At 59.6% G+C, this 55,295-nt stretch carries 57 protein-coding genes, 3 pseudogenes and 1 riboswitch (2 of these 61 running past the window's edge); of the genes and pseudogenes, 26 read left to right on the forward strand and 34 right to left on the reverse strand.

Annotation, left to right across the window (positions count from 1 at the left end):
* Nucleotides 1–34: the 3' end of a phosphoheptose isomerase gene (locus AC3IT6_RS24250; protein ID WP_007972584.1), read on the forward strand. Its footprint begins 560 nt before the window's first position; 34 of the gene's 594 nt are visible here — the last part of the coding sequence; its start codon lies beyond the left edge, outside the window; it ends in the stop codon at nt 32–34.
* A complete protein-coding gene (locus AC3IT6_RS24255) occupies nt 31–609 on the forward strand; it encodes a BON domain-containing protein (RefSeq protein WP_008045952.1) in 579 nt (192 codons plus the stop codon). The genes AC3IT6_RS24250 and AC3IT6_RS24255 overlap by 4 nt, the downstream gene beginning before the upstream one ends.
* A gap of 51 nt (nt 610–660) precedes the next feature.
* On the opposite strand, the gene AC3IT6_RS24260 is transcribed toward AC3IT6_RS24255, so the two are convergent.
* From AC3IT6_RS24260 to rplM, 7 genes are all read right to left on the reverse strand, one after another.
* Complete coding sequence (locus AC3IT6_RS24260; protein WP_007998247.1) at nt 661–1,074, reverse strand: ClpXP protease specificity-enhancing factor; 414 nt, start codon at nt 1,072–1,074, stop codon at nt 661–663.
* Between the two features lie 16 nt (nt 1,075–1,090).
* Nucleotides 1,091–1,708, reverse strand: a complete 618-nt coding sequence (locus AC3IT6_RS24265) for a glutathione S-transferase N-terminal domain-containing protein (protein ID WP_007905304.1) — start codon at nt 1,706–1,708, stop codon at nt 1,091–1,093.
* 150 nt (nt 1,709–1,858) lie between these two features.
* On the reverse strand, nt 1,859–2,641 hold the full coding sequence (locus tag AC3IT6_RS24270) for a cytochrome c1 (protein ID WP_489353322.1): 783 nt from the start codon (nt 2,639–2,641) through the stop codon (nt 1,859–1,861).
* Nucleotides 2,641–3,852: a cytochrome b gene (locus AC3IT6_RS24275; RefSeq protein ID WP_008045954.1), complete on the reverse strand. Its 1,212-nt coding sequence runs from the start codon at nt 3,850–3,852 to the stop codon at nt 2,641–2,643. Before AC3IT6_RS24275 ends, AC3IT6_RS24270 begins: the two co-directional genes overlap by 1 nt.
* The gene (gene petA, locus AC3IT6_RS24280; protein ID WP_046041913.1) at nt 3,852–4,445 is read right to left on the reverse strand and encodes a ubiquinol-cytochrome c reductase iron-sulfur subunit; all 594 of its coding nucleotides are present in this window, start codon (nt 4,443–4,445) and stop codon (nt 3,852–3,854) included. The genes AC3IT6_RS24275 and petA overlap by 1 nt, the downstream gene beginning before the upstream one ends.
* A gap of 267 nt (nt 4,446–4,712) precedes the next feature.
* Entirely contained in the window at nt 4,713–5,105 is a 393-nt protein-coding gene (rpsI, locus tag AC3IT6_RS24285) for a 30S ribosomal protein S9 (RefSeq protein ID WP_003228056.1), read from the reverse strand.
* Nucleotides 5,106–5,119: 14 nt separating this feature from the next.
* Nucleotides 5,120–5,548, reverse strand: a complete 429-nt coding sequence (gene rplM, locus AC3IT6_RS24290; RefSeq protein ID WP_007917032.1) for a 50S ribosomal protein L13 — start codon at nt 5,546–5,548, stop codon at nt 5,120–5,122.
* Nucleotides 5,549–5,793: 245 nt separating this feature from the next.
* Between rplM and AC3IT6_RS24295 the strand changes: the two genes are divergently transcribed.
* A complete protein-coding gene (locus AC3IT6_RS24295; protein WP_489353324.1) occupies nt 5,794–6,834 on the forward strand; it encodes an NADP(H)-dependent aldo-keto reductase in 1,041 nt (346 codons plus the stop codon).
* A 103-nt stretch (nt 6,835–6,937) separates the two neighbouring features.
* On the opposite strand, the gene AC3IT6_RS24300 is transcribed toward AC3IT6_RS24295, so the two are convergent.
* Nucleotides 6,938–8,074, reverse strand: a complete 1,137-nt coding sequence (locus AC3IT6_RS24300; RefSeq protein ID WP_489326035.1) for an acyl-CoA dehydrogenase family protein — start codon at nt 8,072–8,074, stop codon at nt 6,938–6,940.
* Between the two features lie 221 nt (nt 8,075–8,295).
* On the opposite strand from AC3IT6_RS24300, the gene AC3IT6_RS24305 reads away from it, so the two are divergent.
* From AC3IT6_RS24305 to AC3IT6_RS24325, 5 genes are all read left to right on the forward strand, one after another.
* Nucleotides 8,296–9,216, forward strand: a complete 921-nt coding sequence (locus AC3IT6_RS24305) for a GlxA family transcriptional regulator (RefSeq protein WP_177336483.1) — start codon at nt 8,296–8,298, stop codon at nt 9,214–9,216.
* Between the two features lie 207 nt (nt 9,217–9,423).
* Nucleotides 9,424–11,370, forward strand: coding sequence for a flavin monoamine oxidase family protein (locus tag AC3IT6_RS24310; RefSeq protein WP_489353326.1), 1,947 nt, complete (start codon nt 9,424–9,426; stop codon nt 11,368–11,370).
* A gap of 207 nt (nt 11,371–11,577) precedes the next feature.
* Nucleotides 11,578–12,465 carry a nitrilase family protein gene (locus tag AC3IT6_RS24315; protein ID WP_218426738.1) on the forward strand — a complete coding sequence of 296 codons (888 nt, stop codon included), beginning with the start codon at nt 11,578–11,580 and terminating at the stop codon, nt 12,463–12,465.
* A gap of 16 nt (nt 12,466–12,481) precedes the next feature.
* Nucleotides 12,482–13,675: a hypothetical protein gene (locus AC3IT6_RS24320; RefSeq protein WP_489353328.1), complete on the forward strand. Its 1,194-nt coding sequence runs from the start codon at nt 12,482–12,484 to the stop codon at nt 13,673–13,675.
* Between the two features lie 77 nt (nt 13,676–13,752).
* Entirely contained in the window at nt 13,753–14,736 is a 984-nt protein-coding gene (locus AC3IT6_RS24325; protein ID WP_489353330.1) for an asparaginase, read from the forward strand.
* A 90-nt stretch (nt 14,737–14,826) separates the two neighbouring features.
* Here AC3IT6_RS24325 and zapE read toward each other — a convergent pair whose 3' ends face one another.
* The 3 genes from zapE to AC3IT6_RS24340 all read right to left on the reverse strand — a co-directional run bounded on the left by zapE (nt 14,827) and on the right by AC3IT6_RS24340 (nt 18,036).
* Complete coding sequence (gene zapE / locus AC3IT6_RS24330) at nt 14,827–15,921, reverse strand: cell division protein ZapE (protein WP_489353332.1); 1,095 nt, start codon at nt 15,919–15,921, stop codon at nt 14,827–14,829.
* 90 nt (nt 15,922–16,011) lie between these two features.
* Nucleotides 16,012–17,367, reverse strand: coding sequence for a tryptophan--tRNA ligase (locus AC3IT6_RS24335; protein ID WP_489353334.1), 1,356 nt, complete (start codon nt 17,365–17,367; stop codon nt 16,012–16,014).
* A 24-nt stretch (nt 17,368–17,391) separates the two neighbouring features.
* Entirely contained in the window at nt 17,392–18,036 is a 645-nt protein-coding gene (locus AC3IT6_RS24340) for an alpha/beta hydrolase (RefSeq protein WP_489353337.1), read from the reverse strand.
* Nucleotides 18,037–18,180: 144 nt separating this feature from the next.
* Here AC3IT6_RS24340 and AC3IT6_RS24345 point away from each other — a divergent pair, with 144 nt between their 5' ends.
* Nucleotides 18,181–18,615, forward strand: a complete 435-nt coding sequence (locus AC3IT6_RS24345) for a Z-ring associated ZapG family protein (protein ID WP_008045970.1) — start codon at nt 18,181–18,183, stop codon at nt 18,613–18,615.
* Nucleotides 18,616–18,886: 271 nt separating this feature from the next.
* Here AC3IT6_RS24345 and AC3IT6_RS24350 read toward each other — a convergent pair whose 3' ends face one another.
* The 7 genes from AC3IT6_RS24350 to AC3IT6_RS24380 all read right to left on the reverse strand — a co-directional run bounded on the left by AC3IT6_RS24350 (nt 18,887) and on the right by AC3IT6_RS24380 (nt 29,484).
* Nucleotides 18,887–19,627: a YiaD family glycine zipper/OmpA-like lipoprotein gene (locus tag AC3IT6_RS24350; RefSeq protein WP_223442462.1), complete on the reverse strand. Its 741-nt coding sequence runs from the start codon at nt 19,625–19,627 to the stop codon at nt 18,887–18,889.
* A gap of 104 nt (nt 19,628–19,731) precedes the next feature.
* Nucleotides 19,732–20,373 (reverse strand): MBL fold metallo-hydrolase, encoded by a 642-nt coding sequence (locus AC3IT6_RS24355; protein WP_057713346.1) that lies wholly within the window; start codon nt 20,371–20,373, stop codon nt 19,732–19,734.
* A gap of 86 nt (nt 20,374–20,459) precedes the next feature.
* Nucleotides 20,460–23,198: a winged helix-turn-helix domain-containing protein gene (locus AC3IT6_RS24360; RefSeq protein WP_489353340.1), complete on the reverse strand. Its 2,739-nt coding sequence runs from the start codon at nt 23,196–23,198 to the stop codon at nt 20,460–20,462.
* 176 nt (nt 23,199–23,374) lie between these two features.
* Nucleotides 23,375–24,739 carry a DUF1329 domain-containing protein gene (locus tag AC3IT6_RS24365; RefSeq protein ID WP_489353342.1) on the reverse strand — a complete coding sequence of 455 codons (1,365 nt, stop codon included), beginning with the start codon at nt 24,737–24,739 and terminating at the stop codon, nt 23,375–23,377.
* Nucleotides 24,740–24,767: 28 nt separating this feature from the next.
* Nucleotides 24,768–26,672: a DUF1302 domain-containing protein gene (locus tag AC3IT6_RS24370; RefSeq protein ID WP_489353344.1), complete on the reverse strand. Its 1,905-nt coding sequence runs from the start codon at nt 26,670–26,672 to the stop codon at nt 24,768–24,770.
* Nucleotides 26,673–27,010: 338 nt separating this feature from the next.
* Complete coding sequence (locus tag AC3IT6_RS24375; protein ID WP_489353346.1) at nt 27,011–28,693, reverse strand: fatty acid--CoA ligase; 1,683 nt, start codon at nt 28,691–28,693, stop codon at nt 27,011–27,013.
* A gap of 161 nt (nt 28,694–28,854) precedes the next feature.
* The gene (locus AC3IT6_RS24380) at nt 28,855–29,484 is read right to left on the reverse strand and encodes a LysE family translocator (protein WP_151213820.1); all 630 of its coding nucleotides are present in this window, start codon (nt 29,482–29,484) and stop codon (nt 28,855–28,857) included.
* Between the two features lie 91 nt (nt 29,485–29,575).
* Here AC3IT6_RS24380 and AC3IT6_RS24385 point away from each other — a divergent pair, with 91 nt between their 5' ends.
* The 3 genes from AC3IT6_RS24385 to AC3IT6_RS24395 all read left to right on the forward strand — a co-directional run bounded on the left by AC3IT6_RS24385 (nt 29,576) and on the right by AC3IT6_RS24395 (nt 32,422).
* Complete coding sequence (locus AC3IT6_RS24385) at nt 29,576–30,541, forward strand: 2-hydroxyacid dehydrogenase (protein WP_489353348.1); 966 nt, start codon at nt 29,576–29,578, stop codon at nt 30,539–30,541.
* Between the two features lie 33 nt (nt 30,542–30,574).
* Entirely contained in the window at nt 30,575–31,573 is a 999-nt protein-coding gene (locus AC3IT6_RS24390) for a methyltransferase (RefSeq protein ID WP_223442471.1), read from the forward strand.
* A 50-nt stretch (nt 31,574–31,623) separates the two neighbouring features.
* A riboswitch (yybP-ykoY riboswitch) is annotated at nt 31,624–31,748 on the forward strand.
* Between the two features lie 89 nt (nt 31,749–31,837).
* The gene (locus AC3IT6_RS24395; RefSeq protein WP_008016665.1) at nt 31,838–32,422 is read left to right on the forward strand and encodes a TMEM165/GDT1 family protein; all 585 of its coding nucleotides are present in this window, start codon (nt 31,838–31,840) and stop codon (nt 32,420–32,422) included.
* Between the two features lie 130 nt (nt 32,423–32,552).
* Here AC3IT6_RS24395 and AC3IT6_RS24400 read toward each other — a convergent pair whose 3' ends face one another.
* Nucleotides 32,553–33,371, reverse strand: coding sequence for a M48 family metallopeptidase (locus tag AC3IT6_RS24400; protein WP_489353350.1), 819 nt, complete (start codon nt 33,369–33,371; stop codon nt 32,553–32,555).
* 233 nt (nt 33,372–33,604) lie between these two features.
* On the opposite strand from AC3IT6_RS24400, the pseudogene AC3IT6_RS24405 reads away from it, so the two are divergent.
* Nucleotides 33,605–33,727: pseudogene (locus AC3IT6_RS24405) on the forward strand (hypothetical protein); the annotation flags it as partial.
* Nucleotides 33,728–33,888: 161 nt separating this feature from the next.
* Here AC3IT6_RS24405 and AC3IT6_RS24410 read toward each other — a convergent pair.
* The 3 genes from AC3IT6_RS24410 to AC3IT6_RS24420 are packed head-to-tail and all read right to left on the reverse strand — an operon-like array spanning nt 33,889 to nt 35,000.
* Entirely contained in the window at nt 33,889–34,512 is a 624-nt protein-coding gene (locus tag AC3IT6_RS24410) for an SOS response-associated peptidase (protein WP_046041890.1), read from the reverse strand.
* Between the two features lie 35 nt (nt 34,513–34,547).
* Nucleotides 34,548–34,808, reverse strand: a complete 261-nt coding sequence (locus AC3IT6_RS24415; protein WP_489353352.1) for a putative signal transducing protein — start codon at nt 34,806–34,808, stop codon at nt 34,548–34,550.
* 9 nt (nt 34,809–34,817) lie between these two features.
* Nucleotides 34,818–35,000 carry a CPXCG motif-containing cysteine-rich protein gene (locus AC3IT6_RS24420; protein ID WP_053159662.1) on the reverse strand — a complete coding sequence of 61 codons (183 nt, stop codon included), beginning with the start codon at nt 34,998–35,000 and terminating at the stop codon, nt 34,818–34,820.
* Between the two features lie 139 nt (nt 35,001–35,139).
* Here AC3IT6_RS24420 and AC3IT6_RS24425 point away from each other — a divergent pair, with 139 nt between their 5' ends.
* Nucleotides 35,140–36,306: a 1-acyl-sn-glycerol-3-phosphate acyltransferase gene (locus AC3IT6_RS24425; protein ID WP_489353354.1), complete on the forward strand. Its 1,167-nt coding sequence runs from the start codon at nt 35,140–35,142 to the stop codon at nt 36,304–36,306.
* Nucleotides 36,307–36,382: 76 nt separating this feature from the next.
* Here the strand turns inward: AC3IT6_RS24425 and AC3IT6_RS24430 are convergent, their stop codons facing one another.
* Nucleotides 36,383–36,661: a hypothetical protein gene (locus AC3IT6_RS24430; RefSeq protein WP_007979321.1), complete on the reverse strand. Its 279-nt coding sequence runs from the start codon at nt 36,659–36,661 to the stop codon at nt 36,383–36,385.
* 190 nt (nt 36,662–36,851) lie between these two features.
* Here AC3IT6_RS24430 and AC3IT6_RS24435 point away from each other — a divergent pair, with 190 nt between their 5' ends.
* Nucleotides 36,852–37,058 (forward strand): hypothetical protein, encoded by a 207-nt coding sequence (locus tag AC3IT6_RS24435; protein ID WP_085724026.1) that lies wholly within the window; start codon nt 36,852–36,854, stop codon nt 37,056–37,058.
* Nucleotides 37,059–37,249: 191 nt separating this feature from the next.
* Here AC3IT6_RS24435 and AC3IT6_RS24440 read toward each other — a convergent pair whose 3' ends face one another.
* The gene (locus AC3IT6_RS24440; RefSeq protein ID WP_007973847.1) at nt 37,250–37,834 is read right to left on the reverse strand and encodes a YajG family lipoprotein; all 585 of its coding nucleotides are present in this window, start codon (nt 37,832–37,834) and stop codon (nt 37,250–37,252) included.
* A 204-nt stretch (nt 37,835–38,038) separates the two neighbouring features.
* Between AC3IT6_RS24440 and AC3IT6_RS24445 the strand changes: the two genes are divergently transcribed.
* Entirely contained in the window at nt 38,039–38,278 is a 240-nt protein-coding gene (locus tag AC3IT6_RS24445; protein WP_489353356.1) for a hypothetical protein, read from the forward strand.
* 738 nt (nt 38,279–39,016) lie between these two features.
* On the forward strand, nt 39,017–40,525 hold the full coding sequence (gene mqo, locus AC3IT6_RS24450; protein ID WP_489353358.1) for a malate dehydrogenase (quinone): 1,509 nt from the start codon (nt 39,017–39,019) through the stop codon (nt 40,523–40,525).
* An 83-nt stretch (nt 40,526–40,608) separates the two neighbouring features.
* On the opposite strand, the gene AC3IT6_RS24455 is transcribed toward mqo, so the two are convergent.
* From AC3IT6_RS24455 to AC3IT6_RS24470, 4 genes are all read right to left on the reverse strand, one after another.
* On the reverse strand, nt 40,609–40,896 hold the full coding sequence (locus AC3IT6_RS24455) for a PA4642 family protein (RefSeq protein WP_223454751.1): 288 nt from the start codon (nt 40,894–40,896) through the stop codon (nt 40,609–40,611).
* A gap of 63 nt (nt 40,897–40,959) precedes the next feature.
* Entirely contained in the window at nt 40,960–41,445 is a 486-nt protein-coding gene (locus AC3IT6_RS24460; protein WP_489353360.1) for a hypothetical protein, read from the reverse strand.
* Between the two features lie 184 nt (nt 41,446–41,629).
* Entirely contained in the window at nt 41,630–42,103 is a 474-nt protein-coding gene (locus tag AC3IT6_RS24465) for a WbuC family cupin fold metalloprotein (protein WP_007981336.1), read from the reverse strand.
* A gap of 3 nt (nt 42,104–42,106) precedes the next feature.
* Complete coding sequence (locus tag AC3IT6_RS24470) at nt 42,107–42,664, reverse strand: hypoxanthine-guanine phosphoribosyltransferase (protein WP_489353362.1); 558 nt, start codon at nt 42,662–42,664, stop codon at nt 42,107–42,109.
* A 176-nt stretch (nt 42,665–42,840) separates the two neighbouring features.
* Between AC3IT6_RS24470 and upp the strand changes: the two genes are divergently transcribed.
* Together upp and AC3IT6_RS24480 are read left to right on the forward strand one after the other, a co-directional pair.
* On the forward strand, nt 42,841–43,479 hold the full coding sequence (upp, locus tag AC3IT6_RS24475; RefSeq protein WP_108214877.1) for a uracil phosphoribosyltransferase: 639 nt from the start codon (nt 42,841–42,843) through the stop codon (nt 43,477–43,479).
* A 2-nt stretch (nt 43,480–43,481) separates the two neighbouring features.
* Complete coding sequence (locus AC3IT6_RS24480) at nt 43,482–44,756, forward strand: uracil-xanthine permease family protein (RefSeq protein WP_057713328.1); 1,275 nt, start codon at nt 43,482–43,484, stop codon at nt 44,754–44,756.
* A gap of 120 nt (nt 44,757–44,876) precedes the next feature.
* On the opposite strand, the gene hemH is transcribed toward AC3IT6_RS24480, so the two are convergent.
* Nucleotides 44,877–45,899 (reverse strand): ferrochelatase, encoded by a 1,023-nt coding sequence (gene hemH / locus AC3IT6_RS24485; protein WP_489353364.1) that lies wholly within the window; start codon nt 45,897–45,899, stop codon nt 44,877–44,879.
* Nucleotides 45,900–45,912: 13 nt separating this feature from the next.
* Nucleotides 45,913–46,815 carry a TIGR01777 family oxidoreductase gene (locus AC3IT6_RS24490; RefSeq protein WP_489353366.1) on the reverse strand — a complete coding sequence of 301 codons (903 nt, stop codon included), beginning with the start codon at nt 46,813–46,815 and terminating at the stop codon, nt 45,913–45,915.
* A gap of 196 nt (nt 46,816–47,011) precedes the next feature.
* Here AC3IT6_RS24490 and AC3IT6_RS24495 point away from each other — a divergent pair, with 196 nt between their 5' ends.
* From AC3IT6_RS24495 to AC3IT6_RS24525, 7 genes and pseudogenes are all read left to right on the forward strand, one after another.
* On the forward strand, nt 47,012–47,998 hold the full coding sequence (locus AC3IT6_RS24495; protein WP_057713325.1) for an NAD(P)/FAD-dependent oxidoreductase: 987 nt from the start codon (nt 47,012–47,014) through the stop codon (nt 47,996–47,998).
* A 197-nt stretch (nt 47,999–48,195) separates the two neighbouring features.
* Nucleotides 48,196–48,738 (forward strand): annotated as a pseudogene (locus AC3IT6_RS24500) (YbgA family protein); the annotation flags it as partial.
* Nucleotides 48,738–49,679 carry a MerR family transcriptional regulator gene (locus AC3IT6_RS24505; protein ID WP_489353369.1) on the forward strand — a complete coding sequence of 314 codons (942 nt, stop codon included), beginning with the start codon at nt 48,738–48,740 and terminating at the stop codon, nt 49,677–49,679. The pseudogene AC3IT6_RS24500 and the gene AC3IT6_RS24505, both read left to right, overlap by 1 nt.
* Nucleotides 49,680–49,700: 21 nt before the next feature.
* On the forward strand, nt 49,701–51,143 hold the full coding sequence (gene phrB, locus AC3IT6_RS24510) for a deoxyribodipyrimidine photo-lyase (RefSeq protein WP_489353371.1): 1,443 nt from the start codon (nt 49,701–49,703) through the stop codon (nt 51,141–51,143).
* Between the two features lie 2 nt (nt 51,144–51,145).
* Nucleotides 51,146–51,244, forward strand: a pseudogene (locus tag AC3IT6_RS24515) (nuclear transport factor 2 family protein); the annotation flags it as partial.
* Complete coding sequence (locus tag AC3IT6_RS24520) at nt 51,241–52,023, forward strand: SDR family NAD(P)-dependent oxidoreductase (RefSeq protein ID WP_489353373.1); 783 nt, start codon at nt 51,241–51,243, stop codon at nt 52,021–52,023. The pseudogene AC3IT6_RS24515 and the gene AC3IT6_RS24520, both read left to right, overlap by 4 nt.
* A gap of 99 nt (nt 52,024–52,122) precedes the next feature.
* On the forward strand, nt 52,123–52,428 hold the full coding sequence (locus AC3IT6_RS24525; RefSeq protein ID WP_110658460.1) for a YkgJ family cysteine cluster protein: 306 nt from the start codon (nt 52,123–52,125) through the stop codon (nt 52,426–52,428).
* Between the two features lie 131 nt (nt 52,429–52,559).
* On the opposite strand, the gene AC3IT6_RS24530 is transcribed toward AC3IT6_RS24525, so the two are convergent.
* The 4 genes from AC3IT6_RS24530 to prmC form a co-directional block, all read right to left on the reverse strand.
* On the reverse strand, nt 52,560–53,078 hold the full coding sequence (locus tag AC3IT6_RS24530; protein ID WP_489353376.1) for an acyloxyacyl hydrolase: 519 nt from the start codon (nt 53,076–53,078) through the stop codon (nt 52,560–52,562).
* Nucleotides 53,079–53,201: 123 nt separating this feature from the next.
* Entirely contained in the window at nt 53,202–53,993 is a 792-nt protein-coding gene (gene murI / locus AC3IT6_RS24535; protein ID WP_489353378.1) for a glutamate racemase, read from the reverse strand.
* Nucleotides 53,986–54,741 carry a molybdopterin-synthase adenylyltransferase MoeB gene (locus tag AC3IT6_RS24540; protein WP_489353380.1) on the reverse strand — a complete coding sequence of 252 codons (756 nt, stop codon included), beginning with the start codon at nt 54,739–54,741 and terminating at the stop codon, nt 53,986–53,988. Before AC3IT6_RS24540 ends, murI begins: the two co-directional genes overlap by 8 nt.
* Nucleotides 54,735–55,295 carry the 3' portion of a peptide chain release factor N(5)-glutamine methyltransferase gene (gene prmC, locus AC3IT6_RS24545; protein WP_150759018.1) on the reverse strand. The gene runs 270 nt beyond the window's last position, so 561 of the gene's 831 nt are visible here — the last part of the coding sequence; its start codon lies beyond the right edge, outside the window; the stop codon is at nt 54,735–54,737. Before prmC ends, AC3IT6_RS24540 begins: the two co-directional genes overlap by 7 nt.

Consider the following 55,295-nt stretch of genomic DNA (forward strand, 5'->3'; position numbering starts at 1 on the left):
GATCGACAGCCAATTGTTCGGGAGTGAAGAATGACCCCTAATCGCCTTGGCCTACTGGCCTTGACCCTGTGCCTCGGCATCAGCGGCTGCACCTCTGTGGTGACTGCCAGCCGTGAAGCACCGATTGAAGATGACCGTGGCACTCGCACACTGGGCAGCAAGATCGACGATTCCCTGATCGACACCAAGGTCGGCGTGAACATCGCCAAGGCCGACCCGGCCCTGGATAAGGATTCGCACATCGTCGTCACCAGCTTCAACGGTGTCGTGCTGCTCGCCGGGCAAACGCCACGCGCAGACCTCAAGGCCAAGGCCGAACAGGCCGCCGCCGCTGTCCAGCGCGTGAAACAGGTGCACAACGAACTGCAAGTCCTGCCACCCTCCTCGTTGCTGGCACGCCAGAACGACACCTGGCTGACCACCAAGATCAAGACCCAGATGCTCGCCGATGCGAACATCCCTGGTTCGCGCATCAAGGTTGTCACTGAAAACGGCATCGTCTACTTGCTGGGCCTGCTGACCAAGCAGGAAGCTGCGCAGGCGACCAACCTGGTACAAGGCGTTTCCGGCGTACAGAAGATTGTGAAGTTGTTCGAGTACATCGACTGACCTGCAATCCCACGCAATAAAAAAGGCGATCCATCTGGATCGCCTTTTTTATTACTTCACCACTTTCAGACTGGGGCGACCGCTTGGACGCGGTGGCTCGCTGTCGGGTGGCGGAAGATCGTCATCCGGTTCGATCTCGTCGTCCTCGCCCATCGGCGACTCCAGATCAAACACCATGCCCTGGCCATTCTCCCGGGCGTAGATACCCAGGATCGAAGCAATGGGCACGTACAAGGTGTGCGGTACGCCACCAAAGCGCCCTTCGAAACTGACCGCCTCGTTATCCATGTGCAAGTGACGTACAGCCTGTGGCGACACGTTCAGGACAATCTGTCCGTCACTGGCAAAACCCTGAGGCACCTGGACCGACGGATACTCGGAATTGACCAGCATGTGCGGGGTGCAATCGTTGTCCACAATCCACTCATAGAGCGCGCGGACCAGATAAGGTCGACTGGAGTTCATAGCGGCTCCTTAAGCCTTAGCGCATATCGCGTTCGACACCAGACAGACTTGCCTGGAAAGCCTCACGCGCAAACGAGCGCTCCATGTAATCAAGCAGCGGCTTGGCAGGCCGCGGCAGTTCTATACCCAAAATCGGCAATCGCCAGAGTATTGGCAATAGGCAGCAATCCACCAGACTTTGTTCCTCACTGAGGAAAAATGGCTTGTCGGCGAACAACGGCGACACACCCGTCAGGCTTTCGCGCAACTCTTTGCGAGCGACAACGCGGGCTGCTTCCTTAGTCCGTGAATCCAGGATCAGATCCACCAGACCACACCAGTCACGCTGAATACGATGAATCAGCAGACGACTGTTGGCACGCGCCACAGGATAAACCGGCAGTAGCGGCGGGTGCGGGTAACGCTCATCCAGATATTCCATCACCACAGTCGACTCCCACAACGCCAGGTCGCGATCGACCAGGGTGGGCAAGCTGCCGTAAGGGTTCACTTCAATCAGTTTAGGTGGCTGGCGACCAGCCTCCACGTAAATGATCTCGGCGCTGACACCCTTCTCTGCCAGTACGATGCGCACTCGGTGGGAATAGTGGTCGGCGGGGTCGGAGTAACAGGCCAACCGATTGGTCACGCCCATGGCGATCCTCCTCGCTTGTAGAAATTATCGAAAGCTCAAAAACGAGCGCGCCCAGAGGGCGCCTCCCGTAACGACTGGATCACCAGTTTCGCTACATCTTCAGAGGCGCCCTTGGGCGCGCGCGATTAACAGCAATAGCTTGAAGCTTTATCAGTGCACGTCTTTCCAGTATTCGCGCTTGAGCAGGTAAGCGAAGACGAAGAAGAACGCCAGGTACAACAATACGTACGTACCGATGCGCTGATGTTGCAGCTTAACCGGGTTAGCCGAGTAAGCCAGGAAGGTTACCAGATTCTTGACCTTCTCATCGAACTGCTCTTCAGTCAGAGCACCGCTTTTCGGCACGATGGTCAGTTGATCGCACGCTTCATGAGTCAATGGCGTGCCAGTCAACGGATCAAATTGCTTCTTGCCGTCTTCGACGAACTGAACCTGTTTGCAACCAACCACCTGGCGACCTTGCAGGCCGGCCAGGACGTTAGGCATACCCACGTTCGGGAAGACCTTGTTGTTCACGCCCCATGGGCGCGAAGGATCTTCGTAGAACGACTTCAGGTAACCGTAGAGCCAGTCGGTGCCGCGTACACGGGCAACCAGGGTCAGGTCCGGCGGCGCTGCGCCAAACCAGGCCTTGGCGTCCGCTGGCTGCATGCCGATGCTCATGTGGTCGCCGATCTTGGCACCCGTGAACATCAGCTTCTCCAGCATCAACTCATGGGGAATGCCCAGGTCGTCGGCAACACGCTCATAGCGTTGGAACTTGGCACTGTGGCAACCCATGCAGTAGTTGGCGAACGTACGTGCGCCGTCCTGCATGGCTGCTTTATCGGAAACGTCGATGTCGACTTTTTCCAGCTCGGGGCCACCGTGTTCGGCTGCGAAAGCAAACACCGGCAGCGCAGCAAGCATCAATACAGCAAATAGTTTTTTCATCAGCCAGTCACCCTTTCCGGAACCGGTTTGGTCTTCTCGAGCCTGGTGTAGAACGGCATCAGAATGAAGTAGGCGAAGTACAGGAAGGTACATACCTGCGACAGCAACGTACGCTCAGGGGTTGGGGCCAATACGCCCAGCACACCCAGGATCACGAACGAGATGCAGAACACCCAGAGCCAGATCTTGCTCAGCCAGCCCTTGTAGCGCATCGACTTGACCGGGCTACGGTCCAGCCACGGCAGGACGAACAGCACAGCAATGGCCGCGCCCATGGCGATCACACCCAGGAGCTTGTCCGGAATCGCACGCAAGATGGCGTAGAACGGGGTGAAGTACCAGACCGGAGCGATGTGCTCTGGGGTCTTGAAGGCGTTCGCCACTTCAAAGTTCGGCTTTTCGAGGAAGTAGCCGCCCATTTCCGGGAAGAAGAACACGATCGAGCAGAAGATGAACAGGAACACCACCACGCCGACGATATCTTTCACGGTGTAGTACGGGTGGAAGGCAATGCCGTCCAGCGGTATGCCGTTTTCGTCCTTGTGTTTCTTGATGTCCACGCCGTCCGGGTTGTTCGAACCGACTTCGTGCAACGCCAGGATGTGCAACACCACCAGACCCAGGATAACGATCGGCAGGGCAACCACGTGCAGGGCGAAGAAGCGGTTCAGGGTAATACCGGAAATCAGGTAGTCACCACGAATCCACTGGGTCAGGTCGTTACCGATGACCGGGATCGCACCGAACAGCGAGATGATCACCTGGGCCCCCCAGTACGACATCTGGCCCCACGGCAGCAGGTAACCCATGAAGGCTTCGGCCATCAGCGCCAGGTAGATCAGCATGCCGAAGACCCACACCAGCTCACGCGGCTTCTGGTACGAACCGTAGAGCAGGCCACGGAACATGTGCAGATAGACCACGATGAAGAACGCCGAAGCGCCGGTGGAGTGCAGCAGACGCAGGATCGAGCCGTACTCGACGTCACGCATGATGTATTCGACGGAAGCGAACGCTTCTTCCGCCGACGGGTTGTAGCTCATGGTCAGCCAGACACCGGTAACGATCTGGTTGACCAGAACGAGCAATGCCAGGGAGCCAAAGAAGTAGAAGAAGTTGAAGTTCTTCGGAGCGTAATACTTGCTGAGATGGTCTTCCCACATCTTGGTGGCGGGAAAGCGCGCATCAACCCAATCCATGAACTTGCTCATCACGCTTTCTCCGTATCGACGCCAATGATAATAATTTCATCGGTCTCATAGGAATGCGGGGGAACTGGCAGGTTCAAAGGCGCAGGCTGCGACTTGTAGACGCGACCAGCCAGATCGTAGTGGGAACCGTGGCAAGGGCAGAAATAGCCGCCTACCCAGTCTTTACCCAGATCCGCAGGTGCCACTTCGGGACGGAAGGTCGGCGAGCAACCCAGGTGCGTGCAGATACCGATCAGCAGCAGGACCTCAGGCTTGATCGAACGGGTTTCCGGATCAACGTAAGTCGGTTGTGTCGAGTTCTTGGAGGTCGGGTCAGCGAGCTGGCCCTCGATCTTCTTCAGATTCCCCAGGATTTCCTGTGTACGGCGGACGATGAACACCGGCTGGCCGCGCCACTCAGCAATCATCTGCTGGCCTGGCTCGATTTTGCTGACATTCACTTTCACCGGTGCACCTGCGGCTTTCGCCTTGGCACTGGGAAACCATGACCCCACGAACGGGACCGCAGCCCCCACCGCTCCTGCAGCACCCACCACGGATGTGGCTGCTACCAAGAAGCGACGCCGGCCTGCATTCACGCCGTCATTGCTCATTCAGTCCTCTCCCATCAGCTTTGTGGCCTGTTAAATCAGGCATCTACTAAGTAAAACTATGTACTTATAAAAATTTTGCCGAATGGTAATGAAAAGCCCCAATTCTGACAAGGTAATTACCCGAGCCCCTCACCCCCAAGCCTTGTAGTATAGGGCGTCTGCGGATGTGGCAAGTTGTCACAGCGCAATTCTTTGATAAATCGCAGACACAAAAAAACGCCCAGCTCCGTGAGGAACTGGGCGTTCTTTTTTGAACGTGAAAGCGAATTAACGCTTCGAGTACTGCGGACGCTTACGCGCTTTACGCAGACCGACTTTCTTACGTTCAACTTCACGAGCATCGCGGGTTACGAAGCCGGCTTTACGCAGGGCGCTGCGCAGAGTCTCGTCGTAGTCCATCAGAGCACGAGTGATGCCGTGGCGGATTGCGCCAGCCTGACCACTCACACCACCACCGATCACGGTGACGTAGATGTCGAACTTCTCGACAGTCTCAGTCAGCTCCAGCGGCTGACGAACTACCATGCGGGCAGTTTCGCGGCCGAAGAAGTTATCCAGCGAACGGTTGTTGATGGAGATGTTACCAGTACCCGGACGCAGGAAAACGCGTGCGGTTGCGGTCTTGCGACGGCCAGTGCCGTAATTTTGAGTCGCCGACATAATGTACTATTCCGTTAAAACTTCAGTTCTTGGGGCTGCTGAGCAGTATGTGGGTGTGCAGCGCCCGCATAGACTTTCAGCTTACGGTACATGTCGCGACCCAGTGGGTTTTTAGGCAGCATGCCTTTAACCGCGGTCTCGATCACGCGCTCAGGGGCCTTGGCGATCAGCTTTTCAAAGTTGATCGACTTGATGCCGCCCGGGAAACCGGAGTGGGAGTAGTACATTTTGTCAGTGGTTTTAGCACCGGTAACACGGATCTGCTCAGCGTTGATTACGACGATGTAGTCGCCGGTGTCAACGTGAGGAGTGTACTCAGGCTTGTGCTTGCCACGCAGACGGCTCGCGATTTCGGTGGCCAGACGACCCAGGGTCTGACCAGCAGCGTCGACGACAAACCAGTCGCGCTTTACTGTTTCTGGTTTAGCAGTAAAAGTTTTCATTCTTTATAGCCTCAGGGGCCGCCCTGTAAATTAGACGGCGGATCTTACTGAATAGTGCGTACTTTGACAAGTCAAAGGCAGCCGGATACAGACGCTTTCGGGGGCTCGGGTCGGCGCGTCCGTTCAACGGCAAGATTCTTCGGCGGCGGCGCATCACTTCCACTGCAGAAAGAGGTGCGCAATTATGCAGATTGCGAAAAATAATTCAACCTGCTTTTATGATTGTTTTGCCCAAGGAGCACCCGATGGACTATCGCCAGCTAGGCCGAACCAATCTGAACGTGAGTGCCCTCTGCCTCGGAACCATGACCTGGGGCGAGCAAAACAGCGAGGCAGACGCCTTCGCCCAGATTGAGCGGACCAAGCGTGCCGGGATCAACTTCATCGACACCGCCGAGATGTACCCGGTGCCACCCAAGGCCGAAACCTACGCCACCACCGAACGCTACATCGGTAATTACTTCAAAAGCCGCGGTGACCGCACCGACTGGATCCTGGCCAGCAAGATCGCCGGCCCCGGCAACACCATCGACTACATCCGCGATAAAAACCTGCGCCACAACCGCCAGCACATCAGCGAAGCAGTGGACGCCAGCCTCCAGCGCCTGCAGACCGATTACATCGACCTGTACCAACTGCACTGGCCGGAGCGCAGCACCAACTTCTTCGGGCAACTGGGCTACAAGCACAAGATCGAAGCCAACCTGACCCCACTGGAAGACACCCTCGAAGCGCTGGACGAGCAGGTCCGCGCCGGCAAGATCCGCCACATTGGCCTGTCCAACGAGACCCCGTGGGGCACCATGCGCTTCCTGGCCCTGGCCGAAGCCCGAGGCTGGCCGCGCGCCGTGTCGATCCAGAACCCGTACAACCTGCTCAACCGCAGCTTTGAAGTCGGCCTGGCGGAAATCGCCATCCGCGAGCAATGCGGCCTGCTCGCCTACTCGCCGCTGGCGTTCGGCTTCCTGTCGGGCAAGTACGAAGGTGGCGCCCGCCCGCCAAAAGGTCGCCTGAGCCTCTACAGCCGCTTCAGCCGCTATTTCAACCCGCAGTCGGAAGCTGCCTGCAGCCGTTACGTGGCCCTGGCTCGCGAGCACGGCCTGGACCCGGCGCAAATGGCCCTGGCGTTCGTGACGCAGCAGCCATTCGTGACCAGCAACATCATTGGCGCGACGACGATGGAGCAACTGGAGAGCAACATCGCCAGTTTTGATCTGAAATTGTCTGAAGAAGTACTGGAAGGGATCGAGGCGATTCAAAAGGATCATCCGAATCCGGCGCCGTAACCCCCACTTGTAGGAGCGAGCTTGCTCGCGAAAAACCTGAGCACCCCGTTGGGTGTCAGGTTTTCAACGTTATCGTTGACGACCATCGCGAGCGAGCTCGCTCCTACAATGATCTGGCGATGATTTCCTTCATGATTTCATTGGTGCCGGCATAGATCCGCTGCACCCGCGCATCCGCCCATGCCCGCGCAATCGGGTACTCCCACATGAACCCGTAGCCACCGTGCAACTGCACACACTCGTCGAGCACCTTGCATTGCAGGTCGGTGCCCCAGTACTTGGCCATCGCCGCCGTCGGCACGTCGAGCTTGCCTTGCAGGTGCAGTTCCAGGCAACGGTCGACGAAGACCCGGCCGATCTGGATTTCCGTGGCCATCTCCGCCAGCTTGAACCGGGTATTCTGGAAATCCGCGATCGACTTGCCGAACGCCTTGCGCTCGCGGGTGTAGTCCAGCGTCCATTGCAGCGCCGCTTCGGCTGAAGCCAGCCCGCCAATGGCCACCGTGAGGCGCTCCTGGGGCAATTCCTGCATCAGGTAGGCAAAGCCCATCCCGGCCTGGCCCAGCAGGTTTTCCTTGGGCACACGCACGTCCTGGAAGAACAGCTCCGAGGTGTCCTGGGCTTTCATCCCGACCTTCTCCAGGCGCTTGCCCTTGTCGAACCCCGGCGTATTGGCTTCCACCAGAAACAGACTGGTGCCCTTCGCACCAGCCTTCGGATCGGTCTTGGCGACGACGATCACCAGATCGGCCAGGTAGCCATTGGTGATAAAGGTCTTGGAGCCGTTGATCACGTACTCATCGCCATCGAGCACGGCCGTGGTTTTCACCCCTTGCAGATCGGAACCGGCGCCCGGCTCAGTCATGGCGATCGCGGTAACCATCTCGCCGGACACCAGTTTCGGCAGGTACTTCTGCTTCAGAGCTTCACTGCCGTAATGCAGGATGTACGGCGCCACGATGTCCGAGTGCAGGGAAAAACCGATGCCGGTCAGGCCAAGCCGCCCCACTTCTTCGATCACCACCGCACTGTAGAGAAAGTCCGCCCCCAGGCCGCCGTACTCTTCCGGCAGGTGCGAACACAGCATCCCCGCCTCCCCCGCCTTGTTCCACAGTTTGCGGTCGATATAGCCTTGTTTTTCCCATTGCCCATGGAACGGCACCGCCTCTTTTTCGAGGAACGTCCGCACGCTGTCGCGAAAAAGCTCGTGCTCGGAACTGAACAGGGTTCTGGGGATCATGCGGCACCTTTTCTTTGTTTTTAGAAGGAGTTGACCTTCAGAGACTATGCCTCGCTTCCGATACAGGACACTGGACACATCCGACAAAAAATAAGACGATCCAGCCGTCTGGTGACCACTTCCCCCTATAAAAATAAAGTTGAATTATGTCTAACCAAGCCTCCACGCCCCTGCGGCGCGTCAGCATCCTGGCCATCGACCGGGTTTTCGCTTCCACCCTCATGCAAGCCAAGGATTTCTTCCACCTCGCCAGCCTGCGCTACGGCAAACAGCTGGGCCAGGGCCTGACACCGGCGTTCGAAACCCGTCTGGTCAGCCCCGATGGCAAACCGGTCAACACCTTCAGCGATGTGATGATTCCGGTGGATGGCGGGCTGGAAAACGCCGACATCATCGTTCTTCCCGCGTTCTGGGACGATTTCGACAGCCTCTGCAAGCGTTACCCGCAAGTCCTGCCCTGGCTGCGCCAGCAACATGCGCGCGGCGCCGTACTGTGCGGCGAGGCCACCGGTGTTTTCTGGCTGGCCGAAGCCGGGTTGCTCAATGGCAAGGAAGCGACCACTTATTGGCGCTTCTTCAATGCCTTCGCCGAACGCTTCCCCCAGGTTCAACTCAATCAGGACAAGCACCTGACCGACGCCGACAACCTGTACTGTGCCGGCGGCACTACCTCGGCGTGCGATTTGTACATTTACCTGATCGAGCGCTTCTGCGGTGCCAATGTGTCCCAGGCCGTAGCGCGGGACATTCTGTATGAGGTGCAGCGCAGCTACTCGCCAGGACGTATCGGTTTTGGTGGCCAGAAGCTGCACCAGGACGTGATCATCCTGCAGATCCAGCACTGGCTCGAAGATCACTTCGCCGACAAGTTCCGCTTCGAAGACGTCGCCCGCGAACACGGCATGAGCATCCGCAACTTCATGCGCCGCTTCCAGACCGCCACCGGTGACAAACCACTGCATTACCTGCAACGCCTGCGCATCGAAACCGCCAAGGGCTTGCTGTCCGGCAGCCGCAAGAGCATCAAGACCATCAGCTATGAAGTTGGCTATGACGATGCGAGCTTCTTCGCCCGACTGTTCCGTCAGCACACGGAGTTGTCGCCGAACCAGTATCGGCAGCAATTTCAGCAGGCTGCGTAGGCCTCAGGCCTCAAGCAAATCCCATGTGGGAGTGAGCCTGCTTGCTCCCACATAGAATCTTGCGCCGGCCACGCAGTTCTTTCGCTGTGCATTTTCCTACGCAAAAAACAGAATACAGAGCGCCAGAGAACCCAACCCCGCCCACAGACGCAGCCCCTTAAAAAACTTCAACATCTTCCCTGCAAACACCATCAGGGAAGATCAACCATGACTATCGGATCAAGCTACAACTACCCTTCATACATCGCCAAGGAGGCCGCCCGAACAAAGCGCTCGGCTAAAAACAAATGGGCGGCTCGCTTTCCCAATCCGCCGGATTTGTGCTTTGACTATCGTGCACTGGTAGAACAGGAAAACGGCATCGCCAGGGCAACTGACCCGCAACATAAAATCTGCATCATCGGCGCCGGCGTCACAGGCCTGACCGCCGCCAGAGAACTCTATCGCTGCGGCTTTACCCATATCACTCTCATCGAACAATCCAGACGCATCGGCGGCAGGCACCTGACCGTTCCCGGTAGCCGAAACTCGGCAACAAGCCATACACCGTTTGAAATGGGCGCCATGCGCATGCCCTTCTTCAACCGGGCGGATGAGCCACCGACAGAAGGTCGGTCGCTGATGGCTTACTACGCCAATCAATTTGAATTGGCGTTTTCAGACTTCGCCAACCCCGGTAGCCAATGGGTTAACTCGACAGGCATCTATCTCCGGGAGGGCAGCATGGGCGGCGGATCGGCGCCGCAAATGTTGATATGGAAAAATGAAGACGGCGTCACACCGCCTCCAGGCGATGAATTGCAAAAGGTTTATTCCAAGTGGAAAGCCTTTGCCGATCGCATGACCCGCCACGTTGCTGAGCTCTATGCGAGCCAGGAATGGGAAGCCATATGGGCTTCTATCGTTGAAAAATACGAGAGTGTCTCGTTCCGCGACCTGGTCAGCATGCCAGCACTGGACGCTTGGGATGGCCGCTCACCCGGGGATTTCGGCGGAATGGGAATGTCTGCGCAAGAGTCCGCAATTTTTTACGCGATAGGTATAGGTGACGGTAGCTGGGGAGCTTTTTACGACGTCTGCTGCCTCTACCCTCTGCGTACCGCGATTTTCGGTTTCAGCAGCCAGTTGCAACTGATCCATGGTCGAGTGGACTCAAACGGCGATCCGCTGGATTCGCCCTACCTGAATAGCGAAGCCGTTTTTGACTCAATGGGACAGAGTTTCGACAAGCCCCGCTACATCGGCCTCGCCGCTTTGGATGAATGCCTGCTGTTTGTGAAAACCGATGAAACCGGAAAGTCCATCTACGAACATTGCCTCGAAAGAAGCAATGGGCTTCTCACCGACTCATCCGTCACAAAACTGGAAAAGCTGACCAATCAAAAAATACGCGTCCATTACAACTGGAAACACAGTCAACCCGAGCAAATCCAGGAGCAATTTGATGACTTTGACTCGGTCATTATGACACTACCCTCCTGGCTGATTGAAACTCGAATCAAGCTCGAAAATTTCACCCGGGAGATGCTGCCTTTCGAGACGATTAACGCCTACAAAACCGCACACTGGGAAACTAGCTGCAAAGTGTTTGCACCGCTGAAAAAATCATTTCTCTCGAAAAACAAAAACATCCCGCAAGCCATCGTAACCGACAGTTTTATCCACGATGTATATACCTACCGCTACAACGACAATTACAGCTATGACTGCATCCTGCTGAGTTATACCTGGGAAGATGACGCAACCAAGCTCGCCTCATTCAGCGATAAGGAGCTGGTATCAAAATGCGCCGAAGAGCTGGATCGCATACTCATGAACTCTGCCAACGTCCAGGAAAAAATCTCTCCCTACATCGGCATTGATCAAGCGGTGGTTCAGCGTTGGATCACTGATAAAAATGCTCTGGGCTGTGCCAAGCTTTACCGACCGGGCACCTACTACGATGCCGTCGGCCTGATGAAGTACAACCGGGACTTTGCTCATGTATCAGGCTTGTATTTGTCCGGCGGGTCATTTTCCGTCGATGCCGGTTGGACGGAGCCATGTTTTCGCGGTGCTGTCGATGCAGTGATTCATATCTGCAACAAAACCGCCGCGACCTTCAATGGCGGATTTTCCTTGAGCGACTACCCGCACTACCAACTCAAAATCTGATCACGTCCCCGTTCCAGAGCCATGCACGCAATACATGGCTCTACCTCTCGCGCCGGCTACCCACTGCCATCAAACATCACTCTGATCCATTTTCGGACAAGGACTACGACCTAAACGGAAGTAGCTGACTTACACCCCATTCCTGATTCCCCTCTTATACACACGCCATTTAACAGCTTGAAAAACAATAAAAAGAGGAACGACGGAATGACTGAACCAACAAGCCCTGTTCGTGTAGCAGTCGTGCAATTCGATCCACAAGTCGGCATCGAGAAATGTGTAGGTAATCTGCGTCGCAGCCTGGAATTGGCGCTTGAAGCGGTAAATGGAGGTGCGAATCTCATCGTTCTGCCCGAGCTTTCCAATACCGGCTATTTCTTCAGTAATCGACAGGATGCCTTCGCCCACGCAGAAGCGGTTCCCGACGGGCCAAGCGTGCAGTGCTGGATCGACTTCGCCCGCGAACACAACGTTTACCTCGTGGCCGGTCTGGCCGAACGCGACGGCATGCGACTCTTCAACACCGGCGTTCTGGTGGGACCAGACGGTTTTATCGGCAAGTACCGCAAAGCCCATTTGTGGAATCTGGAGAAGCTCTGGTTCACCCCCGGCGACCTGGGTTTCCCGGTTTTCGACACACCGATCGGCCGCATCGGGCTGTTGATCTGCTGGGACATCTGGTTCCCGGAGGTGCCACGGATCCTCGCCCAGCAAGGCGCAGACATCATTTGCAGCCTGAACAACTGGGTCTGGACACCGCCGCCGCTGTTCGACGATGCCGGTAAGTGCATGGCGTCGTATCTGACGATGACCGCCGCTCACGTCAACAACGTGTTTATCGCTGCCGCCAGCCGAATCGGCGAGGAGCGCGGCGCGCGCTACCTGGGTTGCTCGTTGATTGCCGGAACCAACGGCTGGCCGATTGGCGCCGTGGCTTCGGCAGACAGACAGGAAATCCTGTTTGCCGATGTCGACCTGACCAGCTCCCGCAGTGCGCCCATCTGGAACAACCTGAACGATCTGCATCGCGATCGCCGAGCCGATCTTTACGATCAGATGCTCGGCTACACCCAACACCCTTGCCTCCCACGTTGATCAGGAGGCCTATCGCATGGAAGTTACAACCGACAAAAACCAACCATCGCGCAAATCACCGATTGACACAGCCGTCGTCCTGCTAATGATCGGCGCGACACTGCTGATCGTCTGGCTTTCTTTCAGCAACCGGACTTTCTGGGGAGCGCATTGGCCCGGGTACGGCGACATGGTATCGCTGCTACCCGAACCGAGTGCCTGGTTGCGTTGGGTGTTAGGTGACATCAGCGAGGTGGCTTTCTACAAGCACGAGTTCGCCTCGATCGGCCTGCTGGCGGGTGCTTATCTGGCTTACTGGGCGAATCGAACGGGGAAATCCTGGCAAGGGTTTGCCATCTCCTATGGAACGGGACTTTGGCCCTGGCTGGTCACCAGTTCGTTGCTCGGGCTGCTACTGAGCAATCTGCTGTGGGGCTGGACGGTGACAGCCACAACCTGGCAACCCACGTTCGTAGCATTTGTCTCGCTGCCAGCGGCGATGGTGCTGATGTTTGGCGGAGGCTGGAAAGTCACGATCAACGGCGCACTCATGGGCGCCGTACTCGTCACACCGATGTGCCTGCTGATCGTCAACTACGTGTGCCAACCGCTGGCCTTGCCTGCGGTGATTGGCAATGTACTGGGCATGGCGGTTGCCAGCGTCCTGGCGTTTCTGTTCTGCCGCTATTGGCCAAATCTGGTGAAATCCCGGTCGTCGGAAACACCACCCGCCTCGATCGCTCCCGCCAAGGCGCCCGACTATGGCGTCATCTGGAGCCTGCGCCGGATTCTGGCGGATTTTTCCGAAGCACCGTTCTTCGGCAATGAGCTGGCCAGCCTTGGCCTGATACTGGGTGCATTGCTGGCGTACAGCTTGAACCCTTCAAGCCCCGCGTACGGATCGGGCCTGTTGCTGCACATCATCGGCGCGCAGGCATTGGCCTCGGCCATCGGCGTGCTGATCTGGCGTCAACAATGGATGTTGCGCGGCTGGTATCCCACTTACATCCCGCTGGTTTCAGTGGTGCCCGCGGCGATCCTGGCCTATGGCGGCAGCTGGCAGATTATCGTCTCAAGTGCACTGCTGGGGGCATTACTCGCACCACCGCTGGCCTGTGTGATTGCCAGGAAATTACCGGCCGACATGCACGCCTACATCGCCAATGTACTGTCGATGGCCATCAGCACACTGCTGATCGTGCCGCTGATCGGTTTCTTGATCGCTGATTAATGCCCCAGCCATTCGGCTGTATCGCGGCCTCAAAAGCGGATACAGCCACTTTTCATTACAAACAAGCGAGGTATCCCATGGACCTGCCCAAACTGTCCATCGCGGCACTTGGCGGCACGGTAAGCATGCAAGCGAGCAATGCCGGTGAAGGCGTCATCCCGACCGTCAGCGGCGAAGCCCTGCTGACTTCCATACCGGAACTGACGACACTGGCCGGAGTCACCATCGAGACCCTCGGCCTACTGCCCAGTGCCTCCCTGGATTTCGAGTTTTTGCTGAAGGTATTGTCCTGGGCTGAGTTTCAGGTCAAACAGGGCGCCGCTGGGGTCGTGATAACCCAGGGCACCGACACCCTCGAAGAAGCCGCGGTGTTTTTGGATTACCTGTGGCCCTATGACACCCCCTTGGTGCTGACCGGTGCCATGCGTTCCGCAGCGCAGCCAGGTGCCGATGGACCGGCCAATCTGCTGGATGCATGTCGCGTTGCCTTGGCGCAGAACAGCCGGCAGCGCGGTGTCCAGGTCGTGATGAACGGACAGATTCATCAAGCGTGCAGCGTACGCAAAACCGATTCGCTGGCATTGCAGGCGTTTTCCTCTCCGGTCGTGGGGCCCGCGGGCCTTTTGTTGGAAGACCGTGTTCGCTACCTGCGCCCGCCGGGGCCGCGCACGGTGTTACCGTTGCCGCAACAGACCACACAAAAGGTTGCGCTGCTTGAGGCCTCACTTTCGGCCGACACCCTGCTACTGGAAAATATTCTCGCACTCGATTACGACGGGCTGGTGATCGGCGGTTTCGGCGCCGGCCACATCTCGCAGCGCTGGGCGACAATGATTGAGCATATTGCCGAACGAATCCCCGTGATCATTGCGACCCGAACCGGCTCCGGCTCCACCGCACGTGCCTCTTACGGATTTGGCGGTGGTGAAATGGACTTGATCCGCAAGGGGGCATCGATGGCGGGTTTTCTATGTCCGCGAAAAGCCAGAATTCTGCTTTGGCTGCTGCTTGGTTGCCAACGGCAGCACGAGCTTGCGCAGTATCTCAACGAGGACATTTGACTTCAAAACAATGTACAAACCTGTGAGCGGAGGATTTGCGCTGACAAAAAAGGCCTGCAATCGCAGGCCTTTTTTATTTCCAGAATCGTCCTAAGGCTTGTGCGCCCGGGCCAGGAATTCGTGGGATTGCATTTCCAGCAGTCGGCTGAGGGTACGCTGGAACTCGAAGTTCAGGCGGCCACCTGTGTACAGGTCTTTAAGCTCGACTTCGGCGGAGATGATCAGCTTCACGTTACGGTCGTAGAACTCGTCGACCATGTTAATGAAGCGTCGGGCGATGTCGTCGGTGGTGACGCTCATCTGCTCGACATCGCTGAGCAGCACGGCGTGGAAGATCTTGCCCAGTTCGATGTAGTCGTTCTGGCTGCGCGGGCCGTCGCAAAGTTCGCGGAAGTTGAACCAGGCCACGTCATCGCAGGTGCGCAGGGCACGAATTTCACGGTTTTCGATCATCAGCACGTCATTTTCGACCGCCGCCGTGCATTCCGGTGTCAGCGCACGGAAGCTCTTGCGCAGGCTTTCGTTGGCGGCTTCGTCGAGTGGGTAGTGGAACAGTTCGGCTTGTTCGAGGTGACGCAGACGATAGTCGACGCCGCTGTCGACGTTGACGATCTCGGTATTCTGCTTGATCAGCGCGATGGCCGGCAGGAAGCGCGCGCGTTGCAGGCCGTCCTTGTACAGGCCGTCCGGCACGATGTTCGACGTCGCGACCAGGGTCACGCCGTTCTTGAACAGTTCTTCCATCAGGGTGCCAAGGATCATGGCGTCGGTGATGTCGGAAACGAAGAATTCATCGAAGCAGATGACCCGGGCTTCGGTGGCGAAACGCTTGGCGATGATGGTCAGCGGGTTTTTCTCGCCACCCAGGGTTTTCATCTCTTCGTGCACGCGCTTCATGAAGCGGTGGAAGTGCGTACGTGTCTTTTCCTTGAAGGGCAGCGCTTCGAAGAAGGTGTCCACCAGGTAAGTCTTGCCGCGACCTACGCCGCCCCAGAAATACAGGCCCTTGACCGGGGTCTGATCCTTCTTGCCAAACAACTTGCCCAGCAGGCCCGGCTTGTTTTGCTTGGCCGCGACCAGGTCGTCGTACAGGCGCTGCAAATGACGCACGGCAGTTTCCTGGGCGGCGTCATGGAAGAATTCCGGGCGTTTCAGATCAGCTTGATATCGTTCTAGGGGCGTCATAATTCGTTAGCAAGGCAACAAAAACGGGCCGACACTGTAGCGACGGCCCCGAGGAATGGCAATCGGCCCTTGGTCGGACCGAACCGTTGTTTATTCCTGAACCGGCGTCAGGGCGATGCGCAAGGCTTCGATAGCCACGTCGCGTGCGGCACTGTCGGCGAAGACCGGGCTGTCGGCAACGCACTGGCCTTCCAGCCAGACGCTGAAGCCCAGGTCTTCACTGCGCACGTCCAGATCCTGGCCCGCTTGCAGCTGCTTGCTCACTTGCCCCGCGGTTTTACCGTCGGCGAAGTTGCGCGACAGCAGCAGTTGTTCGCCATCGGCCGCCAGCAGACGGAAGCGGAAACTGCCGTCGTCTTCGCGGAAGCTGACAAAACGCGCAGCCTTCACGGCTTTCTTCTTGGTGGTCGCCGCCACTTGAGTCTGGGCAACGAAGGAGCGCAGGCCCACCGCTTCACGCAGTTCGTTGAGGAAGGGGGTCGCTACCGCACGGGCCTTTTTCGCGCCGTGTTGCAGGATGTCTTCCAGATCCGCCGGGCGCTCGATCAGCTGGTTATAACGCTCGCGGGATTCGCCCAATTCGTTGTCGAGCAACTGGAACAGACGATTCTTCGCCTCGCCCCAACCCAGGCCCTGCAACAGTTCGCTGCGGAACTCGTCGGCTTGCGCCGGGGTGGCGAACGCCTGGAACAGGGTGAACAGATGCGAATTGTCCGGATCCTTGGCTTCGCCCGGCGCGCGGGAATCGGTGACGATCCGCGAAATCGCGTCCTTCATCTCTTTGGCGCTGCTGAACAGCGGGATGGTGTTGTCGTAGCTCTTCGACATCTTGCGGCCATCCAGGCCCGGCAACGTGGCGACGCTCTCTTCGATCAACGCCTCGGGCATGGTGAAGAACTCTTTGCCCTGGCCAAACAGGTGGTTGAAGCGCTGGCCGATGTCCCGCGCCATTTCCACATGCTGGATCTGGTCACGACCGACCGGCACCTTGTGCGCATTGAACATCAGGATGTCCGCGGCCATCAGCACCGGGTAGCTGTACAGGCCCATGGTGATGCCAGCGTCCGGGTCTTCACCGGTCTCGACGTTCTTGTCCACCGAGGCCTTGTAGGCGTGGGCGCGGTTTAGCAGGCCCTTGGCGGCGACGCAGGTCAGCAGCCAGGTCAATTCGGGAACTTCCGGGATGTCGGACTGGCGGTAGAAAGTCACGCGGTCGACATCCAGGCCACCGGCCAGCCAGGTCGCGGCGATTTCCAGACGCGAGCGCTGGATGCGCAGCGGGTCATCGCACTTGATCAGGGCGTGGTAGTCGGCCAGGAAGTAGAACGAATCGGCATTGCTGTCACGGCTGGCGACGATCGCCGGGCGGATGGCGCCAGCGTAGTTGCCCAGGTGCGGCGTGCCGGTGGTGGTGATGCCGGTGAGGATACGGGTACGAGTCGTCATGGGTAATCGCTTGTCAGACTGCAATCAATTCGAGAGACGCGGCAGGATCAGATCCTTGAGATCGGTCAGCTTGCCATGAAAAAAGTGTCCGCATTCTGCCACTTTCAGCAGCTCATGGGGGCGTTCAAGCTTGTCGGACCATTGGTAAACGACTTGTGGATCGATCACTTCGTCGGTTTCCGGTTGGATCAGGGTGAGTTCGCCCTGTTGTGGCAGTTGATCCTGATCGCCCAGGCGCATGACCGCCGGCGCGACCATGAACAGGTGCTTGATTTGCTCGCCCTTGGCCTCAAGGCGCCCGCCGAGACTTGCTGCAACAAAACCGCCGAAGGAGAAACCGAACAGGGTCAGTGGCAATTGCGGGTGTCTGGCCCGGAACCACTCGGCCACAGCCTGGGCATCATCGACTTCACCCGTGCCCATGTCGTGGGCGCCTTCGCTGGCGCCGACTCCACGGTAGTTGAAGCGCAAAGTGATCAAACCGGCATCACGCGCAGTGCGCTGCAGGGTCGAGACCACTTTGTTGAGCATGGTGCCGCCCTGCACCGGGTTCGGATGGCAGATGAGCGCGAGGCCACGCGGCTGCTCGTTGTCCAGGCTGCTGTTTTCCAGAAGCAGTGCTTCCAGTTGACCCACCGGGCCATCAATCACTACAGGGGTTTCACGCATAAGCAAGGAAGGAACTCCGTGACCTCGGATCAGGTCGACTCGTCTAGCAAATTGTCTGTGGCTGTCTATTGCGAGTGAATCGCGGTATACAGCGCAGGTTCGAGCCGTTAACGTAAAGCAAAGCCGTTTATAGAGGAAGGACTCGTGGAACACTCGCTCTTAGTTTGGTTGTTACCGACTCTTGCCCTGGTTGTGGGTGTCGCCATTGGGTTCCTGATCGCTCGCGTTGCACCGAACGCCGCGCCCAGCCGCACGCAGCGTCAGCTGGACGATATTCAGGAACGTTTCGACAGTTATCAGAACGAGGTGGTGACCCACTTCAACAGCACCGCGACACTGGTCAAGAAACTGACTCAGAGCTATCAGGAAGTGCAGGACCATCTCGCCGAGGGCGCCAACCGCCTGGCCCTGGACGAACAGACTCGCCAACGCCTGCTGGCCTCCCTGCACGCCGATGCGGCGCAGGCACCCCGTGAACGCCTGACGCCACCGCGCGATCAGGAGCCGCCGCGCGACTACGCACCGAAAGCCCCGAACTCGCCGGGCATGCTCGATGAGCATTATGGCCTGAAGAAGTAAGCAGGTTTCGCGCCTAGCAAAAAGCCCCCGGACGATCACTTGTCCGGGGGCTTTTTTGTTTCTGATCCTGTATCTCCGGTGCCCACACTGGCCCCTTCGCGGGCAAGCCCGCTCCCACAGGGTTATGCTTTGAATACAGATTTTGTGTACGACATCGCCCCTTGTGGGAGCGGGCTTGCTCGCGAAGGGGCCGGAACTGACGACAAAAAAAGCCCGCCCGATCTGTAGAGGATCGTGCGGGCTTTTTTACGCCTGGGGTTCAATCAGACGATCAAGGGTACTGCTGAACCTGACCTTGCTGCTGGGCACCATACTGCTGACCCGGAATCGCCTTGAGGTTGACCTCTACACGGCGGTTCTGCGCACGACCATTGACGTCGCCGTTGCTGGCAACCGGGCTATCCGGACCGGCGCCGCGAGCACTCAGGTTGGCACCGCTGACACCTTGCGAGGTCAGGTAGGTTGCCACGCTCTGGGCACGACGCTGGGACAGGTCCATGTTGTGCTGGCGGCTGCCGGTGCTGTCGGTATAGCCGACGATCTCGATCTGGTTCTGGCTAAACTCTTTCAGCGAGCCCGCCAGGTTGTTCAGCGGCTGATAGAAACCTGGGGCAATGTTCGCCGAATCGGTAGCGAACGTGATGTTGCCCGGCATGATCAGCTTGATCTGGTCACCCTGGCGCTGCACTTCAACACCGGTGTTGGCCATGCTGGCGCGCAGCTTTTTCTCTTGCTGATCGGCGTAGTAGCCGTAACCGGCGGCGGAAGCACCGACCACCGCAGCACCGATCAGTGCGCCCTTGCCACGGTTATCGTGGTTGATCGCAGCTCCGGCCAGCGCACCGGCCAGAGCGCCGAGGCCACCGTATTTCGCGGTCTTGCTCATGCCTTCGGAGCCGCTATCCGTCTGGCCCTGAGCCTGGCCCTGACCGCCGTATGGGTTAGGCGAGGCACAACCGGACAAAACGGCCACAGCCGTAGCGAGAATAATCAAACGACGCGTGGTGAACATGTAAAGCTCCTACTTTTTTTGCATTCTGTGGTGCAACGGGCCAAGGCATCAGCCTTTGCGGGCGTTGGATCATGTTAATGGGTAAAAATTCCGAATGTTACAAATCAGCCCCGAACAAAGGGGTTCTCGCGCATTTCGTCACCCAGACGGGTATCCGGACCATGCCCGGTCACCACGGTCGCGTCTTCGTCGAGGGTGTACAGCCGCTGCTTGATCGAGCGCACGATGGTCGCCTGGTCGCCGCCCCACAAATCCGTGCGTCCGACGCCGCGACGAAACAGCGTATCACCGGCAATCAGCAGCTTGGCCTCGGAAAACCAGAAGCTCATGGAGCCCGGCGTATGACCTGGCGTGTGCAGCGCCACGCCACAACCGCAGGCCAGTTCTTCATCATCGGCCAGCCAGCGGTCCGGGGACGGCACCGGGGTATAAGGAACACCGAACATCTGGCACTGCATTTCCAGGTTGTCCCACAGGAACTGGTCTTCCTTGTGCAGATGCAGGGTCGCGCCGGTTTTTTCCTTGAGTTGGCCGGAAGCCAGGAAATGATCGAGGTGCGCATGGGTGTGAATGATGCTGACCACTTTCAGCCCCAAGGCATCGAGCCGCGCCAGGATCAGTTCATGATTGCCACCCGGATCGACGACAATGGCCTTTTTCGTCACCGGATCACCGATGATCGTGCAGTTGCACTGCAACGGACCGACGGGGAAGGTTTCGCGGATGAGGGTGGGTTGCTGGGACATCGGGGCCTGCTCGATAAACGGGGACGAGCGATTTTCGCACAATTGAGCCGCGAGCCAATGGCCGTGATGGGTAACATGAAAAATCCTTAACCAAGCACCCCCAACTCCTTGGCCCGCGCCACCGCCTGCGTACGCCGCTCGACCCCGAGCTTGCTGTTGATGTGGCTGGCGTGGGTCTTGACCGTGTGCAGGGAAATAAACAGCTGATCGCTGATTTCCTGGTTCGAACAGCCTTGGGCGATCAAGCGCAGGACCGCCATTTCCCGAGTGCTGAGCTGTTCCGCGGCCGCACAGGACTCCAGCCCGGGACGGGCGGCCAATGCCGGCAGTTTTTCACTGAGGCTCAGGGAAACGGGGGTTGGCGGACAGTTTTGAAGCTGCCCACGCAGCCAGTCCGGGTGCGCGGCCAGCAAGCCCTCAAAGGGCTGCAGCACCCCTCCGCCGGCGGCGTCCAGCGCTTGGGCCAGAGCCTTGCGTGCTTCCGGTTCCCGTCCGTTGCCCAGCAACAACGCCACTTTCTGGGTCAGCGCCATGGCACTGAGCATCTGCCGACCGCTTTGCTGGCCATGTTCGAGCAGCGCATTCAAACGCCCTTCGGCCAGCATCGGTTGGCCCTGGATGACGTCGAGCAAGGCTTGTTGCAATTCGATATGCAGCGGCAATTGCGGGTGGAATTCCGGTGGCGCGGCCCCGTTTTCGCCGTTATAGGTCTGCCCCAGGCGCGCCAGCCAGGCTTCGGCCAGATCGGTGCGCCCCTGGGCCAGCCAGAGTTCACATTTGACCAGGGTGATCATGGCCAGGTAGTAGATCGGCGGCACGTCCCAGATGTGCATCAGCCGTTCGGCTTCGGCCAGTTCGGCAAAGGCCTTGGCGAACTCGCCGCTGCTGCCTTCCAGCCTGGCAATCACGCAGTGACCGATCAACACGCTGATGTCACGGCAGGCGCGCGCCTCGCTCAAACCGGCCTGTAATCGCACCCGCGCCGCTTGCGGCTGCATGCGCAAGGCCAGCAAAAAGCCTTCGTACAAGGTCAGCCGGGCGCGAACCGCATACAGTCGTTGCGCAGACAAGCTTTGCAGGCGCTGCATTCCCTGACGGACCTCTTCCAGCGCCCGACAGATTTCCCCGCGCGCTTGCAACACACGGGCGCGGTCGTAGTGCGCCAGTGCTTCGAACAAGGGGTTGCCGACCCGTTGCGCAAGCTCCAGCGATTCGCGGTTAAGCCCTCGTGCCCGCCACAAATCACCGTCGGCAATGGCCAGGTTGGACAGGGTCGAGAGGCACATCAGCCGCTGGCCGTAACGCTTGCACGGAAGACTTTCCAATGCTTCGCCGCAATACCGCAGCGTCAGTTCGCGGTCGCCGCGCCCACGGGCAATGATGCCACTCAACGCCAGCCATTGAGCCAGCATCGACTTCTGGGCGGTGGCCGACGGAGCGGGCAGGAAACGGCTCAAATGGCTGGCCAGTTCTTCGGCGGCATCCAGTTGGCACGCCATCCCCAGCGCCCAGCTATAGAGCACGATCAGTCGCGGCGTGCTGATCAGCAAACTGTCAGGCAAGTCCATTTTCCAGCGCAACAACATGCCGACATTCTGCTCGGCCAGCAGTTGCTCTTCGGAGAGGTTCTGTACCAGGTTCGCCGCGACGTCCAGGTGACCGGCACGCAAGGCCTGCTCCACGGCCTCATCGAGCAACCCCTGGGCATTGAACCAGCGGCAGGCACGCAGGTGCAGGCTGGCGGCCGGCACTATCGACTGGGAAGTCGGCCGCGTGCGCAACAGATCGGAAAACAGATGGTGGTAACGATACCAATGGCCATGTTCGTCCAGCGGCACCAGGAACACTTGGTGGGCGAGCAAAAAGCGCAGGATCTCTCCGCTGTCATGAGCGTCGCGAACGGCGTCGCACAGTTCGCTGCAAAAACGTTCCTGGGGCGCCGTGTCATAGAGGAACGACTGGACCTCGGCGGGCAGGCAATCGATGACCTCTTCTAGCAGGTAATCGCGGATCAGCCCTTCCCCGCCGTGCAACGATTGCGGCAGCGCGCCATCGGTGCCCGCCTCCGAGGCGGCCAGCAGCCAGAAGCGTAACCCCGCGACCCAGCCTTCACTGCGCTGGATCAGGTTTTCCAGTGCCTCACCGCGCAAGGAGCTGGCGTGCCGATCGAGCAGACTCAAGGCCTCGTCATGAGTCAGGCGCAGATCCTGTTCATGCAACTCAAGCAATTGTCGCGATAGCCGCAGCCGCGCCAGGTGCCAGTCGGGACGCTGGCGACTGGTGACCATCACCAGCAAGCCATCGGGGAGATGATTGAGGAAAAATTGCAGGCAACGGTCCAGCACCGGCCCCTGGGCCAGATGGTAATCATCCAGCACCAGCAGCAAGGGTGTCGCGGTGGACAGGTGCTCGGCCAATTCGTCGAGCAGGCCGTCCAGCCATTCTTCAAACGCGAACGGCTGATGGCGCTGGCGCATTTTCAACAGCCCGAGGGATTGCCTGCCCAGGTGCGGAAAATAGTCCTGGAGGCCTTCCAGCAGGCGCTCGAGAAAACGCCCAGGGTCACTGTCGCGCGGGCTCAACCCCAGCCAGAGACTTTGCCAGTGCGCCGGCAACCCCTGACAAAACTCCACCGCCAACGAACTCTTGCCGAACCCTGCCGGTGCGCTGACCAGCAATAACCTGCCACCGAGCCCGGCACTCAGGCGCTCGCACAAGCGTGGACGCAGCACATGGCCGTCGGGCAACGGCGGGCGAAAGAAGCGCCCGTCGAGTGTCGCGACAGCAACGTGTGCAGAACCTGGGGATGTAGACAAATCAGTCATAGCCGGCTCTTGTTTGAATTGCGGGTGGCGGCGTTGCAGATGTCCGCAGCCTAGCCGTAAACGGATAGGGAATGAAGGTAATTGCTACAAATGGCTACAAAAAGTCTACAAACAAAAAAAAACGCCCCGAACCAGTCGGGGCGTTTTCAGAGGGTGCGGCCTCTACTCAGTTCACCTTAGCGAACACCATCCTGACGCAAGGCGGCCGGGGTGAAGTCGCTGGTGGTGGCAGTGAAGCCGAAGTCATACGCCGACTTCTCTTCGTTCTTCATGCCCAGTGCCAGGTAACGACCCGATTGCAGGTCGTACAGGGCTTCAAGGGCATACCACGGCACTTGCTTGTCGTAGTAGTTCTCGGCATGGGCCTCGGCGACGCGCCACAGTTGACCGCGACCGTCGTAATGGTCGATCACCGCTGCTTGCCAGGTGTCTTCGTCGATGTAGAAATCACGCTTGGCGTAGATGTGACGCTGACCCTCCTTCAGGGTTGCAACCACATGCCACACACGGCGCAACTCGTAACGCGCCAGATCCTGGTTGATGTGACCGGCCTTGATGATGTCGGTGTACTTGAGCTTCGGATCGTCGAGCTTGTAGGCATCGGAGCCGATGTACATCTCTTTCTTGCCTTCAAGCTTCCAGTCGTAACGATCCGGTGCACCGTTGAACATGTCCAGGTTGTCGGAAGTACGCAGGCCGTCGGCTGCAGTACCCGGGCCGTCATAGGACACTTGCGGCGCACGGCGCACACGACGCTGACCGGCGTTGTAGACCCACGCCGAACGCGGCTCCTTCACCTGATCGAGGGTCTCGTGCACCAGCAGCACACCACCGGCCAGACGAGCCGGCGCTGTCACTTTCTGCTTGAAGTAGAACAGGATGTTGCCCGGGTTCGCCGGATCGTAGTCCTTCATCTTGTCGCGGAACACGAACTGGTCCTGGAAGTACACCAGGCTGAACGAGCCGTTCGGTTGTGGTGTGGCCTGGGTCACCAGGCGGGTCACGCTACCACCGCGATAACGGGTGATGTGGTTCCAGATGACTTCAACGCCGCTTTTCGGAATCGGGAACGGAATGGCGGTTTCAAAGTTCTCCAGGCCGTTGCCGCCGGACACCAGTTTGGTGTTGGTGGCGTTCTTCTTGATGGCGGCGAACACATCATCCGGCACGGTGGCACCGCGATGGGACGGATAGACCGGCATCTTGAAGGTTTCCGGGTAGCGCTTGAACATTGCGTACTGGCCCGGGGCAAGCTTGTCCTTGTACTGGTCGACGTTCTGCGCCGTGATGGTGAACAGCGGTTTTTCGCTGGCGAACGGATTGGACAGGAAACCTTTGCTGTCGACCGTACCGGCGTTCTTCGCCATCGGCTTCCAGGCCGGGATCGAACCGTCGGCGTTACCTGCCATTTCAGCGCCCATCGGGGTCAGGCTCTTGCCCAGCTTGTCGGCCTCGGCCTGGGGAACCGCTGCGATGACGCTGGTCGCCAGCAGCGAAAGGCCCAGAACACCGGCGTGGAACAGACTCTTTGTTATTTTCATATGTGTGTTCGTCCTGAAAATACTGTGCTTAGAAGTTCACGCCGAGGCTGAGCGCAACGAAGTCGCGGTCATCCACGGTGGTGTACTTGCCGTCGAAGAAGTTGGTGTAGGCCAGGCTCGCGGTGTAGGTGTTCTGGTACTCGGCGTCGACACCCAGGCTCACCGCCTTGCGGCCTTCCTCGAAGTTGCCGCCAGGGCCAGGGGAGTAACCGCTCACGTCATGGGACCAGGCAACGTTCGGTTTGAGGTTCACACCGGCAAACACGTCGTTGTATTCCCAGATGGCACGACCGCGGTAGCCCCACGAAGTCGCGGTGGTGAAACCTTCGTCGTTGCAGTTGCGGCTGCGGTTGTTGGTCGGCGTACCCGGGCCGGCACCGTTGATGGTACTGGTGTTGAGCGCCACGCAGGTATCGAGCGCGCCAGAGGCTGGCAACTCACCCGGGCCGTAGACCGGATCGCGGCCATAACGAACGTCGGAAGTGCTTTCCAGACCGCCGACGTGGGTCACGCCCACTTCGCCCACCAGGGTCAGACGGCTGGCGCCCATGACCTGATCGAAGAAGTGCGTCAGGGTGGTCTGGAACTGGGTGATTTCCTTGCGACGATACCCGTGCAGGTCCTGACCCGGCACGCCGGTAAGCAGCGATGCATTGGTCAACGGGTTGTTCGGGTTGTTGTTGCCTATAGGACGGACACCGGAGAACAGGATGTCGGTGGAGTTGAGCTGCACCGGAGCGTTCGGACGGTAGCTGATCTCACCGCTCCACGCCGTACCGGTAGGCAGGGTGGTGGAGAAGCTCAGGCCGTAGAGGCGGATGTCTTCCGGGTATTCGATGAAGTACTGCGAGTTACCCGCCACCAACAACGGCGCCAGCGCGGCGAACGGGGTACCTTGGAGTGATGCTGCAGTGTTGAAGACCGACTGCGGCGCGCCTGTTGCGCTGAAGATCGGCGCACGGCTGTGGTAGTTCATGAAGTAGGCGCCGAACTCGGTGTCCAGCGGATCGAACATGTACTTGAAGGACGCGCCCCACTGACCGCTGTCGCGGGCATCGCGATCGGGGCCACGACGCACCAGAACACCCTCATTGTTGACATCGACGCCGTTGGCGGCCAAAGGCCCCAGGGCAATGGCCGGAATTTGCGAGCGCTTGGCCAGTACGCGCAGGTTGTCGTCGCAGCCGTCGGCAACGATGTCCGGCTGGGAGAAGAACGTGCCGCAGTTGTCGACGACGGTCTGGTCCCATTCAATTTGATAGAACGCTTCGGCCGAGAGGTTTTCGGTCAGGCTCTGGGACACATAGAACATGTTGACCGGGATCAGGCCTTCCTTGATCTCGGCACCCGGACGACGGAACGCGGACACGTCGATCGGGTTGATCGAGTTGATGCCACCACCGATGAAGGTACTTTCACCCCAGCTCACGACCTGCTTGCCCAGACGCACAGAGCCTGGCTGATCGGCAATGGCGTAGTTGTGGTAGACGAAGGCGTCGAGGATCTGGCCGCCGGCAGACTTGGCGCCTTCCTTGCGGCCCTCGTCGCTGATGTCCTTGAACGGACGGCTTTCGTCCTTCAGTTCAAAGTCGTACCAGTATTTGCCACGGACGAAAACACCGGTATCGCCGTATTTCAGTTCAAGGTCATGGATGCCCTTGAAGATCTTCGAGAAGGTTTCGCCGCTCTTGAAGTTCAGGTGACCGTCATCAGAAGTCTGGGACAGACCCTTGCCGCCGTTGTTGACACCGATGAGGTTCTTGTTGGCACTTTCGGTAGACCAACTGGCACCAACCGACAGGGATGAGTCGAACTGACCTTCGATTTCACCGACGTTGAAACTGACGCCGAATGCTGGCCCGGCGAGCGTAGAGGCAAGACTGACAGCCAGGGGCAGTTTCGCCCGGCGCCAGAACTGGTTAACTGATGTCATCGACGCTACTCCATGTGCATTTTATTTTTATGGCAAGAGCACTTCTAAAAACGCTGTGGATAACCGGGAGCCATGGCATCCCAAAGTCATTCCAAAGTTGCATCGCCCCGGTTCGTGCGGTTGCCCCGTTCTTAAAAATCCTTGAGCGGACTATAGCCAGCAGGTAGTAGCGCTTGATCCCTCTAAAGTGTGATTTGCAGTTGCCAGCCACTCTGGAACAGTCCTTTCGCCAGTCCGACACCCGTCGGCACGGCAAGGATGGCTGAAAATTTTGATTTGACAAGCCAAGCGCTTGCTTGGTGGGGCTGGCGTGCCCTTTCGGGCACGCCGGGAGACGCTTAAAGCGTCGAGAGGAAGGTGCTGTTGGTGGCTTGCCATTCGGTGATGTCGACGCGAATGCGCTTCTTGTCGAGTTTGCCGACGCTGGTCTTGGGAATTTCAGTAACAAGGGCGATCTGGCTCGGAATCGCCCACTTGCTCAAGTGCCCCAGCTCCACAAACGGTTTGAGGTGTTCCTTGAGTTCCCGGGCCCCGATTGCATGACCCTCACGGAGCACCAGCAGGGCAAACGGCCGCTCGCCCCACTGCGGATCGGGGATCCCCACCACTGCTACTTCACGTACCGCCGCATGACGGCTGATCAGGTCTTCCAGGTCCAGGGAGGAGATCCACTCGCCACCGGTCTTGATCACGTCCTTGATCCGGTCACGAATGTCGATCACGCCCATGCTGTCCAGGGTCGCCACGTCACCGGTGTGCAGCCAGCCTCCGGCCCAGAGCTCGGCGCCCTTCTGCGGCTCGTTGAAATAGCCCTCGGTCAGCCATGGTGCGCGTAACACCAGCTCGCCCTGGGTCTCGCCGTCGGCGGGCAGGAAGTTGCCCTCGGTGTCGACGATCGCCGCCTCCACCAGCGGCCCCGGCACGCCGGCCTTGATCCGGTAAGTGGTGCGTTCGTCTTCGGTACCGGCCATCAATTCGTCGTTGAGGTGCGCGCACGACACCAGTGGCCCGGTTTCCGACATGCCGTAGGCGGCGGTCAACTGAATGCCTTTGGCCTTGGCTGCCTCGTACAAGGTGCGGTTCAGGGCGCTGCCGCCGATGACGATTTTCCAGCCGCCGAAGTCGACGTTCTGCGCGGCCTTGGCATTGAGGACCATCTGCAAAATGGTCGGTACGCAATGGGAGAACGTGACCTTCTCCTTGCGCCACAACTCCACCAGGTACTCCGGGTCATAGCGGCCGGGATACACCTGCTTGAGCCCGAGCATGGTCGCCACATACGGCAAGCCCCAGGCGTGCACGTGGAACATCGGGGTGATCGGCATGTACACGTCGTTGGTGCCCAGCAGGCGCACGCTATCGATCGCGCCCATGATGGTCGACACGCCCATGGTGTGCAGCACCAGTTGCCGATGGGTGAAGTACACGCCCTTGGGGTTGCCGGTGGTACCGGTGGTATAGAACGTGGTCGCGACCGAGTTTTCGTCGAAATCCTCGAAGTCGTACTGCGGGCTCGCTGCAGCCAGCAGCTGTTCGTACTCGCCGACGAGGTTCGGCAGGTCCGCGGTTTTTTCCGGCAGGTCAGTCAGCAGCAGGGTCTTGTCGACCGTGGTCAGTTGCCCCTCGATGGCCTTGTAGAGGCCGACGAACTCGCTGTTGACCAGCACAAAGCGGTCCTCGGCGTGGTTCATGGTGTAGAGGATCTGTTCCGGCGACAGGCGCACGTTGATGGTGTGGATCACCGCACCGATCATCGGGATGGCGAACATGCATTCCAGGTAACGATGGCTGTCCCAGTCCATCACACCCACGGCATCCCCGGGCTTGACCCCGGCCGCAGTCAGCACGTTGGCCAGGCGGGCCACCCGTTCGATCAGGGTCGGATAGCTATAGCGCAACTTGTCGCGGTAGATGATCTCGCGGGTTTTCTCATAACGGGCACCGGACATCAGCAGCCGTTTGATCAACAGCGGGTACTGGTAAGCGCCTTCGGCCGGGGGGATAACGCGAGTCTGCAACATAATAATCCCTTTAATCTGACTGCACGGTCGTGACTGAAAGTACGCACTGTAGTGCCCTTGAACGCCAGCCAAATCAGCCAAAGGAATGATTTGCAGAACCCTGCAGATACTAGCGTTGCGCCACCATCCGCAGGGATTCTCTGTCTGTAGTCACTACGAAATCAATGCATCTCGGTAAAAGCCAGCTTCACGCCAATCGCAATCAGCACCGCGCCCATGGTCCGGTCGAACCAGTGACCCATGCGGGCGAAACCGGCGCGTACGCGCTGCTGGCTGAACAGCATCGCTACCAGGCAGAACCAGACCGCTGTCGCCACCGCCAGGTAAACCCCGTAACCGGCCTGCACGGCCAGTGGCGTTTGCGGATTGATGACCACGGTGAACAGCGAGAGGAAGAACAGCGTGGCTTTCGGGTTGAGGCCGTTGGTGACAAAACCCGAGGTGAAGGCACCACGGGCAGTGCGCTCGCCGGCTTCCTTGTGCAGATCGTCCGCCACAGGCTTGGCCGGTTGCGCGCGCAGGGCCTTGTAACCGATGTACAGCAGGTAAGCGGCGGCGGCCCATTTCAAGGCATTGAACAACACGATCGACTGGGACACGATCAGGCCGATACCCAACAGCGAGTAACCCACGTGCAGGAAAATCGCCGTACCCACACCCAGCGCGGTCCAGGTGCCCGCGCGGCGACCGTGGGTAACACTCTCGCGCACCACCACGGCAAAGTCCGGGCCGGGACTGGCCACGGCCAGCAGGTGAATCAGGGCAACGGTCAAGAACTCTGTCCAGTACATGAGGGCTCCTTCAGGCCAAGCGTAACTATTTATTTCATCTGGTAGGCTCGGCAGATTACGCCTTCAGTTCATTGCACAAAAGGTACAGTTGATGACGAACACTCGCCGCGCCGTTTTCCTCGACCACCCGTCCCTGGACCTCGGCGACCTTGACCTAAATCCGCTGCGCAGTTGTTTCAGCGATTTGCAGCTGTTCGCCCAGACCTTGCCCGATCAAGTCATCGAACACCTCAAGGGCGCCACCGTCGCCATCAGTAACAAGATCCTGATCGATGCCGCCGCCATGGCCGCCAACCCTGATCTCAAGCTGATCCTGATCACCGCCACCGGCACCAACAACGTCGACCTCGCCGCCGCCCGCGCCCATGGGATTACCGTGTGTAACTGCCAGGGTTACGGCACACCGTCGGTGGCGCAGCACACGATCATGCTGCTGCTCAACCTGGCCACACGCCTGGCCGATTATCAAAAGGCCGTCGGCGAAGGCCGCTGGCAGCAGGCCAGACAGTTCTGTTTGCTGGATTACCCGATCGTCGAACTCGAAGGCAAAACCCTCGGCCTGCTGGGTCATGGCGAATTGGGTGGCGCGGTCGCACGGCTGGCTGAAGCCTTCGGCATGCGCGTTCTGCTGGGACAAATTCCCGGACGCCCTGCCCGGCCGGACCGCTTGCCGCTGGATGAACTGTTACCGCAAATCGATGCACTGACTCTGCACTGCCCGCTCAACGAGCACACCCACCACTTCATCGGCGCCCGTGAACTGGCCGCGATGAAGCCCGGCGCGTTCGTGGTCAACACCGCCCGCGGTGGATTGATTGATGAACAGGCGCTGGCCGACGCCTTGCGCAACGGGCATCTGGGCGGCGCCGCCACTGACGTGTTGAGCGTCGAGCCTCCCGTCAACGGCAATCCGCTGCTGGCCCACGACATCCCGCGCCTGATCGTCACCCCGCACAATGCCTGGGGCAGCCGCGAAGCGCGCCAGCGGATCGTTGGCCAAGTGACCGAAAACGCACAGGGATACTTCAGCGGTAAGGCGCTGCGGGTCGTCAGTTGATAAACTGCGGCACTTTTTTCCACGGGAGCAGTTATGGATCCGCGCAGTGAAGTACTGCTTCGTCAGGCCGAGTTATTCCAGGGTTCGGTGTTGTTGGCCGGTTTGCCCGCCGACGACTTGCTGGGCCGTCTGCCCGAAGCTCATGGCTGGTGCTGGCACGCCGGCGATCAGGCCGCGCTGGACGCCCGCTTCGCCGAGCGCAGCCATTTTGGCGTGAATGCGCCGCAGCGCGAGTTCGATAGCGCCGTAGTCTTTCTGCCCAAGGCCAAGGACCTGACCGACTACATCCTCAACGCCCTCGCCTCGCGGCTGGCCGGCCGCGAGCTGTACCTGGTCGGCGAGAAAAAAAGCGGCATCGAAGGTGCCGCCAAACAACTCAACCCGTTCGGCAAGCCGCGCAAACTCGACAGCGCGCGCCACTGCCAGCTCTGGCTGGTCACCGTGGCCAACGCGCCTGAAGCCAAACCGCTGGAAAGCCTGGCGCAGACCTACGAACTGCCGCTGGCCGAAGGCCCGTTGAAGGTCATCAGCCTGCCGGGGGTGTTCAGCCATGGTCGCCTCGATCGCGGCAGCGCGCTGCTGCTGGAGCATCTGGACAAACTGCCCAGCGGTCACTTGCTCGATTTCGGTTGCGGCGCAGGGGTTCTGGGCGCCGCAGTGAAACGTCGTTACCCGCACAACCAGGTCACGTTGCTGGATGTGGATGCCTTCGCCGCTGCCAGCAGTCGTCTGACCCTGGCGGCCAATGGTCTGGAGGCCGAGGTGATTACCGGTGACGGCATCGATGCCGCGCCGATGGGTTTGAGTGCGATCCTGAGCAATCCGCCGTTCCATGTCGGTGTGCACACCGACTATTTCGCAACGGAGAACTTGCTGCGAAAAGCAGCCAAACATCTGAAAAACGGTGGCGAACTTCGCCTGGTAGCGAACAGCTTCCTGAAGTATCAACCGCTGATCGAAGAGCACCTTGGCGTGTGTGCGATCAAGGCCGAAGGACAGGGCTTCCGGATCTACCGAGCCAAACGCGGTTGAACTTCGTTTGAAAAAGAAGGCTTGCCGAATGGATTTTGCCTAGGCAGAATCCGCTCCGTCCTAGGGGAGTAGTCTCCCACGAGCGCCACGCTCGTCCGGCATGCGTCAACATACTTGGTCCTCAGACCATGGCGCATGCGACCCAAGCATCCACATCAGATGGATCGCAGGGTTTGACAAGACCTATGACACGAACACCTTACCCGGGGCGGGAAGGCTGTACGTGTCATAGCCGTGTCGACCCGCCCCTTAGGAAAACCCCTGATGCTGGATTCACTACTCGTACCTACCGCAATCGTTGCCTTGGCCGAAATCGGCGACAAGACGCAACTGCTCGCGCTCATTCTCGCTGCCCGTTTCCGCAAGCCCTGGCCGATCATCGCCGGTATCGTCGCCGCAACCCTGGCCAACCACGCGGCCGCCGGTGCTGTCGGTGCCTGGGTCGGCAGTTTCTTCTCGGATACGATGCTGCACTGGATCCTCGCCGCAAGCTTCGCCGCCACGGCACTGTGGACCCTGGTCCCGGACAAGATGGATGACGACGAGGCCAGCACCGCCCGCAAGTTCGGGCCGTTCCTGACCACGCTGATCGCGTTCTTCCTGGCGGAAATCGGCGACAAGACGCAGATCGCGACCGTGATGCTGGCTGCACAGTATCCGGAGCTGTGGCTGGTGATCATCGGCACCACCCTCGGCATGCTGATTGCCAACGTGCCCGTGGTATTGGCCGGTAACTTTGCCGCAGACAAATTGCCCTTGACCCTGATCCGTCGACTGGCGGCGTCGGCGTTCTTCATCCTGGCGATTGTCGCGGTGTACAAGGCGATGCAGAGCAGCGGGTGGGTTTAACGGTTTAGGTCGATAGACCGCGTTATCGTTCTTCGCGAGCAAGCCCGCTCCCACAGGGTTCGGCGTCGAGCACAAAACCAATGTGGGAGCGGGCTTGCTCGCGAAGAGGCCAGTAGCCTCAGCATGACTATCAGGACTTCCTGGCCTGCTCATACAAAGGCATGACCTTCGGAATCGCCGCCTGCAACGCCGCAATACGGCTAGACGACGCCGGGTGAGTGCTCATGAACTCCGGTGGCGAACCTTCCGAGGCCTTGCTCATCTTGTTCCACAGGGTGATCGCGGCATTCGGGTTGTAACCGGCGCGGGCTGCCAGCTCCAGGCCGATCAGGTCCGCCTCGTTTTCATTGGCGCGGCTGTTGGGCAAGGTCATACCGTAGTTGGCCACGGTATCGGCCAGGGCCATGGTGTCCTGCCCCAATCCCAACAAGGCGCCGGCGCCCTGCTTCGCCATTTCCATGCCGTACGCCTTGGACATCGCTTCACGACCGTGCTCGCGCAGGGCGTGGGCAATTTCATGGCCCATGATCGCGGCGATTTCATCGTCGGTCAGTTGCAGGCTGTCGATCAGCCCGGTGTAAAAGATGATCTTGCCGCCAGGGCCGCAGTTGGCGTTGAGTTCATCGCTCTTGATCAGGTTGACTTCCCACTTCCACTGGGCCGCGTCCGGACGGAAGTTCGGCGCCTGGGCAATCAGCCGGTCGGCAATCAGCTGAACCCGCCGGGCTTCATTACTGGTCTTGTCCAGTACACCTTTGCTGGACGCCTCGCCCACTGTCTTCTGATAGGACTGGGCGTACATCTGGTCGACCTCTTGCGCGGACAACATGCTGAACATGTATTGCTTGCGCTCCACACCCACGGCGCCACCACTGGTGGTATTGACCGACTGGCAACCGGTGAGCAGCAGCGCCGCGCCCAGTGCACTGACAACCAAAATCTTGTTCATCAAAAAACTCCCTGAAAACATGCCGCGTATCCTAGGCGTGGAAATGTATCGGCGCCAGATACAATGGACGTAAGACGCACAATTCGGACAAAGCTCTCATCGCTGTAGAAAAAATTCACATACGGCGACAACCCGCCGCCCATCACGCCGCGCATTGATTCAATTACGACATCAGGCACGCAAAAACAGTCATTTCAACTGCCCGCGCTCATACCCGCCCGCTCAAGCAGATGGCCGAGATCGATCAGGTGACCAATGAAGTGTCCGGTGGTGCGGATGAGTCGAGCGCGGCCAGTGCGGACTTGACCAAGTTGGCGGAACAGCAGCGGCGGTTGATCAATCAGTTCAGGGTTTGACCTTCAGGCCCTCTTCGCGAGCAAGTCGGATCGCCGCACCGCCGCTCCCACATTTGATCTTCAGTGAACACAGAATATGTGTACGACAGAGTTCCAGTGTGGGAGCGGCGGTGCGGCGATCCGACTTGCTCGCGAAGGGGCCAGCACTGACACCAAAAAACTCAACCCGGGGTCAAACACTCCGGACCATTGAGTTTCGGATCATTCACCATGTTGGCCAGGACCCGTTCGCGCAATGCGGCAGGCTCACTGGCCAGCAAGGCTTGCAAAGCATGCAACGGCGTCTCGGGATCCAGCCACGCGGCCTGCCCCGCCTCATCAAGAATCAACGGTCGCCGCTGGCTCGCCGCCGGCTGGGTGATCACCGCGGTACTCAGCCACACCTGCTCTTGCACCGGATACGCCTCCCAGATCGCCGCGAAAAATAATGACGAGCCCTCCCCCGGTGTCAGCCAGTACGGGCGCTTGCGCGTCGTACCGCGCCATTCGTAGAAACCATTGGCCGGCAACAGGCAGCGGCGCTCGCGCAAGGCCTGGCGAAACATTGGCTGTTCGGCAACGGTTTCGGCGCGGGCGTGGGCCGGGGTGCGGGACAGATCGGTCAGCCAGGGTGGCGTCAGGCCCCAGCGGGCGCGGGCCAGCGTGCGCTGGCCGTCAGGTTCGGCCCGCAGCATCAACACCGAATCATTGGGGGAAATGTTCCACTGCGCCTGCTGGTCGGCGGGAAAACCGGGCAGCGCCGCGAAGGCGGGGTTCCAGCGAAACAGGGCATAACGTCCACACATGGGGCAACACGGCTCTTGATCAAACGAACGCCAGCCTAACAGACCAGCGTGCCGGGAAAGCTGTCCGGTTCATCGCCGGACAGTGGCAGCGCGCCATTGTACGCGGTGATCAGCTCGCGGGCGTATTCGGCCTGGTCGTTCTCGACGGACAGCCCGAGCAGGCCATAGATCGGCAACTCGCCGCTGCCTCCGAGCAAATCACGGCCCACCAGATGCGCCTCGATACCCTCGCTGGCGAGCATGCCTTGCAGCAACTCGCCTTCCATCAGGTTTTCCGGATCGTAGATGCGCTGCATACACGCTCCTCACTCGTTTTCGCTGAACACTTCGAGATGCCATTCCTCTTCATGAACCTGCAACACGAAGGTTATCGGCCGGCAGCACACCTGACAGTCTTCAATATAGGTCTGATCGCCACCGGACAAATCCAGCGTCGTCTCGACTTCCTCACCACAATACGGACATTCATATTGCGCAGTTTCCAGCATCGCGGTCTCCCAGGTGACTTGTGCGTATAATCGCCGGTCTATTTGCAGGGCTATTTTTGTCTGGCTACTTTTTCAGACCGTACCCTGCCGGTTTTCAATCAAAACCTTTACTTACCCTAGCCGTTTCTAACAAGAGAGCATGATGGGCGAATTCGATGCCATCCGACCTTACGACGACAGTGAAGTCCCGGCAGTGCTGGCACGACTGCTCGGCGACAAGGCGTTTCTAGATATCCTCACCCACTTCCGCTTCCCGCGTTTCGCCGGCGCTTTAGGCTGGGCACTCAAACCTCTTATAGCCCATCGGCTGCGCCGTGAGTTTGCCGGCATTACCTCGGTGGCCACGTTACAGGATAAAGTCGAGCATTACGTCGACCACACCATTGAGCGCGCCACCGACGGTGTTACCTATACCGGGGTGGAGCAATTCAAGTCCGGCAGCGCCTACCTGTTCATCGCCAACCACCGCGACATCGTGATGGACCCGGCCTTCGTCAACTATGCCGTGTACCACGCCGGCCTGCCGACCCCGCGCATCGCCATTGGCGACAACCTGCTGCAAAAGCCTTTCGTCAGCGACCTGATGCGCCTGAACAAGAGCTTCATCGTGCACCGCTCGATCAGCGGACGCCGGGAAAAAATGGCGGCTTATCAGCTGTTGTCGGCGTACATCAATCATTCGATCCGCAACGATTGCGCCTCGATCTGGATCGCCCAGGCCGAAGGCCGCGCCAAGGACGGTGACGACCGTACCGAATCGGCGATTCTCAAGATGTTCCACATGAGCCGCAAGGACGAGCCGTTCGGCGAAGTCATTCAGTCGCTGAACCTGACCCCGGTGTCGATCAGCTACGAGTACGACCCGTGCGACCAGGCCAAGGCCCGCGAGCTTTACATCCGCGCCACCACCGGCAGCTACACCAAGGTGTCGGGCGAGGATGACGTGAGCATCGCCAAGGGCATCACCGGCTACAAGGGCCGGGTGCATGTGAACTTTGCCGCGCCGATCACCGAACTGTTCGACGACACCAAGCAATTGGCGGTCGAGATGGACAGGCAAATCCTCAGCGGATACCGCTTGTTCCCGGTGCACTACCTGGCTTATGCACAGTGGAAGGACGCCGATCCGCAGTTGCAGGTGCCGAAAGCGGCTGAGGTGTTCCCGGCCGAGGAACTGGTCAAGGCCCAGGAAGAATGGCAACACCGCCTGGACGCCTGCCCTGAAGAGTATCGTCCATTCCTGGTGCTGCAATATGCGACGCCGGTGCGCAATCAGTACCGCGTGAAGGCAGGGTTGCCGCTGTAAGCGGTTTCGGCCAGATGTGAAAACGGCGCCCTCGAGGCGCCGCTTTTGTATCTGTTCACCACAGGTTTGCGGTTATTCAGACTTGCGTGCTGATCCACGACACCAGCAGCGCCATCCCCATGCAAGCAAAGCCGAAGATGTAGAAAAACCGGTTCATGCGCAAGGTCGCCCAATCCAGCGTGGGCTCTACGTTGGGGCTGCTCTGGCGCTGCGCCTGCAAACTGGCCATCGCGCGCAGTTCGCGACGACGGGTGGCGTGCAGCAACCAGCCGCCCGGGAAGGCAAAGAGCAAGGCCAGCAGATTGATCAATTTGGCGGGATGGGCAGTAAACAGCGTCATCAAGTGCAGCGACATCACAAACCTCAGGTAAATCAGGTGGCAGGTGCCGGGCCGGCGACCGCGGCGCGAATTCTACCGAAAGCCTGCGCACCTGCCCTCTGTTTCCGACAAATAACGAAGCAATTGATCAATGGCTGTCCTGAGTCACGGCTTCGTCATCTGTATCGGCGACCATATGCGCCTCGAAACCGACAGGGACCACGTCATGCTCCACGCCGAAAACCAGGATCGTCTTTACCTCATCACCCCCAGCGAAGAACAACAAGCCCTCGTCGGCAGTCTCGCTTTCAATGTTCAGGACCGCCATTGGCTGGTGTATTGCGCACTCGGTGGCCACCAGCATGCGGATTTACCGGAGACGGATTTGCTTACCGGTGTGAGCGTGCTGGACTTCTACTCGCAAGCTGCCTGACACCCCTGGACTCCTGTGGGAGCGGGCTTGCTCGCGAAGGGGGCGTGTCAGTCGACAACCTTGCTGACTGACACAACGTTTTCGCGAGCAAGCCCGCTCCCACAGTGGGCCGGTGTATATCCACAAAAAACGCAGACATGAAAAAGCCCGGGACCATCGCTGGCACCGGGCTTTTTCGCATCCAGCGAAGGTTATTCGCCGAGAATCTGACCCACGGTCGGGTCCTTGAACAGGCGGGTCAACGCATCGCTCAGCACATCGCTGACCAGCTTGGTGTTGGTTTCCTGGTTCGGCGCCATACCGAAGCGCTGGTCCAGGGACGAACCATAACGGCCGCTGTAGCGACGGTTGGCGTTCTGCACATCCGAGCGGAACGTCGCGCCGATGGTGGCTTCGGTCACGTACATGCCTTCCTTGGGTGACTGGTACTTCAACTCCGCCAGGGTCACGGTCAGTTGCGGTGCATTCATGGCGTTGTTCGTCGGGGTAAAGCCCAACAGCCGCACGGCGGCTTCAGCCTGGGCCTGAAGCTTCGGCAGGATCTGCGCGCCCTGCACGGTGATCGCGCTGGTCTCCGGGTATAGACCACCACGGGTGCCCAGCGTCGGCGACGGGCGACCGTCCACTACACGCACCACGACGGGCTGGCCATGGCCGACCGGGGCCAACTGGGCGGTCAGCTTGGGTTCCGGGCTCAGTTGTTGCGGGCTGTGGGCGCAGCCAACCAGGGTCAAACTGGTCACAGTGATCAAACCGAACAACAGGCGTTGCAACATGCTCTTCTCTCCAGAATCAGGCACAAACAGGCCGGCAGTATAGCGGTGCGCCACTGCGGGTAACCAGCACCGCACAGTGTTTGATGAAATCTCTGACAAGCCCTTGGCAATGCGGTTCCTGTCATACAGATGTCACCCCCCATACACTTGCACGTAATGGCCTACAGGCAATCTTCTCGGCAGACACCCAAACGGTATTTCGCCATGCGCCATCTGATCTCTCTGTTCGCGCCACGCCCACTGCATCGCAGCTTCGCCCTGCTCGACCGCAACGGCCACTGCCAGGCCTTCAAGCAGTGCAGTCTTCAGCCCATGGGCGATGGCTGGGTTGAAATCGAAGAGATCCGCCTGAACTGGCTGAATCAACCGCTGCCTGCCGGCGCCCGGGTCGTTTCGCAGCAGCACCGGCCACGCTCGCGTGCACAGCAACTGATGACGACCTGACCAAACACCTAATAAAAGTCATTAAACACGACCATTTCCCTGCGTTTCTTAGATACAATCTCCCCCCGATTATAAGGACGTCTCCTGATCGGGCCTCGCAGCATCGTCAATGCGCTTGTATTGACACCCCGCACCGCCCACAGAGAGCCGCCCACACAGATCGAGTGAAGCTGGCGCGCTTGCTGTTTTTGTTGAGCAAAACCTCCACTTTTCGCGAATCTGCAGAGCTGTCATTACGCTCGGTCACTGAGCTGTTTGCCCGTTTTGCCTGCCCTGTATCCCATGGCGGCAATCCATCCGGGCACGGTGCCAGGCTGGGACAGCCCTTTTTGAGGTTCACGTCTTCAAAAGAGCGTGAAAAAAACGGGTTTTCACAACTTCACAAGAGTGTGGCGAGCAAATGAATAGTTTTGCGTCTGAACATGCACCATTAGCGTCTACAACAGCCCAACGACACAGGACCGAGTATTCCTCGAACACCGGAGCCTGAAGCCTGTCCGCTACGGATTTGGTTGCACAAACGGATGTATCGACCATAAGTCGAATTGCCTCCCGCGCGCTGAAATGAGTTCATATGGCTCATAGGCCCGGCAGGTAGCGTCCGTCGAAGTTGCGATAAATTGCGAAGATTCGGACATGGCGATCCTGCCATGGGTACCTGGGGTAACACTGACACGCCCCGTCACTCCTGGCAGCCATGCCGACAATTTGGTGCTGCAGATTTTGGAGACGCGTTAAATGGCGCATAACGAAGCAGTCGACGTAGTACTGGTTGGGGCCGGCATCATGAGTGCCACCCTTGCAGTACTGCTCAAAGAGCTCGACCCCGCGATCAAGCTGGAAGTCGTCGAGCTGATGGATTCCGGTGCCGCGGAGAGTTCCAACCCGTGGAACAACGCCGGTACCGGTCACGCCGGGCTGTGTGAGCTCAACTACACGCCGCAGGCCGCCGATGGCGCCGTCGACATCAAGAAAGCCGTGCACATCAACACCCAGTTCGAGGTGTCGAAGCAGTTCTGGTCGTACCTGACCAAGAAAGGCACGTTCGGCTCGTGCAAATCGTTTATCAGCCCGGTGCCACACCTGAGTTTCGTGCAGGGCGACAGCGGCGTGTCCTTCCTCAAGGAACGCTTCAAGGTACTGAGCAAGCACCACGCCTTTTCGGACATGGAATACACCGAAGACAAGGCCAAAATGGCCGAGTGGATGCCGCTGATGATGCCTGGCCGCGATCCTGGCGAAACCCTCGCCGCGACCCGCGTTATCAATGGCACCGACGTCAACTTCGGTGCCCTGACCAACCAGTTGCTCAAGCACCTGACCAGCGCACCCGATGCCCAGGTCAAGTACTGCAAGCGCGTGACCGGCCTCAAGCGCAGCAACGGCGGCTGGACTGTCAGCATCAAGGACGTCAACAGCGGCAACACCCGTGAAGTAGACGCCAAATTCGTCTTCCTCGGCGCGGGCGGTGCGGCACTGCCGCTGCTGCAGGCTTCGGGCATCGAAGAGAGCAAAGGCTTCGGCGGCTTCCCGATCAGCGGCCAGTGGCTGCGTTGCGATAACCCGGAAGTGGTCAAGCACCACCAGGCCAAGGTCTACAGCCAGGCTGCAGTAGGTTCGCCGCCAATGTCCGTGCCGCACCTGGACACCCGCGTGGTCGAAGGCAAGAAGTCGCTGCTGTTCGGACCTTATGCCGGCTTCACCACCAAGTTCCTCAAGCACGGCTCCTTCATGGACCTGCCGTTGTCGGTTCGCGCCGGCAACATCGGCCCGATGCTGTCCGTGGCAAAAAACAACATGGACCTGACCAAGTACCTGGTCAGCGAAGTGATGCAGTCGATGGAGCAGCGCCTGGAATCCCTGCGTCGCTTCTACCCTGAGGCGAAAGCTGAAGACTGGCGCCTGGAAGTGGCCGGCCAACGGGTGCAGATCATCAAGAAAGACCCGAAGAAAGGCGGCGTCCTGCAATTCGGTACCGAACTGGTCGCGGCCAAGGACGGTTCCCTGGCGGCACTGCTCGGCGCTTCGCCAGGTGCCTCGGTGACCGTTTCGATCATGCTTGAGCTGATCGAAAAATGCTTCCCGGGCAAAACCAAGGGCGAATGGGCCACCAAACTGGCGGAAATTTTCCCGGCCCGGGAAAAGGTCCTGGAAACCGACGCTGCGCTGTATCGCAAGATCAACACGCAGAACAACGTTGCCCTGGAACTGGTTGAAGCCAGCAGCGAGACCGAAAGCTACGCTTGATTCGGCTCCATGAAAAACGCCCCGTTCTCATCGAGAGCGGGGCGTTTTTTTATGGCCGGCGAAACCATATTTGTGGCGAGGGATCAGCCGCGAGCCTTTTCGATCAGCTCGATGTAATCCGCCGCATTGCGCTGATCCTTGATCAGGGCAATGAAGTTATTGCCGTGCTCATCCTTGCCATTCACGTCGTAACCCGCTTCGACGAAGAACGTCAGAAAGCGCGCGAAATCGTCGATGCGCAGGCCACGGTAGGCCTTGACCAGTTTGTGCAGGGACGGAGAAGTCGCGTCGACCGGTTCGAAATCGAGGAACAACTTGATCTGCTCATCGCCGATCTCGTCACCAATCACTTGTTTTTTATCTTTACGCATTGCCGACTCCAGCTCGCAGACATTACACGGGGCGGGCAGTTTACCCCTGCGCGGGCTCAAGGCTCAACGCGGACGAGTGCTGCCGGTGTGCAGATCGGCCCAGACATGACCATTGGCGTAACTGAGAAACTGGCAATACACCGTGTCGTTGCGCAACAAGTCGACCACCACCCGGTATTGCGCCAGCGGGTAATAGAGGGTCAGGGTTTTGCTCGGCTCGTCGTAAACCGGCTTTTTCAGGCTTTTGCTTTCACCATCGAAGTTGACCAGCACCTGAGTGATGGTGGCGCCCTTGTTCAGGGATTTGCCCTTGAGCCGAATCAGCAGCGGCGAAGTGACCGGAATCGGCTGTTGATTGGATTGACGCTGAGCGCCGACCACCACCGAGTACTCGGTAACCTGCAGCAACTGTTGCTGTTCGGGATCGCTGTCACGCAGGGTCAGGTCATCGGGCGGCAGGAACTGCGCATGCATGGGCGCCGGCGCGGCGGCCAATGGCAGGCTAAGGGTCAGCAACAGGGCGGCGCAGCTGCGGATAAAAGGGCTCATGGCAGGCTCCGGAATCGGGGCCGAGCACTCTAGCATGGGCGAGTGGACGTGGGTCTGTGAACACGAACCCCTGTGGGAGCGGCGGTGCGACGATTCGACTTGCTCGCGAAGAGGGAGTGCCAGTCAACATCACTGTAACTGATACACCGCTTTCGCGAGCAAGCCCGCTCCCACAGGTTGAAAATCAGTCGAACTGCGCGCGCATCCAGGCCTGATACTCGGCAACACCGGGCTCGCCTTCGCGCGGCGCCCAATGCGCCAGCTCACCCTCACCGACCGGGCGGTAAGGACCGGCCTTGCATTCGAACATCAGGCTGTCGGCTTCCAGCACCACCAATCCGTGGAACACACCGGTTGGCAGGTCCACGCCAACACAATCGCCACCGGCCTGCAGCACGGTCTTGCTCAGCACCGTGCCGGTCTCGTCAAAGATCAACACGCCCAGCCGCCCCTTGAGGACCAACAGGGTTTCGGCCTTGTTGTCGCCCAAATGCCGGTGAGGCGGGATATACGTGGACGGCTGCAACCCCACTGCCATGCGATGGCAAGCGTCTTCCATCTGATGGAAGTTGTGATGCTGGCGCCCACGAGGATTAGCCGCGGCTTTCCCGGCCAGCTCGGCGAACAAGGTCTGATCCAGAAAGCGAGGCGTATCCATGTCTTACATTCCTTTAACGGCGAAAATTCCGTTGGCATTACGCCAGTAGCCCTTGTAGTCCATGCCGTAACCGAATATGTAGCGGTCGATGCACGGCAGACCGACGAAATCGGCCTTGAGGTCCGGACGGGCCTTGCGGTCGTGGTTTTTGTCGATCAGCACCGCAGTATGCACTTTACGTGCGCCAGCGTGTTTGCAGAAGTCGATGATCGCGCCCAGGGTGTGACCTTCGTCGAGGATGTCGTCGATGATCAGCACGTCACGGTCGATGAAGGAAACTTCCGGCTTGGCTTTCCAGAACAGGTCGCCGCCGCTGGTTTCGTTGCGATAACGGGTGGCGTGCAGGTAAGACGCCTCCAGTGGGAAGTGCAGGTAGGTCAGCAGCTTGCCGGAGAAAATCAGCCCGCCGTTCATCACGCAGAACACCACCGGGTTGCTGTCGGCCATTTGTTCGTTGATTTGTGCACCGACGCGGGCGATAGCCGCCTCGACTTCAGCTTCGGTGTACAGGCAGTCAGCCTCTCGCATGATTTGACGGATATGCTCGAGATCAGCGGACATGGCGCTCTCCAAGGGGTTTGAGGGGGAGTGACGGATTCGGAAAAGCGGGCAAAGGTACGCATCCCGCACGGCCAGATCAAGCGTTTGTGGACTAACGTACTGTATGTCTATAGGACAACACTCTCGGATAGATTAATCTAGGCCGGTTTTTTTGCCCGCCGCCGGAGCCTTTCCCCATGCCCATCCATGAGATCCGCCACCCGCTGATCCGTCATAAACTTGGCCTTATGCGCCGCGCAGACATCAGCACGAAGAATTTCCGTGAGCTCGCTCAGGAAGTCGGCGCCCTGCTGACCTATGAAGCCACCAAAGACCTGCCGCTGGAATCCTACGATATCGAAGGTTGGTGCGGCACCGTATCGGTCGAGAAAATCGCCGGCAAGAAAATCACCGTGGTGCCGATCCTGCGTGCCGGCATAGGCATGCTCGAAGGTGTGCTCAGCCTGATCCCGGGCGCCAAGGTCAGCGCCGTGGGCGTGGCCCGCAACGAGGAAACCCTCGAAGCCCATACCTACCTGGAAAAACTGGTCCCGGAAATCGACGAACGCCTGGCCATGATCATCGACCCGATGCTCGCCACCGGCGGCTCGATGGTTGCCACCATCGACCTGCTGAAAAAGGCCGGCTGCAAGGACATCCGCGCCATGGTGCTGGTTGCCGCGCCGGAAGGCATCGCCGCCGTAGAGAAAGCTCACCCGGACGTGATCATCTACACCGCGTCTATTGATCAGAAACTGAACGAACACGGTTACATCATCCCAGGGCTGGGCGATGCCGGTGACAAGATCTTCGGCACCAAGCAGAAGGACGCGTGACCATGCAGCAAGAGTTCAACGATCCGCTCTGGCGCACGGTGCTGTCGGGTGCACAGATGCTGTTCGTGGCCTTCGGCGCCCTGGTGTTGATGCCGCTGATTACCGGTCTCGACCCGAACGTGGCGCTGTTCACGGCCGGCCTGGGGACGATCCTGTTCCAGATCGTCACCGGGCGTCAGGTGCCGGTGTTCCTGGCATCGAGCTTTGCCTTCATCACCCCGATCATTCTCGCCAAGGGCCAGTTCGGCCTGGCCGCGACCATGGGCGGTGTGATGGCGGCAGGTTTCGTCTACACCTTCCTCGGCCTCGCGGTGAAGATCAAAGGCACCGGCTTCATCGACCGCCTGCTGCCGCCAGTGGTGATCGGGCCGGTGATCATTTCGATTGGCCTGGCCATGGCGCCGATTGCCGCCAACATGGCGATGGGCAAGGCCGGCGACGGCAGCGAATTGATTCATTACCAGACGGCGATGATGATCTCGATGCCCGCGCTGCTGACCACACTGATCGTTGCGGTTTTCGGCAAGGGCATCTTCCGCCTGGTGCCGATCATCTCCGGCGTGCTGGTCGGTTTCGGCATGGCGTTCTACTTCGGCGTGGTCGATACCGCGAAGATTGCGGCGGCACCGTGGTTCGCCATCCCGCACTTCACCGCGCCGGAATTCAACTGGCAGGCGATTCTGTTCATCGTTCCGGTGGCCCTGGCCCCGGCCATCGAACACATCGGCGGCGTGATTGCCGTGGGTAGCGTGACCGGTCGCGATTACCTGAAGAAGCCCGGCCTGCACCGCACCCTGCTCGGCGACGGCATTGCCACCACGGCGGCCGGTCTATTCGGCGGCCCGCCCAACACCACCTACGCCGAAGTGACCGGCGCGGTGATGCTGACCAAGAACTACAACCCGAAAATCATGACCTGGGCGGCGATCTTCGCCATCAGCCTGGCGTTCATCGGCAAGTTCGGCGCACTGCTGCAAAGCATTCCGGTGCCGGTGATGGGCGGGATTCTGTGCCTGTTGTTCGGTTCGATCGCGGCGGTGGGGATGAACACGCTGATCCGCCACAAGATCGATCTGGGCGAGGCGCGTAATCTGGTGATTGTGTCGGTGACCCTGGTGTTCGGGATCGGTGGCGTGCTGATCGGCACCGGCACCGGGCCGGACGATTTCGGCCTCAAGGGCATCGCGCTGTGCGCGGTGGTGGCGATTGGCTTGAACCTGATCCTGCCGGGCAATGACAGCTGGAAGCACAAGAAGGCGAATGAGCCGCTGATCTAAGCAGGCTCGGATTCTTCGCTGACTGAAAGATCCTCTTCGCGAGCAAGCCCGCTCCCACACTTGGAATGCATTCCACCTGTGGGAGCGGGCTTGCTCCGGGCGGCGTTCCGACGAAGCTTTTTAAAGCACCAACGGTGCTCGCTCGCACAACGCACTCAACGCCCGCGCCCAATGCGGATCATCGTTGAGGCACGGCACCAGCACCAACTCCTCGCCCCCCGCCTCGCGGAACTGCTCCTTGCCGCGATCTCCGATCTCCTCCAGGGTCTCGATGCAATCGGCAACGAACGCCGGGCACATCACCAGAACCTTTTTCACCCCGCTTTTGGCCAACTCATCCAGGCGCGCCTCGGTGTAGGGTTCGATCCATTTGGCGCGCCCCAGACGCGACTGGAACGACACCGACCACTTGCCCTCCGGCAACCCCATGCGTTTGGCGACCTCTGCCGCCGTACGCAGGCATTGGCCGCGATAACAGGTGGCGACCACCTCCGGTGGAGCTCCGGCGCAGCAATCACCACCACCCTCGAAGCTGTGACCGGGGTTGAGCTTCTTCAGATGCCGTTCCGGCAATCCATGAAAGCTCATCAGCAAGTGATCGAAATCCTGCTGCAAATGCGGCCGGGTCGTGGCCACCAGCGCATCAAGGTATTCCGGTTGATCGTAGAACGGTTGCAGCACCGACAGTTGCACGTCGAGGTTTTTCTCGCGCACCACGCGTATGGCCTCTTCGATGACCGTAGTCGTGGTGCTGTCGGCGAACTGTGGATACAGCGGCGCCAGGGTGATTCGCTTGTGCCCCCCGGCGGCCATGCGCACCAGCGTAGATTCAATCGACGGCTCGCCGTAACGCATCGCCAGTTCGACCGGGCCGTGTTGCCATTGACGGGTCATGGCTTGTTGCAGGCGACGGCTGAGCACCACCAGCGGCGAGCCCTCGTCCCACCAGATCGAGGCATAAGCATGGGCCGACTGCTCGGGACGCTTGATCAGGATCAGCGACACCAGCAGCCGTCGAACCGGCCATGGCAGGTCGATCACGTACGGGTCCATCAGAAATTGATTGAGGTAACTGCGCACATCCGCCACCGAGGTGGAGGCAGGTGAACCCAGATTGACCAGAAGCAACGCGTGATCGGTCATGCAACGTCCTATTTCAAAGGCGACCGGACAGATCGTCCAGAGCCGCGCGCAAATCCGTGAACTTAAAAGTGAAACCAGCCTGTAACAAACGCACCGGAGTGGCGCGCTGGCCGCCCAGCAAGAGCAAGGACAACTCGCCCAGCCCCACCTTCAATACGAAGGCCGGCATCGGCATGAAGGTCGGGCGATGCAGTACGCCACCCAACGCCGTGGCAAACTCGCGGTTGCGCACCGGTTTGGGCGCGCACGCATTATAGGGACCGCTGGCCTCGTTGCGATGCAGAAGAAAATCAATCAGAGCGATTTGATCGTCGATATGAATCCACGGCATCCACTGCCGGCCGTTGCCGATCGGCCCTCCCAGGCCCAGTTTGAACGGCAGCAACAGCCGCGACAAAAAGCCGCCCTCCGCCGACAGCACCAACCCGGTTCGAATGAGGATGACGCGAATACCCAACGCTTCAGCCCGCTGTGCAGTCTCTTCCCAGGCGATGCACAATTGACTGGCGAAATCTTCGCTGACCGGCCCCGAGTCCTCGGTAAGTTCGCGCTCGCCACCGTCGCCATACCAGCCGACAGCCGAACCGGAAATCATCACTCGTGGTTTCTGCTCGCGGCTTTCAAGCCACGCCAGCAGGGTTTCAGTCAGCGTGATGCGGCTGCTCCACAACAAGGCTTTACGCTTGTGTGTCCAGGGCCGGTCGGCAATCGGCGCTCCGGCCAGATTGACGATCGCATCGACCGGCTCCTGCCCCAGATCCTCCAGCCGGGCAACTCCACGCACTTGGGTACCACATATTTTCGCGACTTTTTCAGGCTGGCGACTCCAGACTGTCAGGCGATGGCCCTGCCCTGACCAGTGCCGGCAGAGCTGACGTCCTATCAAACCAGTACCGCCGGTCAGCAATATGTGCATGACTTCTTCCTCGCGTGGCGTTTTACCTTGTCCATTAGTCTATTTTTATAAGCAGGGATCTTTGGTATCGAGCAGGCTCTATGTTTAACAATAGGCCAAGCTGTCAGAACGAGAACGCTAAAAGTTATACCAAAAAACAATATTGTACAGGTTTGAACCCCGGCGTAGTCTGTACAGAAAGGTAAACGAGGCCCCTATGACTGTACCTATCGCAATCATCGGCACCGGCATTGCCGGACTCTCCGCCGCCCAGGCCCTGACCGACCTCGGGCATGTGGTTCAACTGTTCGATAAAAGCCGCGGCAGCGGCGGGCGCATGTCGAGCAAGCGCAGCGATGCGGGTGCCCTGGACATGGGCGCGCAGTATTTCACGGCCCGCGACCGGCGTTTTGTCAACGAAGTTCAGCGCTGGCAGGCCAAGGGCTGGGTCGCCGAGTGGACGCCGCAGCTGTACACCTACCACGGCGGCCAGCTCAACCTGTCACCGGACGAGCAGACCCGCTGGGTCGGCACGCCGCGCATGAGCGCCATCACCCGCGCACTGCTCGGTGACCTCGAAGTGCATTTCGCCTGCCGGATCACCGAGGTCTATCGCGGTGAAGAACACTGGCACCTGCAGGACGCAGAAGGCTTCACCCACGGACCGTTCAGCCACGTGGTCATCGCCACGCCGGCCCCACAGGCCACGGCACTGCTGGCGTCAGCGCCGAAACTCGCCGGGGCCGCCGCCGGAGTGAAAATGGACCCGACCTGGGCCATCGCCCTGGCCTTCGAAACGCCGCTGGAAACGCCCATGGAAGGCTGCTTCGTACAGGACAGCCCACTCGACTGGCTGGCCCGCAACCGCAGCAAACCCGGACGCGACAACACTCTCGACACTTGGGTGCTGCATGCCACCAGCGCCTGGAGTCGCCAGCACATCGACCTGTCCAAGGAAGCCGTGATCGAGCAGTTGCACGGTGCTTTCGCCGAACTGCTGCACGATTCCATGCCCGCGCCGAGCTTCAGCCTCGCCCACCGCTGGCTCTACGCCCGCCCCGCCAGCAGTCACGAATGGGGCACCCTGGCCGATGCCGACCTGGGGCTGTACGCCTGTGGCGACTGGTGCCTGTCCGGACGCGTCGAAGGAGCCTGGCTCAGTGGTCAGGAAGCCGCCCGCCGCTTGCATGAGCACCTGCAGTAAAGAGCATCGACCCGAGCAAATCGCTGCTGTCGCCATGGACAGCAGCCCGCCACAAAACTTATACACAACATTTGACTTGTACAACTTCGAATCTATGATGAAGTTATCCTGTACAGACTCGACCGTCTGCACAGGTTCAGATTCGAGGTGCTCCGATGCCCCATGCTCCCGCCAAACAGAAAATCGCCATCAACGCCTGCCTGCTGCACCCGGACTTGCCAGTGGAGGAAGGCGGCCGGCTCAACGATCCGGTGCTGCGGGAAAACTTCCTCACCTGCGTGTTCGCCTCCAACGCCTGGCAGCAGCTGTGCCAGGAAGGCCTGACCCGGCGCGGGCTCACGGACTTTCACTCGCGCTACAAATACCTGCTGATGGCCCACAACCCGGTGCAATACAAAACCCTGGGCCACCTGCTGGGCAACATGGGCCATACCGATCCGCAGGAACTGGGGCCCCGCTATTTCAGCGAACTGATGGCGGCGCTGAAAAAATGCGCCACCCGTCGCACACACACCAACGTCCTGCAACACCTCAGTGGCTACCTGAAACAGGCCATCAGCCGTGAAGAAAAGCAGGAAGTGCAACACGTGATCAGCCAGTACCGCCTGGGCATCGTGCCGCTGGTGGTGCCGCTGACGCTGCTCAAACATCACTTCAACCAACACCCCGATCCCTACATCGCACAGCAGGTTTACCTGCAACTGCACCCGGAAAACCTCAGCCTGCGAAACGCCATCTGATGAAAAAAGCACTCGACACCAGCGCCCGCGAAGACCTCGGCGATGACTTTAAAAAGGCGCTGGACGAAGGCTGGCTGCCGATCCGTGAAGTGGCGCGGCAAACCGGGGTCAATGCCGTGACCTTGCGCGCCTGGGAGCGGCGCTACGGCCTGATCGTGCCGCAACGCACACCCAAGGGGCATCGGCTGTTCACGGCCGACCATGTACAACGCATCCAGACCATCCTCACCTGGCTCAACCGTGGCGTTGCCGTCAGCCAGGTCAAGCCATTGCTCGACGCGCCGCAAGCCTTCAGCGAGTTCGCCGACAACGATTGGCACGCCTTGCTGCAAACGTTGCTGCAGGCGGTCAGCCGATTGCAGGAACGCGCCCTGGATGACAGCGTCAATCAGGCGATGGCGCTGTATCCGCCGCGGACCCTGTGCGAGCACTTGCTGATGCCCTTGCTGGCCGCTCTGGAGCAACGCTGGCAAGGCCAGTTCGGGGCGCAGATGGAGCGGGGCTTTTTCTGTGCCTGGCTGCGCAGCAAATTCGGCGCACGCATCTACCATAACAATCGTCAGTTGCGCACCGCGCCGCTGCTGCTGGTCAACCACTCGGACCTGCCCGTGGAACCGCACCTGTGGCTCACGGCCTGGCTGATCAGCAGCGCGGACTGCCCGGTGGAGGTCTTCGACTGGCCGCTGCCTGTCGGCGAACTGGCATTGGCGGTCGAACTGCTGCAACCTCGAGGGGTTCTGCTGTACTCAAGCAAAGCCCTGAATCTGATGCAACTGCGGAAACTATTGAAAGGAATCAGTTGCCCAAAAATGATTGCCGGACCAACGGTATGCATCCACCACACCGAGTTGTCCGTAAGTACTATCGAGATCGCTGATTTGTACCTGGCCGAAAATCCGTTGTCGGCACATCAGGCACTGGTTCAGCGCGGGCTGATTTAAATGAAACGCGTGGATACCAAAATGCAATTGATCTGGCTGCGCAGCGACTTGCGTCTACATGACAACACCGCTCTCTCGGCCGCCGCGGCTCGCGGCCCCTGCGTGGCGGTGTATCTGCTGAGTCCGGAACAATGGCTGGAACACGACGATGCGCCCTGCAAAGTGGACTTCTGGCTGCGTAACCTGCGCGAGTTGAGCCGTGAACTGGGTCAACTGAACATTCCCTTGCTGGTCCGCCAGGCACCCCGCTGGGATGACGCACCCAGTGTATTGCTGAACCTGTGCCGACAGTGGCAGGTCGACGCGCTGTACCTCAACGACGAGTACGGCATCCACGAGTCCCGTCGCGATGCAACGGTCGCCCGGACGCTACAGGCCGAAGGCATCGAAGTTCACCGCTACCTCGATCAGTTGCTGTTCAAGCCCGGGAGCTTGCTGACCCGCACCGGCACTTACTTTCAGGTCTTCAGCCAGTTCCGCAAAGTCTGCTACGAACGACTGCACCACTCGCTGCCCAGCCTGGTCCGCGCGCCGCACAAACAAGCGCCGCTGAACATTGCCAGCGATGCGATCCCCTTGAGTGTCGACGGCTTCGCAACACCCGCTGATAACCTGCGCAACCTGTGGCCGGCGGGCGAAGCAGAAGCCCGGCATCGCCTCGACCGCTTTAGCGATGCACAGATCGAGCACTATCAAAGCGAACGGGATTTCCCGGCGAAGCCCGGCACCAGTCAGCTCTCGGCCTATCTGGCCGCCGGGGTAATTTCTCCGCGTCAATGCCTGCACGCCGCCTTGAACAGCAATCAAGGTGAATTCGAAAGCGGCAAGACCGGCGCCGTCACCTGGATCAACGAACTGCTGTGGCGCGAGTTCTACAAACACATCCTGGTGGGCTACCCACGGATTTCCCGGCACCGCGCGTTTCGCCCGGAAACCGAAGCGCTGGCCTGGCGCAACGCCCCCGAAGAACTGGCCGCCTGGCAACAGGCGCGTACCGGCTTGCCGATCATCGACGCCGCCATGCGCCAACTGCTGGCAACCGGCTGGATGCACAACCGCCTGCGCATGGTGGTGGCGATGTTCCTGAGCAAAAACCTGTTGATCGACTGGCGCGAAGGCGAACGCTTTTTCATGCGTCACCTGATCGATGGCGACCTGGCGGCGAACAATGGTGGCTGGCAGTGGAGTTCCTCCACCGGCACCGACTCGGCGCCTTACTTCCGGATTTTCAACCCGCTGAGCCAGTCGGAAAAATTCGACCCCGAAGGCGTGTTCATCAAGCAATGGCTGCCGGAACTAGCCAGGCTGAATAAAAAAGACGTGCACAACCCCGCCAATCTCGGCGGCCTTTTCGGTGTTGTGGATTACCCCTCACCGATCGTCGACCTGAGTACTTCCCGTACGCGCGCGTTGACGGCATTCAAAAACCTGCCCTCACGGCAATACGCCGCCGTTGGGTCATGAATTACCGCCACCGGGATTACTTCGATGCCGGGGCTTTGCATTATGAACATTTACCCGTATTGGGCCGGGCAATTGCCTGGCTGAAAAGGAGATTGGGATGAGTCGCACACTCGCACGACGATACTGGCTGACGGGTGCCAGCAGCGGCATCGGTGCCGCCCTGGCCGAAGAAATCCTGAAAACCGGTGCGCACCTGGCCGTCAGTTCGCGCACCGTGGCACCACTGAAAGACTTGTCACTACGTTATCCGGGTCAAGTGCTGGTGGTCGCCGGAGACCTGACCAACAGCCAGACCGTACGCGAGATCGGCGAGCAGATTGCCGAGGACTGGGGCTCGCTGGACACCGTGATACTCAATGCCGGCACCAGCGAGTACGTGGACGCCAAGCAGTTCGATGCGTCGATTGTCGAGCATGTGGTGCGCACCAACCTGCTGGCCAGCAGCTATTGCATCGACGCTGCCCTGCCTTTGCTGCGGGCCGGCATCGCACCGCATATGGTAGCCATGGCCAGTACGGTGACTTACCTGCCGTTGCCCAAGGCAGAAGCGTACGGCGCCTCGAAGGCCGGGCTGCGTTACCTGTTCGAATCCCTGCGCATCGACCTGGCCCCGGAAGGTATAGAACTCACGGTAATCAGCCCCGGGTTTGTCGAAACGCCGCTGACGGCGAAAAACGACTCCCCCATGGCCTTGAGCTGGCCGGTGGAGAAAGCTGCGCACCACATCTTCGAAAAACTCAAGGACCGCCCGCTGGAAATCGCTTTCCCGGCAGCGTTCATGGCCACCCTCTGGCCGCTCTCCAAACGGCCGGACCAAGTGAAACTGGAGATCGGCAAACGCATGGTGCGCAGCCAGCCACCGATCAAGGATCAACCGTGAAAATCGCCATCATCGGCAGCGGTATCTCGGACGTTCCGATGCTTGAGCGTCCGTCAGACCTTTCACACAGCACACGGTGACTGCCTTACACTGCGCGCCATGAAAACCATCCCCCTTACGCAAATCGCGGAACCCGCAGTCACCTGCTCGACCTGCGCGGCCTGCTGCTGCCAGCTCGAAGTCATGCTGATCACCGATACGGGTGTGCCTGAACGGTTCATCGATACCGATGACTGGGGCGGGGAAGTGATGCTGCGCCTGGATGACGGCTGGTGTGCCGCGCTGGATCGCAACACGATGATGTGCACCATCTACGAAAAACGCCCGCTGATCTGCCGGGAATTCGAGATGGGCGCACCGGAGTGCATCGACGAACGCCAGGGGATTTCGACGGCGTATCGCTAGTTTGAAGTTGTCCCAATATCAATGTGGGAGCGGGCTTGCTCGCGAAAGCGTCAGGTCAGTCGATTACAGTCTCGACTGATCCACTGCTTTCGCGAGCAAGCCCGCTCCCACATTTGGTACAGCGTTGCGCCTTACAACGGCATCGTGTAATGCAATGCGTAACTTTCTACACCATCGTTCGGAGTGGTGATCCCGGCGTTGGAATAGTGCGTCGCACGAACCCCGACTTCATGTCCGCCGGTAAAGCGCAAACCGAAACCAAAGCGGTCTTCGAACTGGAAGGCGCTGCCTAGATCGTTGTTTTCGACTTCGGTGCTGGCAAAGGCCGCCACGCCAACCCCAAACTCGATGTAGGGTTTGACGTTCTGGCCGGAAAATTCATAAACAAGCACGGGCGAGAACGACAGGCTGTGGTTACTGGATGTCTTGTCACCTTCCCAATAGGTGTAGGCACCATCCCAATAACCGGTCAGACGACCCACGTCACTCTGCCACCAGCTCTGGTCCCAATCGAATTGCATGCCCAGTCGATAGGTCATGGTCGACTCGCCGGTTTGCCCCACGGCAAACTCCACACCTGCCGCCTGCGCGGTAAACGTGTGCCCCATCAGTGCGGCCGCAATCGCGGCCAAGCAGAATAGTCGCTTCACTAGAAACTTCCTTTTCCGAACGATTTCGTATGGTTTTTTTGTTGCCCAGCCCTGCAAAACTATAGAAGTCAGCGATTTATCAGAAGTTCACCCCGATTTTTCGTCCTCCCCCCGGACAGCCTTCTACCTGTTGAAGCTTCGCACAACGCCAGCGGTATTCCACAGTATCGGCAAGATATTTCTGAAATGAAGCGGATCGGCGCTGGTCCAGAACTGCGCTTCGCGGGCGGGCCCCTCGGCGAGCAGCTCGCCATCGGCCAGCAGCCGTTGAAGTTGCCGCGCGACGGCGGCGCCGGTGTCGATCAGGCTGATGTCCTCGGGGATCATCTGCCGCAGCATCGGCTTGAGAAAGGGGTAATGGGTGCAGCCGAGAATCAGGGTGTCCGCGCCGGCGGCCAGCAGTGGCCGAACATACCCGGCCAATAGCTGGCGCAACTCGGGGCTGCGCAGGTCGCCGTTTTCAATCAGCTCCACCAGTCCGGGACAGGGCTGGGTGATGACTTTCACGTCCGTGGCGAACCGGTCGAGTAACGCTGCGAACTTGGCACTTTGCAAAGTGCCGGTGGTGGCCAGCACCCCCACCACGCCGGAACGGGTTGCGGCGGCGGCCGGCTTGACTGCCGGCTCCATGCCAACAATGGGCCATTCTGGATAGTCGCGACGCAAGTCGGCGACGCCAGCCACCGTCGCCGTGTTGCACGCCAGCACCAGGGCCTTGGCGCCCTGTTGCCGAAAGAAGTCGGCCATCACGCTGCAACGTTGCTGGATAAACTCCGGGGTTTTCTCGCCGTAGGGAACATTCCCGCAGTCGGCGACATACAACAGAGATTCATTGGGCAGCAAACGCTGGATCTCGGCCAGTACCGAGAGCCCGCCGACACCGGAGTCGAACACGCCAATCGGCGCTTCACGCATGTTTCGACCCACAGACACTGCAACCCGGATCGCGCTTGACCCGCAACTCACGGAAGCGCGAGCCCAAGGCATCGATCAGCAGCAGGCGCCCCACCAGTGGCTCACCGAATCCGGCCAGCAACTTCAACGCCTCCAGCGCTTGCAGACTGCCAACCAGACCCACCAGTGGACCGACTACGCCGGCCTCGCTACAGGTCAATTCGGCTTCGCTGCCGTGCCCGTACAAACAGTGGTAGCACGGACTCTCCGGCCGACGCGGATCGAACACCGACAGTTGCCCTTCGAGGCGAATCGCCGCGCCGCTGACCAGCGGTTTGCCGGCGGTTACGCAAGCGGCGTTGACCGCTTCACGGGTGGAAAAATTGTCAGAGCAATCGAGGACCAGATCCACCCCGGCCACCACGGCGGCCAGGGAATCCTCATCCAGCGCCGCACGATGGGCGATCAACTGGATCTCGGGATTGATCGCCGTCAGCCGCTTGAGCGCCGAATCGACCTTGGTCATGCCGACGCTGTCGGTGTCGTGAATGATCTGGCGTTGCAGGTTGGTCAGGTCGACCGTGTCGAAATCCGCCAGGTGCAACTCGCCAACCCCGGCGGCCGCCAGATAAAGCGCCACTGGCGCGCCAAGGCCGCCAAGACCGACGATCAATACGCGGCTTTCCTTGAGCCGCAACTGGCCGTCGATATCGATGTGTTGCAGCAGAATCTGCCGACTGTAGCGCAACAACTCCTGATCATTCAGCACGGCAGGCGCCCCAGACTGATGCGTTGGTGACCGCCCAGATCGGTGCGGCTGTGGACTTCTTCAAATCCGCGGGTCAGCAATAAATCGCGAACTGCCTCGGCCTGATCATAGCCGTGTTCGAGCATCAGCCAACCGCCGGCATCCAGATGCTCCGGCGCCTGGGCGACGATCAGGCGCAGATCGTCGAGCCCGTCGACACCCGCCACCAAAGCGCTGGCCGGTTCAAAGCGCACATCGCCCTCGACCAGATGCGGATCGGTCGCTGCGATGTAGGGCGGATTGCTGATGATCAGTTGAAAACGCTGACCTTCCAGGGCGCTGAACCAATGGCTGCTCAGTACCTTGGCGTTGTTCAGGTGCAGACGCTGGCGATTGCGCTCGGCCAGGGCCACGGCCTCCAGCACGCGATCCACGGCAGTGACGTTCCACGCCGGACGTTCGCTGGCCAGGGCCAGGGCAATCGCGCCGCTGCCGGTGCCGAGGTCGAGTACCTTGGCCGGCGTGGCCGGCAACAGTTCCAGCGCGGCTTCCACCAGCAACTCGGTGTCGGGGCG

The sequence above is a fragment of the Pseudomonas sp. KH_017 genome (genome assembly GCF_057840285.1).

Bases quoted from the DNA above. Each gene is read 5' to 3' on its own strand.
- AC3IT6_RS24255 (WP_008045952.1), top strand. From the start codon at position 31: ATGACCCCTAATCGCCTTGGCCTACTGGCCTTGACCCTGTGCCTCGGC.
- AC3IT6_RS24260 (WP_007998247.1), bottom strand. From the start codon at position 1,074: ATGAACTCCAGTCGACCTTATCTGGTCCGCGCGCTCTATGAGTGGATT.
- AC3IT6_RS24265 (WP_007905304.1), bottom strand. From the start codon at position 1,708: ATGGGCGTGACCAATCGGTTGGCCTGTTACTCCGACCCCGCCGACCAC.
- AC3IT6_RS24270 (WP_489353322.1), bottom strand. From the start codon at position 2,641: ATGAAAAAACTATTTGCTGTATTGATGCTTGCTGCGCTGCCGGTGTTT.
- AC3IT6_RS24275 (WP_008045954.1), bottom strand. From the start codon at position 3,852: ATGAGCAAGTTCATGGATTGGGTTGATGCGCGCTTTCCCGCCACCAAG.
- petA (WP_046041913.1), bottom strand. From the start codon at position 4,445: ATGAGCAATGACGGCGTGAATGCAGGCCGGCGTCGCTTCTTGGTAGCA.
- rpsI (WP_003228056.1), bottom strand. From the start codon at position 5,105: ATGTCGGCGACTCAAAATTACGGCACTGGCCGTCGCAAGACCGCAACC.
- rplM (WP_007917032.1), bottom strand. From the start codon at position 5,548: ATGAAAACTTTTACTGCTAAACCAGAAACAGTAAAGCGCGACTGGTTT.
- AC3IT6_RS24295 (WP_489353324.1), top strand. From the start codon at position 5,794: ATGGACTATCGCCAGCTAGGCCGAACCAATCTGAACGTGAGTGCCCTC.
- AC3IT6_RS24300 (WP_489326035.1), bottom strand. From the start codon at position 8,074: ATGATCCCCAGAACCCTGTTCAGTTCCGAGCACGAGCTTTTTCGCGAC.
- AC3IT6_RS24305 (WP_177336483.1), top strand. From the start codon at position 8,296: ATGCAAGCCAAGGATTTCTTCCACCTCGCCAGCCTGCGCTACGGCAAA.
- AC3IT6_RS24310 (WP_489353326.1), top strand. From the start codon at position 9,424: ATGACTATCGGATCAAGCTACAACTACCCTTCATACATCGCCAAGGAG.
- AC3IT6_RS24315 (WP_218426738.1), top strand. From the start codon at position 11,578: ATGACTGAACCAACAAGCCCTGTTCGTGTAGCAGTCGTGCAATTCGAT.
- AC3IT6_RS24320 (WP_489353328.1), top strand. From the start codon at position 12,482: ATGGAAGTTACAACCGACAAAAACCAACCATCGCGCAAATCACCGATT.
- AC3IT6_RS24325 (WP_489353330.1), top strand. From the start codon at position 13,753: ATGGACCTGCCCAAACTGTCCATCGCGGCACTTGGCGGCACGGTAAGC.
- zapE (WP_489353332.1), bottom strand. From the start codon at position 15,921: ATGACGCCCCTAGAACGATATCAAGCTGATCTGAAACGCCCGGAATTC.
- AC3IT6_RS24335 (WP_489353334.1), bottom strand. From the start codon at position 17,367: ATGACGACTCGTACCCGTATCCTCACCGGCATCACCACCACCGGCACG.
- AC3IT6_RS24340 (WP_489353337.1), bottom strand. From the start codon at position 18,036: ATGCGTGAAACCCCTGTAGTGATTGATGGCCCGGTGGGTCAACTGGAA.
- AC3IT6_RS24350 (WP_223442462.1), bottom strand. From the start codon at position 19,627: ATGTTCACCACGCGTCGTTTGATTATTCTCGCTACGGCTGTGGCCGTT.
- AC3IT6_RS24355 (WP_057713346.1), bottom strand. From the start codon at position 20,373: ATGTCCCAGCAACCCACCCTCATCCGCGAAACCTTCCCCGTCGGTCCG.
- AC3IT6_RS24360 (WP_489353340.1), bottom strand. From the start codon at position 23,198: ATGACTGATTTGTCTACATCCCCAGGTTCTGCACACGTTGCTGTCGCG.
- AC3IT6_RS24365 (WP_489353342.1), bottom strand. From the start codon at position 24,739: ATGAAAATAACAAAGAGTCTGTTCCACGCCGGTGTTCTGGGCCTTTCG.
- AC3IT6_RS24370 (WP_489353344.1), bottom strand. From the start codon at position 26,672: ATGACATCAGTTAACCAGTTCTGGCGCCGGGCGAAACTGCCCCTGGCT.
- AC3IT6_RS24375 (WP_489353346.1), bottom strand. From the start codon at position 28,693: ATGTTGCAGACTCGCGTTATCCCCCCGGCCGAAGGCGCTTACCAGTAC.
- AC3IT6_RS24380 (WP_151213820.1), bottom strand. From the start codon at position 29,484: ATGTACTGGACAGAGTTCTTGACCGTTGCCCTGATTCACCTGCTGGCC.
- AC3IT6_RS24385 (WP_489353348.1), top strand. From the start codon at position 29,576: ATGACGAACACTCGCCGCGCCGTTTTCCTCGACCACCCGTCCCTGGAC.
- AC3IT6_RS24390 (WP_223442471.1), top strand. From the start codon at position 30,575: ATGGATCCGCGCAGTGAAGTACTGCTTCGTCAGGCCGAGTTATTCCAG.
- AC3IT6_RS24395 (WP_008016665.1), top strand. From the start codon at position 31,838: ATGCTGGATTCACTACTCGTACCTACCGCAATCGTTGCCTTGGCCGAA.
- AC3IT6_RS24400 (WP_489353350.1), bottom strand. From the start codon at position 33,371: ATGAACAAGATTTTGGTTGTCAGTGCACTGGGCGCGGCGCTGCTGCTC.
- AC3IT6_RS24410 (WP_046041890.1), bottom strand. From the start codon at position 34,512: ATGTGTGGACGTTATGCCCTGTTTCGCTGGAACCCCGCCTTCGCGGCG.
- AC3IT6_RS24415 (WP_489353352.1), bottom strand. From the start codon at position 34,808: ATGCAGCGCATCTACGATCCGGAAAACCTGATGGAAGGCGAGTTGCTG.
- AC3IT6_RS24420 (WP_053159662.1), bottom strand. From the start codon at position 35,000: ATGCTGGAAACTGCGCAATATGAATGTCCGTATTGTGGTGAGGAAGTC.
- AC3IT6_RS24425 (WP_489353354.1), top strand. From the start codon at position 35,140: ATGATGGGCGAATTCGATGCCATCCGACCTTACGACGACAGTGAAGTC.
- AC3IT6_RS24430 (WP_007979321.1), bottom strand. From the start codon at position 36,661: ATGTCGCTGCACTTGATGACGCTGTTTACTGCCCATCCCGCCAAATTG.
- AC3IT6_RS24435 (WP_085724026.1), top strand. From the start codon at position 36,852: ATGCTCCACGCCGAAAACCAGGATCGTCTTTACCTCATCACCCCCAGC.
- AC3IT6_RS24440 (WP_007973847.1), bottom strand. From the start codon at position 37,834: ATGTTGCAACGCCTGTTGTTCGGTTTGATCACTGTGACCAGTTTGACC.
- AC3IT6_RS24445 (WP_489353356.1), top strand. From the start codon at position 38,039: ATGCGCCATCTGATCTCTCTGTTCGCGCCACGCCCACTGCATCGCAGC.
- mqo (WP_489353358.1), top strand. From the start codon at position 39,017: ATGGCGCATAACGAAGCAGTCGACGTAGTACTGGTTGGGGCCGGCATC.
- AC3IT6_RS24455 (WP_223454751.1), bottom strand. From the start codon at position 40,896: ATGCGTAAAGATAAAAAACAAGTGATTGGTGACGAGATCGGCGATGAG.
- AC3IT6_RS24460 (WP_489353360.1), bottom strand. From the start codon at position 41,445: ATGAGCCCTTTTATCCGCAGCTGCGCCGCCCTGTTGCTGACCCTTAGC.
- AC3IT6_RS24465 (WP_007981336.1), bottom strand. From the start codon at position 42,103: ATGGATACGCCTCGCTTTCTGGATCAGACCTTGTTCGCCGAGCTGGCC.
- AC3IT6_RS24470 (WP_489353362.1), bottom strand. From the start codon at position 42,664: ATGTCCGCTGATCTCGAGCATATCCGTCAAATCATGCGAGAGGCTGAC.
- upp (WP_108214877.1), top strand. From the start codon at position 42,841: ATGCCCATCCATGAGATCCGCCACCCGCTGATCCGTCATAAACTTGGC.
- AC3IT6_RS24480 (WP_057713328.1), top strand. From the start codon at position 43,482: ATGCAGCAAGAGTTCAACGATCCGCTCTGGCGCACGGTGCTGTCGGGT.
- hemH (WP_489353364.1), bottom strand. From the start codon at position 45,899: ATGACCGATCACGCGTTGCTTCTGGTCAATCTGGGTTCACCTGCCTCC.
- AC3IT6_RS24490 (WP_489353366.1), bottom strand. From the start codon at position 46,815: ATGCACATATTGCTGACCGGCGGTACTGGTTTGATAGGACGTCAGCTC.
- AC3IT6_RS24495 (WP_057713325.1), top strand. From the start codon at position 47,012: ATGACTGTACCTATCGCAATCATCGGCACCGGCATTGCCGGACTCTCC.
- AC3IT6_RS24505 (WP_489353369.1), top strand. From the start codon at position 48,738: ATGAAAAAAGCACTCGACACCAGCGCCCGCGAAGACCTCGGCGATGAC.
- phrB (WP_489353371.1), top strand. From the start codon at position 49,701: ATGCAATTGATCTGGCTGCGCAGCGACTTGCGTCTACATGACAACACC.
- AC3IT6_RS24520 (WP_489353373.1), top strand. From the start codon at position 51,241: ATGAGTCGCACACTCGCACGACGATACTGGCTGACGGGTGCCAGCAGC.
- AC3IT6_RS24525 (WP_110658460.1), top strand. From the start codon at position 52,123: ATGAAAACCATCCCCCTTACGCAAATCGCGGAACCCGCAGTCACCTGC.
- murI (WP_489353378.1), bottom strand. From the start codon at position 53,993: ATGCGTGAAGCGCCGATTGGCGTGTTCGACTCCGGTGTCGGCGGGCTC.